This is a genomic window from Pseudoclavibacter sp. AY1F1 (assembly GCF_002931075.1).
GTDB lineage: Bacteria > Actinomycetota > Actinomycetes > Actinomycetales > Microbacteriaceae > Pseudoclavibacter.
This window is the reverse complement of the sequence record NZ_PSTQ01000003.1, coordinates 227300-283561: the sequence shown is the minus strand read 5'-3', so window position 1 is coordinate 283561 and position 56262 is coordinate 227300. Positions and strand designations below refer to the sequence as shown.

57 protein-coding genes (1 of these 57 running past the window's edge) are annotated in these 56262 nt (G+C 67.3%); 24 read left to right on the top strand and 33 right to left on the bottom strand.

Features of this window, described 5'->3' with window-relative positions; genetic code table 11:
- The 5 genes in view from C5B85_RS07555 to C5B85_RS07535 are tightly spaced (at most 32 nt apart) and all read left to right on the top strand, a layout consistent with a single transcriptional unit that may run on beyond the window.
- Positions 1-243 carry the 3' end of a mannitol dehydrogenase family protein gene (locus C5B85_RS07555; RefSeq protein ID WP_104285391.1) on the top strand. The gene continues 1044 nt to the left of window position 1, outside the view, so the window shows 243 of its 1287 coding nt (coding positions 1045-1287); its start codon lies off the left edge, out of view; its stop codon occupies positions 241-243.
- A gap of 3 nt (positions 244-246) precedes the next feature.
- Positions 247-2049 carry a beta-glucuronidase gene (gene uidA, locus C5B85_RS07550; RefSeq protein WP_104285390.1) on the top strand — a complete coding sequence of 601 codons (1803 nt, stop codon included), beginning with the start codon at positions 247-249 and terminating at the stop codon, positions 2047-2049.
- On the top strand, positions 2046-3284 hold the full coding sequence (gene manD / locus C5B85_RS07545) for a D-mannonate dehydratase ManD (protein ID WP_104285389.1): 1239 nt from the start codon (positions 2046-2048) through the stop codon (positions 3282-3284). Before uidA ends, manD begins: the two co-directional genes overlap by 4 nt.
- Positions 3285-3316: 32 nt before the next feature.
- On the top strand, positions 3317-3829 hold the full coding sequence (locus tag C5B85_RS07540; RefSeq protein ID WP_104285557.1) for a gluconokinase: 513 nt from the start codon (positions 3317-3319) through the stop codon (positions 3827-3829).
- Positions 3826-6063, top strand: a complete 2238-nt coding sequence (locus C5B85_RS07535) for a beta-glucosidase (RefSeq protein ID WP_104285388.1) — start codon at positions 3826-3828, stop codon at positions 6061-6063. The genes C5B85_RS07540 and C5B85_RS07535 overlap by 4 nt, the downstream gene beginning before the upstream one ends.
- Positions 6064-6116: 53 nt before the next feature.
- Here C5B85_RS07535 and C5B85_RS07530 read toward each other — a convergent pair whose 3' ends face one another.
- On the bottom strand, positions 6117-6719 hold the full coding sequence (locus C5B85_RS07530; RefSeq protein ID WP_104285387.1) for a TetR/AcrR family transcriptional regulator: 603 nt from the start codon (positions 6717-6719) through the stop codon (positions 6117-6119).
- A 151-nt stretch (positions 6720-6870) separates the two neighbouring features.
- Here C5B85_RS07530 and C5B85_RS07525 point away from each other — a divergent pair, with 151 nt between their 5' ends.
- Positions 6871-7584, top strand: a complete 714-nt coding sequence (locus C5B85_RS07525; RefSeq protein WP_104285386.1) for an SDR family oxidoreductase — start codon at positions 6871-6873, stop codon at positions 7582-7584.
- Here the strand turns inward: C5B85_RS07525 and C5B85_RS19360 are convergent.
- The 4 genes from C5B85_RS19360 to C5B85_RS07505 are packed head-to-tail and all read right to left on the bottom strand — an operon-like array spanning position 7581 to position 10691.
- Entirely contained in the window at positions 7581-7850 is a 270-nt protein-coding gene (locus C5B85_RS19360; protein WP_219819369.1) for a hypothetical protein, read from the bottom strand. The two genes, C5B85_RS07525 and C5B85_RS19360, sit on opposite strands and share 4 nt — an antisense overlap.
- Before the next feature lie 18 nt (positions 7851-7868).
- Positions 7869-8741 (bottom strand): alpha/beta fold hydrolase, encoded by an 873-nt coding sequence (locus tag C5B85_RS07515; protein WP_104285385.1) that lies wholly within the window; start codon positions 8739-8741, stop codon positions 7869-7871.
- Positions 8742-8794: 53 nt separating this feature from the next.
- The gene (locus tag C5B85_RS07510) at positions 8795-9790 is read right to left on the bottom strand and encodes an NADP-dependent oxidoreductase (RefSeq protein ID WP_104285384.1); all 996 of its coding nucleotides are present in this window, start codon (positions 9788-9790) and stop codon (positions 8795-8797) included.
- A gap of 49 nt (positions 9791-9839) precedes the next feature.
- Positions 9840-10691 (bottom strand): alpha/beta fold hydrolase, encoded by an 852-nt coding sequence (locus C5B85_RS07505; protein ID WP_104285383.1) that lies wholly within the window; start codon positions 10689-10691, stop codon positions 9840-9842.
- Positions 10692-10774: 83 nt separating this feature from the next.
- On the opposite strand from C5B85_RS07505, the gene C5B85_RS19700 reads away from it, so the two are divergent.
- Positions 10775-11014 carry a helix-turn-helix domain-containing protein gene (locus C5B85_RS19700; RefSeq protein ID WP_308471329.1) on the top strand — a complete coding sequence of 80 codons (240 nt, stop codon included), beginning with the start codon at positions 10775-10777 and terminating at the stop codon, positions 11012-11014.
- Here the strand turns inward: C5B85_RS19700 and C5B85_RS07495 are convergent.
- Together C5B85_RS07495 and C5B85_RS07490 are read right to left on the bottom strand one after the other, a co-directional pair.
- Positions 10990-11697 carry an SDR family oxidoreductase gene (locus tag C5B85_RS07495; protein WP_104285382.1) on the bottom strand — a complete coding sequence of 236 codons (708 nt, stop codon included), beginning with the start codon at positions 11695-11697 and terminating at the stop codon, positions 10990-10992. The two genes, C5B85_RS19700 and C5B85_RS07495, sit on opposite strands and share 25 nt — an antisense overlap.
- 55 nt (positions 11698-11752) lie before the next feature.
- Positions 11753-12619 (bottom strand): SDR family NAD(P)-dependent oxidoreductase, encoded by an 867-nt coding sequence (locus C5B85_RS07490; protein ID WP_104285381.1) that lies wholly within the window; start codon positions 12617-12619, stop codon positions 11753-11755.
- A gap of 49 nt (positions 12620-12668) precedes the next feature.
- Here C5B85_RS07490 and C5B85_RS07485 point away from each other — a divergent pair, with 49 nt between their 5' ends.
- Complete coding sequence (locus tag C5B85_RS07485) at positions 12669-13244, top strand: TetR/AcrR family transcriptional regulator (RefSeq protein ID WP_104285380.1); 576 nt, start codon at positions 12669-12671, stop codon at positions 13242-13244.
- A gap of 33 nt (positions 13245-13277) precedes the next feature.
- On the opposite strand, the gene C5B85_RS07480 is transcribed toward C5B85_RS07485, so the two are convergent.
- Positions 13278-14507, bottom strand: coding sequence for an MFS transporter (locus tag C5B85_RS07480; RefSeq protein ID WP_258070649.1), 1230 nt, complete (start codon positions 14505-14507; stop codon positions 13278-13280).
- Positions 14508-14777: 270 nt separating this feature from the next.
- On the opposite strand from C5B85_RS07480, the gene C5B85_RS07475 reads away from it, so the two are divergent.
- Entirely contained in the window at positions 14778-15236 is a 459-nt protein-coding gene (locus tag C5B85_RS07475) for a helix-turn-helix domain-containing protein (protein WP_104285379.1), read from the top strand.
- Positions 15237-15254: 18 nt separating this feature from the next.
- Here the strand turns inward: C5B85_RS07475 and C5B85_RS07470 are convergent, their stop codons facing one another.
- From C5B85_RS07470 to C5B85_RS07435, 8 genes are all read right to left on the bottom strand, one after another.
- Positions 15255-16736 (bottom strand): aldehyde dehydrogenase, encoded by a 1482-nt coding sequence (locus C5B85_RS07470; protein WP_104285378.1) that lies wholly within the window; start codon positions 16734-16736, stop codon positions 15255-15257.
- Positions 16729-17487 (bottom strand): alpha/beta fold hydrolase, encoded by a 759-nt coding sequence (locus C5B85_RS07465; protein WP_104285377.1) that lies wholly within the window; start codon positions 17485-17487, stop codon positions 16729-16731. The genes C5B85_RS07470 and C5B85_RS07465 overlap by 8 nt, the downstream gene beginning before the upstream one ends.
- Positions 17488-17500: 13 nt before the next feature.
- Positions 17501-18052: an amino acid synthesis family protein gene (locus C5B85_RS07460; RefSeq protein ID WP_104285376.1), complete on the bottom strand. Its 552-nt coding sequence runs from the start codon at positions 18050-18052 to the stop codon at positions 17501-17503.
- Positions 18049-18705, bottom strand: coding sequence for an amino acid synthesis family protein (locus tag C5B85_RS07455; protein ID WP_219819368.1), 657 nt, complete (start codon positions 18703-18705; stop codon positions 18049-18051). Before C5B85_RS07455 ends, C5B85_RS07460 begins: the two co-directional genes overlap by 4 nt.
- Positions 18702-19859, bottom strand: coding sequence for a zinc-binding dehydrogenase (locus C5B85_RS07450; RefSeq protein ID WP_181064329.1), 1158 nt, complete (start codon positions 19857-19859; stop codon positions 18702-18704). The genes C5B85_RS07455 and C5B85_RS07450 overlap by 4 nt, the downstream gene beginning before the upstream one ends.
- Entirely contained in the window at positions 19856-20881 is a 1026-nt protein-coding gene (locus C5B85_RS07445) for an ABC transporter substrate-binding protein (protein ID WP_104285374.1), read from the bottom strand. The genes C5B85_RS07450 and C5B85_RS07445 overlap by 4 nt, the downstream gene beginning before the upstream one ends.
- A gap of 99 nt (positions 20882-20980) precedes the next feature.
- A complete protein-coding gene (locus C5B85_RS07440) occupies positions 20981-21826 on the bottom strand; it encodes an ABC transporter permease (protein ID WP_219819367.1) in 846 nt (281 codons plus the stop codon).
- Positions 21823-22563 (bottom strand): ABC transporter ATP-binding protein, encoded by a 741-nt coding sequence (locus C5B85_RS07435; protein ID WP_181064328.1) that lies wholly within the window; start codon positions 22561-22563, stop codon positions 21823-21825. Before C5B85_RS07435 ends, C5B85_RS07440 begins: the two co-directional genes overlap by 4 nt.
- A 357-nt stretch (positions 22564-22920) precedes the next feature.
- On the opposite strand from C5B85_RS07435, the gene C5B85_RS07430 reads away from it, so the two are divergent.
- The 3 genes from C5B85_RS07430 (at position 22921) to C5B85_RS07420 (ending at position 25538) form a co-directional block, all read left to right on the top strand.
- Positions 22921-23583: a GntR family transcriptional regulator gene (locus tag C5B85_RS07430; protein WP_258070648.1), complete on the top strand. Its 663-nt coding sequence runs from the start codon at positions 22921-22923 to the stop codon at positions 23581-23583.
- A 164-nt stretch (positions 23584-23747) separates the two neighbouring features.
- A complete protein-coding gene (locus C5B85_RS07425; protein ID WP_104285371.1) occupies positions 23748-24683 on the top strand; it encodes an SDR family oxidoreductase in 936 nt (311 codons plus the stop codon).
- 9 nt (positions 24684-24692) lie between these two features.
- The gene (locus C5B85_RS07420) at positions 24693-25538 is read left to right on the top strand and encodes a helix-turn-helix transcriptional regulator (RefSeq protein ID WP_104285370.1); all 846 of its coding nucleotides are present in this window, start codon (positions 24693-24695) and stop codon (positions 25536-25538) included.
- A gap of 528 nt (positions 25539-26066) precedes the next feature.
- Here C5B85_RS07420 and C5B85_RS07415 read toward each other — a convergent pair.
- The 5 genes from C5B85_RS07415 to C5B85_RS07395 all read right to left on the bottom strand — a co-directional run bounded on the left by C5B85_RS07415 (position 26067) and on the right by C5B85_RS07395 (position 30823).
- Positions 26067-26582 (bottom strand): heat shock protein transcriptional repressor HspR, encoded by a 516-nt coding sequence (locus tag C5B85_RS07415; protein ID WP_104285369.1) that lies wholly within the window; start codon positions 26580-26582, stop codon positions 26067-26069.
- An 8-nt stretch (positions 26583-26590) separates the two neighbouring features.
- Positions 26591-27604: a DnaJ C-terminal domain-containing protein gene (locus C5B85_RS07410; protein ID WP_104285368.1), complete on the bottom strand. Its 1014-nt coding sequence runs from the start codon at positions 27602-27604 to the stop codon at positions 26591-26593.
- 103 nt (positions 27605-27707) lie between these two features.
- On the bottom strand, positions 27708-28418 hold the full coding sequence (locus C5B85_RS07405) for a nucleotide exchange factor GrpE (protein ID WP_104285367.1): 711 nt from the start codon (positions 28416-28418) through the stop codon (positions 27708-27710).
- A gap of 2 nt (positions 28419-28420) precedes the next feature.
- On the bottom strand, positions 28421-30286 hold the full coding sequence (gene dnaK, locus C5B85_RS07400; protein ID WP_104285366.1) for a molecular chaperone DnaK: 1866 nt from the start codon (positions 30284-30286) through the stop codon (positions 28421-28423).
- 183 nt (positions 30287-30469) lie between these two features.
- Complete coding sequence (locus C5B85_RS07395) at positions 30470-30823, bottom strand: nuclear transport factor 2 family protein (protein ID WP_181064327.1); 354 nt, start codon at positions 30821-30823, stop codon at positions 30470-30472.
- Between the two features lie 79 nt (positions 30824-30902).
- Here C5B85_RS07395 and C5B85_RS07390 point away from each other — a divergent pair, with 79 nt between their 5' ends.
- Positions 30903-31724, top strand: a complete 822-nt coding sequence (locus tag C5B85_RS07390) for a MerR family transcriptional regulator (protein ID WP_181064326.1) — start codon at positions 30903-30905, stop codon at positions 31722-31724.
- Here C5B85_RS07390 and C5B85_RS07385 read toward each other — a convergent pair.
- Both C5B85_RS07385 and C5B85_RS07380 read right to left on the bottom strand, forming a co-directional pair.
- Positions 31655-32425, bottom strand: coding sequence for a MerR family transcriptional regulator (locus tag C5B85_RS07385; protein WP_104285364.1), 771 nt, complete (start codon positions 32423-32425; stop codon positions 31655-31657). The two genes, C5B85_RS07390 and C5B85_RS07385, sit on opposite strands and share 70 nt — an antisense overlap.
- Before the next feature lie 83 nt (positions 32426-32508).
- Positions 32509-33756, bottom strand: a complete 1248-nt coding sequence (locus tag C5B85_RS07380) for a DUF418 domain-containing protein (RefSeq protein WP_258070646.1) — start codon at positions 33754-33756, stop codon at positions 32509-32511.
- A 298-nt stretch (positions 33757-34054) separates the two neighbouring features.
- On the opposite strand from C5B85_RS07380, the gene C5B85_RS07375 reads away from it, so the two are divergent.
- From C5B85_RS07375 to C5B85_RS07345, 7 genes are all read left to right on the top strand, one after another.
- A complete protein-coding gene (locus C5B85_RS07375) occupies positions 34055-35680 on the top strand; it encodes an ABC transporter substrate-binding protein (RefSeq protein WP_181064325.1) in 1626 nt (541 codons plus the stop codon).
- Positions 35681-35837: 157 nt separating this feature from the next.
- Positions 35838-37292, top strand: a complete 1455-nt coding sequence (locus C5B85_RS07370; protein WP_104285362.1) for an MFS transporter — start codon at positions 35838-35840, stop codon at positions 37290-37292.
- Positions 37293-37368: 76 nt separating this feature from the next.
- Positions 37369-38430 carry an aldo/keto reductase gene (locus tag C5B85_RS07365; protein WP_104285361.1) on the top strand — a complete coding sequence of 354 codons (1062 nt, stop codon included), beginning with the start codon at positions 37369-37371 and terminating at the stop codon, positions 38428-38430.
- A 176-nt stretch (positions 38431-38606) separates the two neighbouring features.
- Positions 38607-39986 carry a hemolysin family protein gene (locus C5B85_RS07360; RefSeq protein ID WP_104285360.1) on the top strand — a complete coding sequence of 460 codons (1380 nt, stop codon included), beginning with the start codon at positions 38607-38609 and terminating at the stop codon, positions 39984-39986.
- A complete protein-coding gene (locus tag C5B85_RS07355) occupies positions 39979-41022 on the top strand; it encodes a hemolysin family protein (RefSeq protein ID WP_104285359.1) in 1044 nt (347 codons plus the stop codon). The genes C5B85_RS07360 and C5B85_RS07355 overlap by 8 nt, the downstream gene beginning before the upstream one ends.
- Before the next feature lie 122 nt (positions 41023-41144).
- A complete protein-coding gene (locus tag C5B85_RS07350) occupies positions 41145-42131 on the top strand; it encodes a CPBP family intramembrane glutamic endopeptidase (protein ID WP_258070644.1) in 987 nt (328 codons plus the stop codon).
- A 143-nt stretch (positions 42132-42274) separates the two neighbouring features.
- The gene (locus tag C5B85_RS07345) at positions 42275-42784 is read left to right on the top strand and encodes a hypothetical protein (RefSeq protein WP_258070643.1); all 510 of its coding nucleotides are present in this window, start codon (positions 42275-42277) and stop codon (positions 42782-42784) included.
- A 45-nt stretch (positions 42785-42829) separates the two neighbouring features.
- On the opposite strand, the gene C5B85_RS07340 is transcribed toward C5B85_RS07345, so the two are convergent.
- From C5B85_RS07340 to C5B85_RS07325, 4 genes are read right to left on the bottom strand one after another with little or no spacing between them, the layout of a single operon-like run.
- Complete coding sequence (locus C5B85_RS07340) at positions 42830-43762, bottom strand: hydroxymethylglutaryl-CoA lyase (RefSeq protein WP_104285358.1); 933 nt, start codon at positions 43760-43762, stop codon at positions 42830-42832.
- Positions 43759-45048, bottom strand: coding sequence for a CaiB/BaiF CoA-transferase family protein (locus tag C5B85_RS07335; RefSeq protein ID WP_104285357.1), 1290 nt, complete (start codon positions 45046-45048; stop codon positions 43759-43761). The genes C5B85_RS07340 and C5B85_RS07335 overlap by 4 nt, the downstream gene beginning before the upstream one ends.
- Before the next feature lie 6 nt (positions 45049-45054).
- Positions 45055-46746, bottom strand: coding sequence for a methyltransferase (locus tag C5B85_RS07330; protein ID WP_104285356.1), 1692 nt, complete (start codon positions 46744-46746; stop codon positions 45055-45057).
- A 42-nt stretch (positions 46747-46788) separates the two neighbouring features.
- Positions 46789-47880, bottom strand: a complete 1092-nt coding sequence (locus C5B85_RS07325) for an LLM class flavin-dependent oxidoreductase (protein WP_258070642.1) — start codon at positions 47878-47880, stop codon at positions 46789-46791.
- A gap of 206 nt (positions 47881-48086) precedes the next feature.
- On the opposite strand from C5B85_RS07325, the gene C5B85_RS07320 reads away from it, so the two are divergent.
- Genes C5B85_RS07320 through C5B85_RS07310 form a run of 3 tightly spaced genes read left to right on the top strand, consistent with a single transcriptional unit; the run spans position 48087 to position 51280 of the window.
- Entirely contained in the window at positions 48087-49169 is a 1083-nt protein-coding gene (locus tag C5B85_RS07320) for a serine protease (RefSeq protein WP_104285354.1), read from the top strand.
- The gene (locus C5B85_RS07315) at positions 49169-50074 is read left to right on the top strand and encodes a hypothetical protein (RefSeq protein WP_104285353.1); all 906 of its coding nucleotides are present in this window, start codon (positions 49169-49171) and stop codon (positions 50072-50074) included. Before C5B85_RS07320 ends, C5B85_RS07315 begins: the two co-directional genes overlap by 1 nt.
- 51 nt (positions 50075-50125) lie before the next feature.
- Positions 50126-51280, top strand: a complete 1155-nt coding sequence (locus tag C5B85_RS07310) for a DUF4333 domain-containing protein (protein ID WP_104285352.1) — start codon at positions 50126-50128, stop codon at positions 51278-51280.
- Between the two features lie 10 nt (positions 51281-51290).
- Here the strand turns inward: C5B85_RS07310 and C5B85_RS07305 are convergent, their stop codons facing one another.
- The 5 genes from C5B85_RS07305 to dcd all read right to left on the bottom strand — a co-directional run bounded on the left by C5B85_RS07305 (position 51291) and on the right by dcd (position 55333).
- The gene (locus tag C5B85_RS07305) at positions 51291-51638 is read right to left on the bottom strand and encodes a GntR family transcriptional regulator (protein ID WP_104285548.1); all 348 of its coding nucleotides are present in this window, start codon (positions 51636-51638) and stop codon (positions 51291-51293) included.
- A gap of 29 nt (positions 51639-51667) precedes the next feature.
- On the bottom strand, positions 51668-52696 hold the full coding sequence (locus C5B85_RS07300; RefSeq protein WP_104285351.1) for a hypothetical protein: 1029 nt from the start codon (positions 52694-52696) through the stop codon (positions 51668-51670).
- A 212-nt stretch (positions 52697-52908) separates the two neighbouring features.
- The gene (locus C5B85_RS07295; protein WP_104285350.1) at positions 52909-53439 is read right to left on the bottom strand and encodes an NUDIX domain-containing protein; all 531 of its coding nucleotides are present in this window, start codon (positions 53437-53439) and stop codon (positions 52909-52911) included.
- Positions 53440-53444: 5 nt separating this feature from the next.
- Complete coding sequence (locus C5B85_RS07290) at positions 53445-54563, bottom strand: VIT1/CCC1 transporter family protein (RefSeq protein WP_104285349.1); 1119 nt, start codon at positions 54561-54563, stop codon at positions 53445-53447.
- A 164-nt stretch (positions 54564-54727) separates the two neighbouring features.
- Positions 54728-55333 (bottom strand): dCTP deaminase, encoded by a 606-nt coding sequence (gene dcd / locus C5B85_RS07285; RefSeq protein WP_104285348.1) that lies wholly within the window; start codon positions 55331-55333, stop codon positions 54728-54730.
- Between the two features lie 47 nt (positions 55334-55380).
- Between dcd and C5B85_RS19155 the strand changes: the two genes are divergently transcribed.
- A complete protein-coding gene (locus C5B85_RS19155; RefSeq protein ID WP_181064324.1) occupies positions 55381-55554 on the top strand; it encodes a hypothetical protein in 174 nt (57 codons plus the stop codon).
- A gap of 53 nt (positions 55555-55607) precedes the next feature.
- Here C5B85_RS19155 and C5B85_RS07280 read toward each other — a convergent pair whose 3' ends face one another.
- Positions 55608-56228, bottom strand: a complete 621-nt coding sequence (locus tag C5B85_RS07280) for a hypothetical protein (protein ID WP_104285347.1) — start codon at positions 56226-56228, stop codon at positions 55608-55610.
- Positions 56229-56262 lie beyond the last annotated feature (34 nt).

Here is a 56262-nt window from a genome sequence, read left to right as displayed (position 1 = left end):
GTTGTCCCCGTGCTGAACGCAGAGCTTGCTGCGGGACGCGACGGGGTCTCCGCGGCGCGCCCCATCGCTGCTCACCTACTCGCAACCGAACAGCTCGACGACACGGTGACCGGCATCCACAAGCTGGAACCCAACGCCTCGGAGACCGTCTTGACGAGCGTTTCATCTGCCCTCGACGAGCTCCGAACCGCGCTCGACCGCGGTTCGCTGACACCGTTGACCACACACCACGAGAAGGGTTGAAGCATGCTGAAACCTCAGGCATCACGCTCCAGGGAAACACAATCGCTCAACGGCCTATGGTCGTTTGCGCTCGACAGCGAAGCGGGTGAGGCACCGTGGTCTCGTCGCCTGGCGACATCCCGTCAGGTTCCTGTCCCGTCGAGCTACAACGATGTGTTTGTCGACGCCGAGATTCGAGACCACGTCGGCATCGTCTGGTATCAGCGAAACCTCATCGTCCCGGCCTCCTGGACTAACCGCCGCATTGTGCTCCGTTTCGACGCCGTCACGCACGCGGGCACCGTCTACGTCGGTGACCAGCGTGTGGCACACCATGAGGGTGGCTACACGCCGTTCGAAGTGGATGTTTCCGAGCTGCTCACCCCGGGTGAAGAGGTGCTCGTGACCGTCGCGGTCGACAACCGGCTCTCCACCGCCACGATTCCGCCGGGGGAGGTCAGCGAAGGCCCCGACGGCAAGCAGCACCAGCTCTACCGCCACGATTTCTTCAACTACAGCGGACTCCATCGCTCCGTGCATCTCTACGCCACCCCACGCAGCCACGTCTCCGACATCACGGTCACCACCTCGTTGAACGACGACGGCTCAGCAGCCGTTGCGTACGATGTCGCCGTCGCCGGGGAGGGGAACGTCAGGGTCACCCTTCGCGACGAGGAGCGCCGTGAAGTCGCCGGTGGGATCGCCTCGACCGGGACGCTGCATGTCGAGCGCCCCACTCTGTGGCAACCGGGGGCTGCATACCTCTACGAACTCGTCGTGCGCCTCGAGGCACCTGACGGAGAACACGACGAGTACACGCTGCCCGTCGGTATCCGAACGATCGAGGTGAAAGGCCAGGAGTTCCTCATCAACGGAAAGCCCTTCTACTTCACGGGCTTTGGCAAGCACGAGGATGCGCCCTTCAGGGGGAAGGGACACGACGACGTCCTCCTCGTCCACGACTTCGCGCTCCTCGACTGGATCGGCGCGAACTCCTTCAGAACCGCGCACTACCCGTACGCGGAAGAGGTCCTCGACTACGCGGACAGGCACGGCATCGTCGTCATCGACGAGACCGCAGCAGTCGGGCTGAACATCAACATGGTCGCTGGCCTCACCGGCGGCGAACTGACGCCGACGTTCTCACCGAAGACGATGAACGACACAACGAGAGAAGCCCACGCGCAGGGGATCAGGGAGCTTGTCGCTCGCGACAAGAATCACCCATCGGTAGTTCTCTGGTGCATCGCCAACGAGCCGGCCTCGTCAGAGGCAGGAGCAAGGGACTACTTCGAGCCTCTTGTCGAGCTCACCCGTGAGCTGGACGCGACCAGGCCCGTGACCTTCGCCAACCAGGGGGCCGCACGCTTCGACAACGACCAGATCGTCGATCTCTTCGACGTCATCTGCCTCAACCGATACTTCGGTTGGTACGAGCAGACCGGTGACCTGGCAAGTGCGGAACGAGCCCTCGAGGCGGAACTCACGGGATGGGCCGCAACCCACGATATGCCCATCATCATGGCCGAATACGGCGTGGACACCTACGCGGGGCTCCACCAGGCAGTCGCTTCTCCGTGGAGCGAGGAGTACCAGATCGACTTCCTCGCGATGTACCACCGCGTCTTTGATCGCATCCCGGCCGTCGTCGGAGAGCAGATCTGGAACTTCGCCGACTTCCAAACCAAGAGCGCCATTTTCCGGGTCGACGGAAACAAGAAGGGGGTCTTCACGCGGGACCGGCGGCCGAAGTCCGTCGCACGTGAGCTCCGAAACCGCTGGACCGCCATTCGTGCAGCAGCACGCCGAGAAGGAGAGACCCCATGAGAATCGACCGCGCAGAGGTCATCGTCACGAGCCCGGACCGCAACTTCGTCACCCTGAAGCTGACGACGGATGACGGTCTGACCGGCCTCGGAGACGCCACGCTCAACGGTCGCGAACTCGCCGTCGTGTCCTACCTTCGTGATCATGTCGTACCGCTGCTCATCGGGCGCGACGCTTCAGCAATCGAAGACGCCTGGCAGTTCCTCTACCGCTCGGCGTACTGGCGCCGGGGCCCGGTGACGATGGCGGCGATTGCGGCAGTCGACATGGCGCTCTGGGACATCAAGGGCAAGGCGGCAGGCATGCCCGTCTACCAGTTGCTCGGAGGCGCGTCGCGTACCGGGTTGCTGGCGTACGGGCACGCCTCCGGCCGAACGAACGAAGAGCTGTTCGACAGCATCCGCGCCCACCAAGCCCAGGGGTACAAGGCGATCCGCGTGCAAACCGCGGTTCCCGGCCTGAAATCGATCTACGGCATCGCGTCGAATGCGACGCTCGAGGGCAACACCGGTGTTCGCTACGACCACGAGCCCGCGCAACGGGGCGGCCTGCCGAACGAGGAAGACTGGGACACTCGCTCATATCTGCGCCACTTGCCGAGTGTGTTCGAGGCTGTCCGAAACGAATTCGGTCCCGAGCTGCCGCTCCTCCACGACGGCCATCACCGGATGACGCCGATTCAGGCCGCCAAGCTCGGCAAGTCGCTTGAGCCGTACGACCTCTTCTGGCTCGAAGACTGCACCCCGGCGGAGAACCAGGAGGCGCTGCGTCTGGTGCGGCAACACACGACCACGCCTCTCGCCATCGGGGAGATCTTCAACACCGTCTGGGACTTCAAGGACCTGATCCGCGACCAGCTTATCGACTACGTCCGCGGTGCGGTCACGCACATGGGTGGGATCTCCGCGCTCAAGAAGACACTCGAGTACGCGGCGCAATACCAGATCAAGTCGGGTATGCACGGTCCCACCGACATCTCCCCCGTCGGCATGGCCGCCGCCATGCATCTCGGGCTGTCGATCCACAACTTCGGCATCCAGGAGTACATGAAGCACGGCGCCAAGACGGACGCCGTGTTCCAGCAGTCCTTCACCTGGAACGATGGAATGCTGCACCCCGGCGACAAGCCGGGCCTCGGTGTCGATCTGGAGCTCGATGAGGCAGGCAAGTATCCCTACATCGCCGCCTACCTTCCGTACAATCGTCTCGCTGACGGGACGGTGCACGATTGGTAGAGCATGCCTCCAAAGCCAGGGCAGTCGTGGTTATGGGCGTCTCTGGTTGCGGTAAAACCACGATCGGTTCAGCACTTGCGGCAGCGCTCGGTTCCACCTTCGTCGACGCCGATGCGTTGCACCCGGCCGGCAACCTCGCCAAGATGGCCGAAGGGACACCCCTTACTGATGAGGACCGCTGGCCGTGGCTCGACGCCGTCGGATCTGCGCTCTCGGCCGGCGAAGTTGTTGTCGCCTGTTCTGCGCTGAGGTGGAGCTACCGCGAACGGCTATGTGCCGCGGCTCCGGACGTCTCTTTCGTGCACTTGCACGGGCCGGTTGAACTTCTGCGAGAGCGCATGTCGGCCCGCAGGGACCATTTCATGCCCACTTTGCTCCTCGATTCCCAGCTCGCCACCCTTGAGCCCCTCCTCCGCTCCGAACGTGGAACGGTGGTCAGCCTGGAACCCCCAATAGATGAGATCGTCAGCACAACCCTCGCATTCTTGCGTGGGAACGATGGCAGCACCCCGTTGCCCCAAACACCGATCGGAGCATCACGATGACCCACGCCGAGCACCTGGACGACCTGACCCTCGAAGAGAAGGCGTCCCTGACGAGTGGTGGCAGCTTCTGGTCGACGAAAGCGGTCGAGCGTGCCGAGATCCCAGCGGTCGTCCTGACGGATGGGCCGCACGGGGTGCGCCTGCAGCGGCAGGGTGGCGACCACCTCGGGCTCGCCGACAGCGTCCCAGCCACCTGCTTCCCGCCCGCCGTCGCGCTCGGGGCGAGCTGGGACGCGGACCTGGCTCGTCGCGTCGGAGTGGCGCTCGGAGAGGAGGCCAAGGCGGAGGGCGTCGGCGTGCTGCTCGGGCCGGGCATCAACATCAAGCGCTCCCCGCTGTGCGGCCGCAACTTCGAGTACTTCTCCGAGGACCCGCTCGTGAGCGGCGTCATGGGCTCGGCGCTCGTCGGTGGCCTGCAGAGCCAGGGCGTCGGGTCGTCGCTCAAGCACTTCGCCGCGAACAACCAGGAGACCGACCGGCTGCGGATCAGCGCGGACGTCGACGAGCGCCCGCTCCGCGAGATCTACCTGCGGGCGTTCCAGCGCGTCGTCACCGAGCAGCAGCCGTGGACGATCATGTGCTCGTACAACAAGATCAACGGGGTCTACGCCTCCGAGAACCACTGGCTGCTCACCACGGTGCTCCGCGAGGAGTGGGGGTACGAGGGCCTCGTGGTCTCCGACTGGGGAGCCGTCGATGACCGAGTCAAGGGCGTCGCCGCCGGGCTCGACCTCGAGATGCCGGCGAGCGGCGGACGCACGGATGCCGAACTCGTGGCAGCCGTGCGCGCCGGTGACCTCGACGAGCAGCACGTGACCACGGCAGCCCGCCGCGCCCTGGAGCTCGTCGACAAGATCGTGGCGGGCGCCGACGCATCCGCGAGCTACGACGTCGACGAGCACCACGCACTCGCGCGGGAAGCTGCCGGACGCAGCATCGTGCTGCTGAAGAACGACGGCGACCTGCTGCCACTCGACCCCAGCGCCGACAAAACCATCGCGGTCATCGGCGAGTTCGCGCGCACGCCCCGCTACCAGGGGGCAGGCAGCTCGCTCATCAACCCGACCCGCCTCGACGACGCCCTCACTGAGCTGACCAAGATCGCCGGAGACCGGGTGCGATTCGCGCCAGGCTTCACGCTCGACGGCTCCGGCGACGCTGCATCGATGCGTGCGGATGCAGCCAGCACCGCCGCAGACGCATCCGTCGTCGTACTCTTCCTCGGCCTCCCCGCCCAGGAGGAGTCCGAGGGCTTCGACCGTGAACACATCGACCTGCCGGCCGAGCAGCTCGAGCTGCTCGCCGCGGTGCGGGCGGCGAACGAGAACGTCGTCGTCGTACTCTCGAACGGCGGCATCGTGCGCACCTCGACCTGGCAGCACCTCGCGCCGTCGATCGTCGAGGGCTGGCTGCTCGGCCAGGCCGGCGGTGGCGCGACCGCCGACGTGCTCTTCGGTGTCGTCAACCCGTCCGGGCGCCTCGCGGAGACCATCCCGGTGCGCCTCGAGGACTCGCCGGCTCACCTCGGGTTCCCCGGCGCTTTCGGCCACGTCCGCTACGGCGAGGACATCTTCGTCGGCTACCGCGGCTACGACGCACGGACCACGGAGGTCTCGTTCCCGTTCGGCCACGGCCTGTCGTACACGAGCTTCTCCTACGACAACCTTGTCGTCGAGGCCCGGGATGGCGGTCTGCGCATCCACGTGGATGTCACCAACACGGGCAGCAGGGACGGGCGCGAGGTCGTGCAGGTCTACACAGGACTCCCGGGCTCCGCCGTGCCGCGCGCGATCCGCTCGCTGGCCGCGTTCTCGGTTGTGGAAGTTGCGGCCGGTTCGACGGCAACCGTCACCATCGAGGTCCCGCGTTCCGAGCTCGCCTACTTCCACCCCGTCGCCGGGCAGTGGACAGTCGAAGGCGGCGAGCACCGCGTCGAGGTCGGCGCCTCGAGCCGAGACATCCGCGTCTCCACGCAGGTGGCGGTCGCAGGTGACGATCTCGCGCTGACGCTCGACGAGACCTCGACCATCGCGGAATGGCTGGACGACGAACGTGGTGGGCCACGGCTCCGCTCCGCCCTGCTCGAAGGCGATAGCGGCCTGTCCGGGATGCTGGCCGACGCGGAGATGCTGAAGATGCTCGGCTCGATGCCGCTCGGCCGGGTGGCCGCGTTCCCGGGAAGCCCCCTCGACGAGGCGGCGCTTGGCGAGCTCGTGCGGAGCGCCAAGCGTTAGACGCTGACGGCCCCGAGCCCGGTCCGGTTCGATGCCGCCGGACCGGCGCGGGGTCAGGCGGGCAGGATCGCGGCGACCTGCGTTCGGACCTGCTCGACGATCTCGTCGACCGAGAGCTCGGCGTTGATCGATGCGGCCATGGTGGTGAACATGATGGCGGAGATGACCTGGGCGAGGGTTGTGGCGGTCTCACTCGACGTCGCCGTCTCGCGCTCGATGACGTCGATGACGAGTTCCTGCGTCTGCGCCGTCAGCGTCAGCGCCTCGGCGTGCCGCGGCTCCTGCGGGTCGCCGAAGACCATTTCGCGCAAGTAGGTGCGGCCGTTCTCGACCTGCTTGCGATTGCAGGCCACGACGGGGCGAAGCACGGCGAGCACGCCGTCGAGCGCGCCAGTCGCCTCAGCTGAGGCTGCGCGGCCCTCTTCGAGCGCGGTCTCGTACATCGAGTTCTGCACGAGCAGCAGCAGCTCGCCTTTGGTCTTGGCGTAGAGAAACAGCGTTCCGGTTCCGATGTCGGCCCGATCCGCGATCTCCTGCGTCGTGACGAAATCGACCCCGCGCTGCGCGAAGAGCTCGCCAGCTGCGGCGGTGATGCGCTCGAGCTTGTCGAGCTTGTTCCGTTCGCGGCGACCCAGCGGGCGGGCTTCGGTGGCCATCGGATCTCCTCCGGGAATAGATCTTGAGCAGACTCAGTTATGAGTTTAGTCGCTATCGACTGGGGATCAGCACTCAAGCCGATTCTTCCACGCCACCCCAGGGCCCCGCCGTCCCAACAGACCGGGAGCCCGCGCAACGAAAGACCACACCATGCCTTCACTCAACGGAGCAGTTGTCCTCGTCACCGGCGCGAACGGGGGCATCGGCACGAACTTCGTCCGCGAGGCCCTCGCCCGCGGCGCAGCCAAGGTCTACGCCACGGCCCGCACGCCACGCACCTGGGACGACGAACGGGTCGTCCCCCTCGCCCTCGACGTCACCGACTCCGCGTCCATCGCAGCGGTTGTCGAGGCGGCGCCCGACGTGACCGTGCTCATCAACAACGCCGGGGCCTCAGTCTCGTCCCCGGGCATCCTCTCGCACAGCGACGAGGAGATCCGCGCCAACATTGAGGTCAATTTCCTCGGCCCGCTCTTCCTCGCGCGCGCCTACGCGCCGCTCCTCGCCAAGCAGGACGGAGCTGCCATCATCGACGTGCACTCGGCACTCAGCTGGTACGCGGTCGCTGGCATTTACAGCGCGACGAAGGCGGCCCTTTGGTCGGCGACGAACTCACTGCGCGTGGAGCTCCAGCCAGCGGGCGTGCATGTCGTAGGGGTTCACGTGGCCTACGTCGACACCGCCATGGCAGCAGGCGCCGACGGCCCGAAGCTCGACCCTGCCGTGCTGGTGTCGAAGGTCTACGACGCGACAGAAGCTGGCGAGTACGAGGTGCTTGCCGACGAAACTTCCGTGCAGCTGAGGGCCGGGCTCAGCGCCCCGCTCGAGGCCGTCTACCCGCAGCTCGGCCGCCCGACCAGCTAGCAGCTCGCAGCACGCACGACCGGGGAGGGGCGCCGCCACCAAGCGGCGCCCCTCCCTCCCTGCGACGCGCCTGCAGACTTCGCGCTCGCGCATCCCTGCTCCGTCAGATGGATGCGCAACCCCCAGGTCTGCGCCGGACGGACGGAGTGCGGCCCCTTCCAGTAGTCCATCCCGGCCTGTCGCGGCTGGTCGTTCCGCACCCAGAGGAGGATCGAGGTGCTGAAGTGCTTCTGCACTGCGGTCTCGGAGTTCAATGACTTCGGCACGATGTCTGCGCTCTTCTCTCAGCTGGCCGATGAGCGCGTGAGGAACTCGACGGCCACCGGCGCGAACTGGTGGTGGTACTGGAAGATGCCACCATGGCCCGAGTCGGAGTAGATGACGAGCTCGGAGCCGGAGATGCGCCTGTGGAGGTCGTTGGAGAGCACCGATGGCACCATGCGGTCGTTGTCGCCGTTGGCGATGAGGGTCGGCTGCGTGAGTTTCGAGAGGTCGGAGGGCGCGGAGCGGCCGTAGCGCTGGATCGCCCGCAGCTGCGTCTGGAACGCCTTCAAGCTGATCGACGTGTCGCGGTCGACCGTGCGCTCCGACAACCGGGCGACGAACGCCTTCGCGGCCCGCTTGCCGCGGTCGTCGCGGTTGAAGAAGAGGAACTCCTTGATGTCCGACCGGGTGAAGATGGATCGCACGAGGTCGAGGTAGGTGACACCGACGACCTTGTCCATGTCCTTCCCGCCCCGCGGACCGGTGCCCGTGAGCACGAGCCGGCGCACGAGGTCGGGGTGCTTGACGACGAGGTCCTGCGCGATCATCCCGCCCATGGAGAACGAGAAGACGTCGACCTTGTCGTAGCCGAGCGCGGTGATGAACTCGTACGCGTGGTCGGCCGCTTCCTCGATGGTTCTCGGGACGACGCCCGTTGAGGCACCGACGCCGCGTTGGTCGAAGGTGATGACGTGGCGCTTCTCGGCAATGGGGTCGACGATGCGGGGGTCCCAGTTGTCGAGCGTGGCCGCGAGGTGCAGGAAGAAGATGACGGGGATGTCCTCCTTCGGGCCCAGCTCGCGGTAGGCGTAGCTGATGCCGCCCACGGTGATGCTCTTCGCCGGGGCGAGCGCGTAGGAGGTGACGTCGGGCTCATTGGATGCACTGCTCATGATGTTCTCTCTTGGAACCTGGAGGGAGTGGGTTGGGGTGTGACCGCCGATGGTCAGCGGTTGCTGATGACGGCCTTGCCGCGGATACCGCCACGGCCCAGCGTCTCGAGCGCCTCCACGGTCTGGTCGAACGGGTACACGCGTCCGACTACCGGCCGAATCGTTCCGTCTTCGACGAGCGCGGTGATTTCGCGCAGCTGCTCACCGCTCGCTCGCATGAAGAGGAAGCGGTAGTCGACGCCGAGCCGCTTCGCCTGCTTGCGGACCTTCCCGCTGAGCCCGGTGATCGCGAGACGCAGCAGGGGATTCAGGCCGGCACTCCGCGCGAAGTCAGGGGTGGGCGGCCCTGAGATGCCGACGGCGGTTCCACCGGGCTTCAGAATGCGCAGGGATTTCTCAAGGTTCTCGCCGCCCAGGCTGTCGAGCACGAAGTCGTAGCCGCTGAGCAGCCGCTCGAAGTCGTCGGCTCGGTAGTCGATCGCGTGGTCGGCGCCGAGCCCACGGACGAACTCGGCGTTGGCCGCGCTCGCCGTGGTGGCTACCTCGGCACCGAGGTGCTTGGCGAGCTGGATCGCGATGGACCCGACGCCGCCCGCACCGGCGTGGATGAGGACTTTCTGCCCGCGGTGCACCTGACCGATCTCGACGAGTGCCTGCCACGCGGTGAGGGCGACGAGCGGAAGCGAGCCCGCCTCATCCATGGAGATGGACGAAGGCTTGGGCGCCACATCCGCCTCATCGATGGCGATGCGCTCGGCGAACGTGCCGATGCGGTGGTCGCGGGGACGTGCGTACACCTCGTCTCCCGGGCGGAACCCGCGAACCGCGGCGCCAACCCGGAGCACCGTACCGGCGACGTCGTGCCCGAGGGTGAGCGGCAGCTTGTACGGCAGGATCTGCTTGAACTCGCCGATGCGGATCTTCTCGTCGAGCTGATTGAGGCCGGCTGCCTGCACTTGAACGAGCACGTCGTGGTCGCCCACGATCGGCTCGGCAACCTCTGCCTCGTGCAGAGGTGTCTTGTACTTCGAGAAGACGAGTGCCTTCATGGTTCATGCTCCTAGTGGTCTGGGTGGGGGTCGCGGACGGGTGGTGGGGTCAGCGTCGCAAGAGGGTTCCGGCGGCGGCGATGACTTCGTCGTGGTGTTGGAAGACAACGCCGTGACCGGCTTCGGGGAAGACGGTGAGGGATGCATTCGGGAAGACTTCGGTGAGCACCGCCGCGTTGGCGGGCGGCACCAGAAGGTCGTCGGCTCCGTGCAGCAGGAGGACTGGTCCAGGGAGACTGGAGCGATCGGGCAACGGGAGCTGCCCGAACGCATGGACCGCGGCGAGCTGAGCTCGGAGCACCGCTGGGCCCACGCTGCCGTCCCGGTCGCTTGTGCGCTCCTTGAGTCGCGCGGAGTAGGCCCGCGCTGCGGCGCGACCAGCTGAGCTCCGGGTGAAGAAGAGGCTGGATTTCGGGTCTCGGAAGGCCAGGGCCGCTCGAAGCGAGCCACCCACCATGACCCGTGTCATGTCTACGAGTCCCGGGCCGCCTGCCGGACCGGTGCTGATGAGGATCAGGCGGTCGACGAAGTCCGGTGCCAGGGCGAGGAGCCGCTGCGCGACCATGCCGCCCATGGAGAGGCCGAACAGGTCCACCCGGTTGAGTCCGAGGGCCCGGATGGCCGCGATCGCATCGAGCGCCATCTCGTCGGTCGAAGCGCGCACACGGCCTTCGGATCGGCCGACACCTCGGTACCCGAGCAAGATGACGCGTCGGTCTTCGGCAAGACCATCGACGACGCGAGGGTCCCAGTCATCGAGGTTGGCGCCCAAGTGATTCAGCGCCACAATCGGCATCCCGTGGGCCGGGCCGATCTCTCGGTACACGATGCCGTGTCCGTCGACCATGACCGTCCTGGTGCTCGCCCCCTGTGCGAGGCCTTTGCCTGCGGGGATTGCCATGTTCGTATCCTTCAGTCGCTTTTCCTAACCTACCGAGTAAGCTCAATCATGAGTTCACTCATTTATTTTGTCAAGGAGATGCCGTGGATACGCAGGATCGGCCGGTGGGACGCAGGGGGCGGGCGAAGCAGGACAAGCACGAGCGCATCATGCGAGCAGCGAAGGCGCTCTTCACCCACCACGGCATCAGCGGCGTGACGACGCAGCAGGTCGCGGACGAGGCGGACGTGGCGATCGGCACGCTCTTCCTCTACGCGGCAACGAAGGCGGAGCTGCTCATCATGGTGCAGAACATGAGTCAGGGGCGCGCGAGCTGCGTGTAGAGCGCCTCGATCGGTGCCGCGAGGCCGGCCTTGACCTGGGTACTCAGCTCGTCGGCGACGACCTCGAAGGCATCCGCCTCGACCCCGTCGAAGACGGCGGTGACCAGGTCTTCCGGGCGCATCTTGGCGCCCTGGCTGTGCGCGGCCATCGCCGTGTCGACGTAGCCGACGTGCACACCCGTGACGAGCACGCCGCTCGGCGCGAGCTCGAGCCTGAGGGCGTTCGTGGCCGACCAGAGCGCGGCTTTCGACGCGCTGTACACACCTCCGAAGGCGGCCCAGCTCGCGACGGAGTGCATGTCGATCAGCGTCGCGCCCGTCGCTCGGCGGAGCGTCGGTGCGAAGGCCCGGGCCACGGCGAGGGGCGCGAAGAAGTTGATCTCCATGTTCCGGCGGATGTCGTCCTCGCTGATGTCGAGGAGGCTGGCCGTTGGGGGAAGCCCTCCCGCGTTGTTGATGAGCATCGTGACGTCGCCGGCAGTCTCGACAGCAGCCTCGATTGAGGCAGTGTCGGTGACGTCGAGGGTGAGGGGGACGATTCGCTCATCGCCCCACTCGCGCGGGGTGCGGGCAGACGCATAGACCTTCGCGGCTCCGCGGTTGAGGGCTTCGGCGACGAAGGCGGAGCCGATGCCGCCGTTCGCTCCGGTGATGAGGACAACGGCGTCGGTGAGTGCAGGCATGAGGTGACTTTCTGTGGTGATGCAACGGAGGTTGGAGGTGAAGTGGGAGTGGGACTCAGCTGGTCTTCGGGTAGAGCGGGCGCAGCGCGGAGGCGAGCACCCGGTCGAGCGCCCGGTCGGGGAGGATGCGCGCGAGGCGAGTCAGGATCGCGGCGTCGCGCCCGATCGTGTAGCGGGTCTTGGGCCTGAGAGTCGTGGCCGCCGTCGCGATGATCCTCCCAGCCACTGCTGCGTCGACGCCGTCCTTGAGGAACCCCTCGGACTGCGCGAGGATCGCGCGCATGAGGCCGCCGTAGCGCCGCGCCTGGTCGGGCGTCATGTTGGCGATGAGGGTCTTGGCGGTTGCGCCGCCCCGTCCGACCATCTCGGTGCGAACCGCGCCTGGCTCGACGATGACAACCTTCACACCGTGGGGCGCGAGCTCGCGTCGCAGGGAGTCGCTGACTGCTTCGAGTGCGTACTTCGAACCGGAGTACGCGCCGTAGGTGGGCTGCGCGAGCCGACCGCCGACCGAGCTCATCATGACCACGCGGCCGCGACTGCGGAGAAGCGCCGGCAGGAGCGCTTGTGTGACTTCGATGTGTCCGAAGAAGTTCACATCGAACTGGCGTCGCCATTCCGTCATGGGGAGCGCTTCAACCGGTGCGTTGACCGCGATACCCGCGTTGTTGACGAGGGCACGCAGGGGGCGCCCGTCGGCCTCGACGACGGACGCGAGATCGGTGATCTGCTCGGGGCGCGTGATGTCGAGGAGCACGGGCTGCACGTTCGCGCTCTTCAGAGCACGGCCGTCACTGTCCTTGCGCACGCCGGCCAGGACGAAGTGCCCCTGGGCGGCAAGCGCGCGAGTTGTCGCCGCGCCCATACCGGTGGATGCGCCGGTGACGACGAAGAGGGATGATTTTTCAGGTGACGTTGTCATCTCAGTAGGCTAGCACTCCGGTTGACACTGTCAACTGTAAGATGGATGCATGGTCAGTCGTCAGGAATCCTCCGCCGCCACGCGCCGCTCCCTCCTCGGAGCCGCTCGAGCCCTCCTCAATGAGGGAGGCCCACAGCGGGTCACCCTCCGCGAGGTCGGGGCTAGAGCCGACGTCTCACGCGGGGCCGCCTACCGCCACTTCGCAGACAAGGAGAGCCTGCTCGCCGCCGTCGGCGCCGAGAGCTGGGATCGCATCTCCGAGCAGCTGAGGCGATTTCGCGACGACGAGCATGCGAACCCACGGGCGCGCATCCAGTCGGCCCTGGAAGCACTCCTCACCGTGGGCCGAGACGAGCCCGAGGTGTTCAGGCGAATGTTCACGGTTCCCGCGGCCGATCCGGAACTCTCCATCGAGTCCGCCAGCCGCGCCCAGGCCGAATTCCTCGGAATCGTGGGAGACGCAGTCGGACCCGAACGCGCACACCTGTACGGTGCCCTCCTCCTCACGGGAGCCCACGGCATCGCGAGCATGGACGCCAGCGGCCACCTCTCGCCCCAGATGTGGGAAACGACGCCGGAACAGCTCGTGAGCACCCTCGTGGAGCTAGTTACCCCCGCCGCCTAGACGGAGAGAGCAGGGACACAACGCTCTGGCTCGCTACAGGCTTCCTCTCCTACCGGCCACTGCGACCAGCACGCCGACTGCGACGCACATCCCACCGAGCACGACCGCAGCGACCAGCACCGCATCGGCCAGCGACCCACCGGTGGCAATAGCGCCGACTCCGATCGCGGTTCCTGCCTGGAGGGCGTACGCGATGACATACAGCAGCGACAGACTCGCGCCCCGATGCTGCGCGGGAGCGAGCCGATTGATGAGCCCCAGCCCACCCGTGAACGCCAGCGCGTAGGCGACGCCGCCGACGAGACACCACCCGAAGAACAGCGGGAGAGATCCGAACACGCTGGCCGCGGCCATCAGTACAAGGCTGAGGAGCGTGACGAGCGCTCCGGCCAAGACCGAAGCGTGTGCCGAGATCCGAGAGAGCAGCAGCCCGGTGACCCCGATCGTCGCCGAAGAACAGGCCAGGATGACACCGATCAGCGCACTGTTCTCCGTGTCAGCGAATTCCCGGATCATGTGCGCGCCGAGGGAGAGGAAGATCGCCCCGACGCAGTACGCGAGCGCAACCGACAGGGTCGAGGCCGTGAACCCGAGCCGGATGCCCGCCGGCACCCTTGGCCGCTGGGGGCGCCAGCGGCGGCGTTCCGTCGGCCGGTCGTCCGGCGAGAGCGCGAGCAGCCAGATATTCATCGCCGCCAGCCCCAGCAGCACGACATAGCTCCAGACGAGCGGCATGGCGATGAACTCGGCGAAGAGTCCACTGAGCGCCAGCGCGGCGGTCAGGCCTATGGCGGTGGACACGGTTGCCGCGGAACTCGCGAAGCGCGGGCTCGCACTCGTGTTGTTCTCGACGAGCGAGGCGGTCGCGGCGCCCATGGCGAGGCCCGCGCCCACACCCTGCAGCACCCTCCCCGCGAAGAGGAACCCCACGTTCGGAGCGACAGCGAAGACGAGGGCGGACACCCCGACGAGCGCGACGCCCCCGATCATCACGAGGCGCCTGCCGAAGAGGTCGGAGAGGTTGCCGAAGAGCGGGAGCGTGATCACGAGTGCAACCTGGTAGGTCGCGAAGACGCTCGTCACGACGACCGGCGAGAGGTCCCACTGCTCCGCGTAGAGCGGGTAGAGGACGCTCGGCGCCCCGGACGACCAGAGCGCGAGGGCGAGCACGAACGCTGCCGCCCAGAAGGCTCGGCGCGCGCCCGCCTTCGACGGCGCGAGACCAGAGGGCGCCGCAGCGGGGTGCGAGGCCAGGTCAGGCAACGGGGACAGCCCGTGCGTGGAGGAATGCGGAAGCGCCACCCTGCGAGACGCTGAGCCTGGCCCGGCGGGCGAGTGTGATGTGGCACATGCAGGGCCTCCTCGAATGCGGCGTCGAAATTTGCCGCCTGGCATGACCCTAGGAAGCTGACTCTGTTTTAGCAACTCAGAGGGTCGATCTCGGTCACACACGGCGGCTCTGCCCGACTCCAGTGCACATCCGGGGCCGGGCCCACCTGGCTCCGAAAAAGGGAGTCAGGTTAGAGTCGCAGCATGCCCCGCCAGTCGCCAGCACTCACAGAGGCTCTGAACGGCTCGTGCGCCATCGCCCGCTGCCTCGGCGTCCTCGATGACCCGTGGAGCTTCCTCCTCGTCCGGGAGGCGCTGCTCGGTCGAAGAACCTTCGCGGAGTACCGTGACAGCCTCGGCATCGCCAGCGACGTGCTCAGCGCCAGGCTCGCGAAGCTCGTGGACGCCGAGGTGATGACCAAGACCTCGTACCAACAACCGGGGCAACGCACGCGCGAGGCCTACGACCTCACGCCGGCCGGCCGCGAACTGAGCGCAGTGCTCATCGCGATGAAGCAATGGGCCGAGACTCACCTCCCCAGAGAAACGCCGCCGAAGGTGGATGCGCGCGGCCGCGAAGGCCAGACGCCCATCACCTCGCACCTCGTGGATGCACACGGCAACACCGTGCGGTCCGACGAGGTCTCGTTCGTGCGACGCTGAGCTTCCACCGAGCTCGGTTCAGCCGCGCATCACGAACGGGTCCCCCACCGGCTCCTCGTTCGTGTTGACCCACACGCTCTTCAGGCGCGTGTACTCATGCATCGACTCGATCCCGTGCTCGATTCCCACGCCAGAGTTCTTGAACCCCTGCCGCGGCGACATCGGTGACATCGCACGGTAGGTGTTGATCCAGATCGTGCCAGCGTCCAACCGCCGCGACATCCGATGCGCGCAGGCAAGATTCTGCGTCCAGACGCCAGCAGCCAAGCCGAACTCCGTGTCGTTGGCCAGGCGCACCACCTCGTCCTCGTCGTCGAACGGCATGATCGCCGCGACGGGCCCGAAAATCTCCTCACGCACGACGCGCATCTGGTTCGTCACGTCGGTGAGCACGGTCGGTTCGAAGAAGTACCCGGGCAGCGCAACGTCCGGGCTGCCGCCGCCAGAATGAACCCGTGCGCCCTCATCCACGCCGATCCCGACGTACGATCGCACCTTCTCGAGCTGGGCCTCGAAAGCCAACGGGCCGAGCTCGGTCGCGGCATCCATCGGGTCGCCGATGACGATCGACTTCGCCCTCGCAGAGACACGCTCGAGCAGCTCGTCATACACCGAACGGTGCGCGAAGACACGACTGCCGGCGATGCACGTCTGCCCTGCCGCCGCGAAGATCCCCGCGATGACCCCCATCGCCGCGTTGCCGACGTCAGCGTCACCGAACACGATATTCGGGCTCTTTCCGCCGAGTTCGAGCGTGCAGCCGATGAACCGGGCGGCCGCGCTCGAAGCAATGGCCGAGCCGGTGCGCGTCGAGCCGGTGAAGGAGATCTTCGCGATGCCCGGATGCTCGACCAACGCAGCACCGGCCTCGTTCCCGAGTCCGGTCACGACGTTGACGACCCCGTCCGGGAAACCGGCTTGGGCGGCGAGCTCAGCGAAGCGCAGCACCGTTCGCGAGGTGTACTCACTGGGCTTGATGACCACGGTGTTGCCCGCAGCGAGGGCCGGCGCGATCTTCGACGTCGTCAACGTCAGCGGCGAGTTCCACGGGGTGATCGCGGCCACCACGCCGAGAGGTTCATGCTGCGTGTAGTTCAGGATGCGCAGGTCGTTCGTGGGGATCTGCGAGCCCTGGATCTTGTCCGCGAGTCCCCCGTAGTAGTAGAGGTACTCGGGGAGCGACGCGAGCTGGCCGCGCATCTCTCTCAGGAGCTTGCCGTTGTCGAGGCTCTCGAGCGTCGCGAGCTCCTCGGCGTGCTCACCGACGAGGTCACCGAGTCTGCGCAGGAGACGCCCGCGCTGCGTGGCAGTGAGCCCGCGCCAGGTAGGGGCGTCGAACGCTCGCGCTGCGGACGCGACGGCGACCTCGACGTCAGCTCCGTCGCCGCGCGCCGCCTCGTACAACGTCTCCAGCGTGGCCGGGTTGGTGCTGGCGAAGTACGCACCGCCCGCCGGGTCGCGCCAGGTTCCGTCGATGAAGTGCCCGAATCGTTCAGTCACTGGATGCTCCTTCTGCGTCGTTGATGAGGTGGTCGATCTCTTGGGCGAGCTGCCGAGGGGCCTGCACGGGAAGCATGTGGCGCACACCTGGAAGGACTCGAGACTCGGCGCCCGGGATGCGCGCGGCAAGTCGCTCGGTCATCTCCGGGGTCGACCCCGGGTCGAGCTCGCCGGTGATCGCCAGCGTGCGTTGCCGGATGCCCGAGAGGAACGGCGCGATCGCAGGGTCGCCCATGGCGAAGACCTCGTAGGCGCGGACGAACGACTCGACGTCGTTCGATTCGAGCGTGCGCTTGGTCTCGGCGACAAGCTGCGCGCTCACGGTCGTGCCCGCATACCAGCGCTTGATCGAGCGTTCGACGGTCGCCGTGAAGTCGTTCTGCGCCGTCGCCAGGCGCCCGAGTACGGCCGCGGACTCCGCATCCGTTCGCTCGCAGACCGAGCTCACGCAGCCGAGCGTGCGCACCCGGTGCGGTGCGGCGACGGCGAGCTGCTGGGCGATGAGTGCCCCCAACGAGAAGCCGACGAGGTGGCATTCACCGTCAGGCAACCGCGCCTCGACATCCCCGGCGAGCTCGCCGAGTGACGTCCGGGACCTCAGCGGTGGCCTCGACCCGTGGCCTGGAAGGTCGAGGGCGACCACCCGATACCCCATCTCTTCGAGCATGGTCGAGGTCTCACCCCACATGAGTCGGTCGAGGCCGACTCCGTGCAGCAGCACGATCGGGGCCGCGAGAGCGCGATCCAGCATCCGCCGACAACCGCTACTGCTCGGACGCGAGCGGCGCGAGGCGCTGCTGAGGGCGCCCCTGCGTTGCTCCCGCGAGCGCGATCAGGATCTCGTCGGCGTGCGGCGCATCCGCGACCCGCACCTCGAACGACTGGTGGTGTGACCTGATGGTGGCGTCCGTGAAGTGCTTGAGGGGGATGTCGAAGGCGACGCCCGCCGGGCCACGCTTCTCCACGGCGGGCAGCAAGGTGCTGGCGTTCGCCGCCCGACGGAAATGGTCGCCGAACTTCAGCGTGTGGATGAGCGCGGACCCGTGCTCGATCTCCCCGCGCAGCCCCACGATGGCAGCTTTCCCGTAGGCCTGGAGCGGCGCCCCGAGGGCCTCCATGACACGAGGCGCCAGCAGGGCACCGACTTCGGACGCAGTCGAATCGATCCCAGAGCTGAGGTCCTCCACGAAGCCCTGCCCAGCCCATGGGTTCTCGATGATGGCGGCCACGACCGCGATGCGGGCGACGGGTTCGACCGGGCGTCCACCCTCGGTCAGCGTCTCGTCGACGATGGTGATGATCTTGCGAACGTTCATGAGGCGATGCCTTTCAGGATCTCGGAGGACACGGGCAGGTCAGTGCGCCTGTCTCCGATTCTTGGGTGGGGGCGGGAACCCGACGATGCAGCTGCGATGACCGCGATCTCGTCGGCGTGGGGGGCGTCCGCCAGGTGCACGTCGAGCGTCTGGTAGTGGCTCCGAGTTGCCGCGTGTGTCTTGTGCCACAGCGGTACCCGGATGTCCCCGCTCGCGTCGGCTCGTGCATCCGCGAAGCAGATGATCGAGGTTCCTTCGAGGAACTCGCGAACCAGATTGCCGAAATACGGGGTGTGGATGAGCGCGCCCGCGTGTTCGATCTCACCCGCGACGCCGACAACCGCGGCCTTGCCGAAAGCTTCGATTCCGTCGGCACCGCCGAGCACCGACAGGAGCCGGTCTGTCAGCAGCTTCGCCACGACGGGAGCGAGTCGCTCCGTGTGCGCGTTCAGATCGTGGAGCGGAGCCTCGTCGGTCCACGGATTGCGGATGACGGCGACGGCGCTCGCCCGACGGATGGGGGCGGGCGCGTCGACGCCGCCGTCGGAGACGAGGTCTTCGTGTGCGGTGAGGATGCGTCGAACACCGAGCGAGACAGCGAGTTCCGTCAGCGCGACGGTCGGCGACTCGGCACCCGTCAGCAGGGCGCTCAAGCGGCCACCTCCACCGCAAACGCCGACCCTCGATCGCGCTGAGGCAGGATCACGGCCTTCGTGTCACGCATCGTCCTCATGTTCTCCATCGCCTCATTCATCTGCGACAGTCCGTAGCGATTCGACACGATCGCCGAGAAATCGAAGTGCTCCGCCTGCTGCGCGAGGAAGAGCAGCGCCTCGCGGTAGTGCGTGATGTCGCCCGAGAACGCACCTCGAACATCGAGGTTCTTCATGGTGATGCGGCCAGGCGGCACGGGCGTGTCCCAGCCAGCGACCTGCCCCATGAGCACGTACCGTGCGCCCTTGCCCGCGAGCTGCAAGCCTTCAGCGAAGGCCGTTCTCCCGCCGGACATCTCCAGCATCTTCGTGGGACGACGGCCATCCGTTGCGACCAGTACCGCCGCCTCCCTCGCTTCCGGAGTCGTGTGCTCCTCGACGGAGACCGTGGCGGTCGCCCCGTAGGAGGTGGCCAGCGCGAGTCGGTCTGCCGGCCCGCCCACGACGACGAGCTCCCGATACGAGCCGAGCGAGAGCATCGCAGTGGCGAACAGTCCGATGGGGCCGCTGCCCTGCACAAGCACCGTGTCGCTCGGCTTGGTGCGCCCGAGCGTCTCGACCGCGTTGGCGGCAGAGCGCACGGCGCAGGCGGCGACACTCGCGAGCTCGTCGCTCACCGCATCCGGCACTCGGACCCGCCCGGCGCGGGGCAGGACGACGGAGTGCTCCGCGAATCCTCCAGCGCCGTACGGCACCTGCTCGCAGTTCAGGTAGCCGTACATCTGCGGTCGCGAGCACAGCGCCGAGTCTCGCGCAGACGCGCAGCCCTCGCACGCACCGCAGGGGGCGTGCGACCAGATCACGCGATCACCCGTCGCCAGCGGTTCACCGAACGAGTCGAGCTCAGCACCCTCACCGAAGGCGAGGATGCGCCCGACCATCTCGTGCCCCGGGACCGACGGCAGCGCGGCGGGAATGGTCAGGTGTCCGAGCCAGCCGTGCACGTCGGTGCCGCAGACCGAGCACGCGAGCACCTCCACGAGCAGCGACCCAGGAGCGAGCCGCTCCGGCAGGGGCACCTGTTCGATCGTCAGTGGCTCACCGTGCGCTCGGACGACAGCCGCCCTGGTGCTGGTGGGGAGACCGCCCGTCACGACGTCGCCTCGACGTACTCGTTCGTGAAGGTCTCGGTCGGACGCAGATCGGACAGCCCTTGCGAAGACTCGAGCAGACGGACGTTCGCCTCGTAGCCGCCCTCCGGCATCTTGCCGTCGGTCGTGAAGATGCCGAGGCTCTGCTCGAGCACCTCGGTGTAGGCGGCCGGGTCCTCTCCGATGAGGTTCGCCGGCATGACCTCGGTGATCTCGGCCGCCGTGTGCTCCTGCATCCACTCGAGTGCACGCACTGTGGCCTGAGCGATGCCAGCTGCCGCGTCAGGGTTCGCCTCGAGCCACTCGTTCTTCGTGTAGAGCGTCTCTGCCGCGTAGCCACCGTCGCCGAAGAGCGCCGTGGCGCCGTCGACCGTGCGTGTGTCGATGAGGATCCCCGTGCCGCTGTTGCGGGCTTCGAACTGCGAGAACGCCGGCTCGAACATCCACCCAGCCACGACCTGGCCGCCTTCCATAGCAGCAACCGCGCTCGCGCCGGTTCCAGTCGTGACGAGGCTCACGTCCTGGATGTCCAGACCGTCGCCCTGCAAGGCCTCAGCGAAGTACGCCTCCTCCGCGGATCCGGGAGCCGCGATGCCGACCGGCTGACCGGCAAGGTCGCCGATCGTCGTCACCTCGGCCGCACTGCTCGGGGGAACCGCGAGCACGGCGCCTGGGCTCCGGGACAGGACGATGAACGAGGTGTAGTCCTGGCCTTTCGACTGCATCCGCAGCGTGTGGTCGTAGAAGCTCGCCGCGACCTGCGCGGAACCCGAGGCGACCGCCTCGAGGGCTTTCGTTCCCGACTGCAGGTCGGTCAGTTCGACCTCAACACCGGCTTCCTCGAAGTACCCGAGTTCGTCGGCAAGGACAAGGGGGATGTTGTGCAGGTTCGTGAGCCCCGCAACGGCGATCGTCGTCGGACCGTCGCTCGAACCCGCGCCCTGGGCGTCCGCACAACCGGCGAGGCCGAGACCGAGTCCGATGATGGATGCGCCTGCGAGCAGGCGGGTGATTCGTTGCTGCATGATGTCGCTCCTGGAGATTCGAGGGAAAGGAGTTGCGCTGAAAGGAGTTGCGCTGAAAGAAGGGGATGTGGTGAGGACTTGGCCAGGGGGAAAGCCGAGTCAGTGGGTGCCGGCTGCACGCCAGCGCAGGAGGTGCTTCTCGGCGCGAGTGATGAAGAACTCGATGACGAGCACGAAGACCATGAGCGTGATCATTCCCGCGAAGACGCTGGTGGTGTCGAAGGTGCCCTGCGCCTGCGCGATCACGTAGCCGATACCGCGGAAGGCGCCGAGGTACTCACCGATCACGGCCCCGATGATCGCGAAGCCGACGCTCGTGTGCAGGCTCGAGAAGATCCAGCTGAGCGCGCTCGGGATGTAGACGGTCTTCAAGAGCTGCGCCTCGGATGCGCCGAGCATCCTCGAGTTGTTCGTCAGCACTCGCGGGACGCTGCGGATGCCCTCGAGCGTGTTGAAGAACACGACGAAGAACACGAGCGTGAAGCCGAGCGCGACCTTCGACCAGATGCCGATGCCGAACCACAGGAGGAAGATCGGCGCGAGGACCAGCCTCGGCATGGCGTTGAACATCTTGATGAACGGGTCGAACAGGTCCGCGAGGAACTGCACGCGACCGAACAGGACGCCCAACAGGAGGCCGCCACCGACGCCGATGACAAACGCCAGAAGCGTGGCCTGTGTCGTAGCGAGGAGGTGAGGATAGATGAAGCCGGAAGTGAACCACTCGACGATGCGAGCGAAGACTGCCGTCGGCTCGCTGAAGAAGAACGGATCGAGTGCCCCGGTCGTCGCCCCGAGCTGCCACAGCGCGATGAATGCGACACCGAGCGCAACCTGGTAGCCGAGCATCCGCAGCTTCCGGTTGCGATTCGCGCTCGCGAGCTTCCGCCCCTGCGTGGCCTCGCTTGCCTGCACGGTGGCCCTCGCCGCGACTGCCGCGCTCACGCTGCCACCTCCGACTCGACGTTGAGCTGGTAGGTCTTCATGACTTCTTCCTTGAGGCAGTCCCACACCTCGCTGTAGATGCGTTGGAACACGGGGTCGCGCTTGATTTCGAGGAGGTCCCTCGGACGTGCGATGGGAACCTCGAACCGCCCGACGATGGTGCTCGCGGGTCCGGCGCTGAGGACGATGATCTCGTCGGACAGCGAGACCGCCTCGTCGAGGTCGTGCGTGACGAAGAGTGTCGCTGCTCCGCTCGCGCCCCAGATGTTGAGGAGCTCGCCCTCCATCACGAGTCGTGTCTGCACGTCGAGCGCGGAAAACGGCTCGTCCATCAGAATGAGGCTGGGGTTCGTGATCCACATCTGTGCCATGGCAACGCGACGGCGCTGTCCGCCGCTCAACTGCGCCGGGTATCGCCCCTCGAAGCCCTTCAACCCCACCCGCTGGAGCCAGTCCGCTGCCACCTTCCGGGATTCGGCTGCACGCTCGCCCCGGTAGTCGAGCGCGAGCGCCACGTTGTCGATCGCCGTCCTCCACGGCAGGAGCGCGTCCTGCTGGAAGAGATAGCCGGCGTCCCTGTTGAGCCCCTTGAGGGCGTGCCCCTGCGCTGTGACCGTGCCCTCCGTTGGCGTCAGCAGGCCAGCCGACATGTTCAGGATGGTCGACTTGCCGCACCCGGTCGGGCCCACCACCGAGGTGAATCGGCCGGGTTGAGCTGTGAGGGAGATATCCCTCACCGCTGTGTACGCGCCTGAGCCCTGATCAGGGAACGTGATCGCGCATTCAGCCAGTTCCACAATCGGCTCTGGTCGTCGCTCGCTTGCTTCTCGTATGGTCACCGCTGTCCAATCGTCGAGGCCTTCTCGAACACGCCACTACGGACATCAGCCGCTGTTGCATGCATGGTGTGGTCGACGCTAATCACCCATCCCAGGTGGTGTCAACACCCTTCTCCCCTGGAAACACAGTCTTCACACGCGGAAAGCTCCGAGAAACAGGAATCTCAGACAACGATCTGTGGCATACATCGGTGTATGGTGATGTACAAGTAAGCCGACGCCTCACGCGGAGAAAGCCGAGCTGCAATGACACAGATGAAAAACGAGACCAGCCCAGTCATCGAGCAGATCCGATCTGGCATCGTCACCGGCAGGTTCGAACCAGGCGAACTCCTCGCGGAGATCCGTCTCGCAGAGGAATTCCAGGTCAGCCGAACCCCTATTCGCGAGGCGCTCAAGCAATTGCAGATCGAGGGCCTCGTCGAGATCAGGCCTCGCGTCGGGTCATTCGTCCGCAAGCCCACGCGACGGGAAGTCGTAGAACTCTTCCAGATGAAAGAGGCCCTGGAAGGCCTCGCCGCGGGCCTCCTCGCCCAACGCGGCGAGGTGCCGGAGCTGCGCCGTCTCGAACAGAACATCGCCGACGAGCGCGAAGCCGTCCGCCGTGGTGACGCCGGGGCGTATGCCGCTCTTGTCCACGACTTCCACCAGACGCTCGTCGACGGAGCCGACAACCAGAAGCTCACCGAACACTACGAGCTGCTCATGAACCAGCTTGCCTACCACCGCCTCGTTCAGCAGACCCTCGAGGTGCCAGGTCGTCTCGCGAGCTCGCTCAACGAGCACGCCGTCATCCTGGAGGCGATTCGCACGCGCGACCCGCTCACCGCGGAGCTCTCCGCGCGTCGTCACGTAGCGGCGGCACGCCAAACCGTCGCCATCGCCGCGTTCACCGACCTGGAGCAGCACTCCAGTTAGACCTTCGACGGCCTGAACCGCGACGAGACAGGGACTGGGAATCCCTGGATGAGTGAGTCCTGAATCGAAGAACATGTGAGCAGCACACTGGTTCCACCGGCCAGGCTGCGCATTCACTTCAGCGGCACCATCTGGCGCTCGCCCGCACAACTCAGGAGACTCCCGTGCCCAAGAACATCGACATCCAGGTCCCGTCCCTCACCGGCAAGCTCGCGCTCGTGACGGGCGCGAGCGACGGCATCGGCTTCCACATCGCCAGTCGCCTCGCCCGCGCTGGCGCCGAGGTGATCATGCCCGTGCGCAACCGCGAGAAGGGCGAGAAGGCCGCCGAGCGCATCCGCAACTCGAACCCGAGCGCAAAGCTCGAGCTGCGCGACCTGGACCTGTCGTCGCTGGCCTCGGTCGCCGCCCTCACGGGGGAGCTGGCCACCGAGGGACGCCCCATCAACATCCTCATCAACAACGCCGGCGTCATGACGCCGCCAGAGCGCCGCGCGACAAGCGACGGCTTCGAGCTGCAGTTCGGCACCAACCACCTCGGCCACTTCGCGCTCACGACCGGCCTCCTCCCGCTCCTCAAGGAGGGCAAGGCACACGTCACCACGCAGATCAGCGTCGCGGCGAACCAGGGCGCCGTGAACTGGGACGACCTCAACTGGGAGCGCAGCTACAGCAACATGGGCTCGTACAGCTCGTCGAAGATCGCCACGGGCCTGCTCGGCATGCACCTGCACCGCCTCAGCGAGACGAACGGCTGGGGCATCCAGAGCAACCTCTCGCACCCCGGCGTCTCCCCCACGAACCTGCTCTCCGCGCAGCCGGGCATGGGCCGCACGAGCGACACGACCGAGGTGAAGGTCATCCGCGTGCTCTCCCGCATCGGCATCGCCGGTACCCCGCAAAGCGCGGCCCTCCCCGCGATCCTCGCGGCCACCAGCCCGGACGCGAAGGGCGGGCGCCTGTACGGGCCGAAGGGGCCCGGTCACATCGGCGGCCGACCCGGCGAGCAGAAGCTCTACTCGCGGGTCACGAGTGAAGCGGATGCGCGCCGCCTGTGGGAGCTGTCCGAGCAGCTCGTCGCCGAGCACGTCGCCCGCTAACCTCGCCTCATGGACAGAGCCCAACTTGCCGACTTCCTTCGCAGCCGCCGCGAGGCGCTGCAGCCGGAAGACGTCGGCCTGACAAAGGGGCCGCGCCGCCGGACGGCGGGCCTGCGGCGTGAGGAGGTCGCGGCGCTCAGCGACATGTCGGTCGACTACTACAGCCGACTCGAGCAGAGCCGTGGCCCGCAGCCGTCCGAGCAGATGCTCGCCGCCATCGCGCGCGGCCTGCGCCTCACCGTCGCGGAGCGCGACCACCTCTTCCACCTCGCCGGCCACCAGCCGCCGAAGCGCACGATCAGCGGCGAGCACGTCGCGCCCGGACTCATGCGCATCCTCGACAGGCTCGCCGATACCCCGGCGCAGGTCATGACCGCCATGGGCGAGACGCTTGTGCAGACGCCCGCGGCACGGGCGCTGTTCGGCGACGAGACCAGGTTCACCGGCAACGCCCGCAGCGTCGTCTACCGCTGGTTCACCGACCCGGGCGCCCGCGACGTCTACCCAGATGACGACCACAAGAAGCTGGGCCGGGCGTTCGCGGCGGATGCGCGCAGCTTCGCGGCCCAACAGGGTCCGGGCTCCCGCGCGCAGCGGGTCGTGGACGCGCTCCTCCTCGAGAGCCCGGAGTTCGCCGAGATCTGGGCCGACCACGAGATCAACGCGACGCACGAACTCGAGAAGCGGGTGCAGCATCCCGAGACCGGGGTGATCACCGTGCAGTGCCAGTTCCTCGTCGACCCCATGCAGGGCCAGACGCTCTTGGTGCTCACGGCGACACCAGGCACCGAGAACTACGACAAGCTGCAGCTGCTCTCCGTGCTCGGCACGCAACGCCTGACCGCGGGCGCCTGAAGCCGCGAGCACCCGCCCGCGCCAGCCCCGGGAGCGCGGCACGACAGCAACCGCGACCGCCCGCCCCAGCGAGCGCAACCGCGACCGCCCCGCATCCACCACCGCGACCGTCCCCAGAAGTTGTGGTTTTGTGCTGTTGCGCCACTTCACAGCGGCATCTCGCCACAACTCTGCGCTGCCTCGGATGCACGCGAAGCACACCCGCCAGGGATGCCAATGACGCCGCCGACGCCGCCCGGCGCCCTGCACCTGAGGCCACAGCCCCATCCCCCCAGGGGACACCCCATCCCGCAGGGGACACCCCATCCCGCAGGAGACAGAGTTGTGGCCCGGTGTTGTTTCCGCGAACGGGAACGACATCGGGCCACAACTTTCTGGAGTTCGGCGGCGGTAGCGGCAGCAACCGCAGAGTCAGCAGCAGCAGCAGCAGCGGCAGCAGCCGCCGCCGCCGCAGAGTCAGCAGCAGCGGCAGCAGCGGTAGCGGCGGCAGCAGCAGCGGTAGAGCCGCAGCCGCAGCCTCGACGCGCGTTAGTCGCTCGCGGGCTTCTTCGCGGTGGGCCGGCGCCTGCGAACCGTGCGCGGGCGGTCCGCCTCGACGTCAGACTCCGCCTCGTGGACTCGGGCCGGCCGCCACACGACGACCTCCGTGCGACGGGCCATGCGGCGCCCGTGCGCGAGTGGCACGACGTCGCCGCGCTCGCCAGCCGCGAAGACGCGACCGCCAAGCCTCGTGAGTCGCTCGTCGGCAAGCTCCGCCTCGAGCGCGCGTACGCGGCGGCGCAGCCCGAGCACCTCGCGCTGCAACTCGAGCACGCGGGCTATGCCCTCCAAGCTCACGCCCTCGTTCGAGAGCACCGCGATCTCGCGGAGCTGCGCCACGTCGCGGAGCGAGTAGCGCCGCACGCGGCCGGCCGTGCGCTGGGGCGTGACCAGGCCCATCCGGTCGTACTGTCGCAGGGTCTGCGGGTGCATGTTCGCGAGCTCGGCCGCCATGGCAATCGCGAAGATCGGGGCGTCCTCGTCGAGGTCGGAGGGGAAAGCCATGGGCGTCCCTACCTGCCCTGGCGGGCGAGGCGGAGGAGGTCCTCGCGCGGGCTCTCGTCACCGGATGCGGCGACGAAGTCGGCGAGCGCCTTCTCCTGCGCGCTCGAGAGGTGGTTGGGGACAGCGACCTCGAGGTGGACGAGCAGGTCGCCCTTGCCCTTCTTCGACTCGATGCCGCGGCCCTTGACACGCAGCGTCTTGCCGTTCGGCGTGCCGGGCGCGACCTTGACGCGCACGGTGCCGCCGTCGACGGTCGGCACCTCGATCGTGGCACCGAGCACTGCCTCCGCGAAGGAGACGGGCACGGTCACCTCGAGGTTGAGGCCGGAGCGCGTGAACACAGGGTCCGGGCGCACGGTCACGGTGAGGATGAGGTCTCCAGGCTCGCCGCCGTTGGGGCTCTGCCCGCCCTTGCCGCGAAGCCGGATCTTCTGCCCGTCTTCAACACCGGCCGGGACACGCACCTTGACGACGCGTCCATCCTGCCCCTGCAGTTCCACAGTGTCGCCCTTGATGGCGGTCATGAACCCGAGAGTCGTGGATGCGCTCTGGTCGCGACCCTTCTGCGGTCCCGTCTGGAACCCGGCAGGCCCGCCGGCCCCTCCACCGAAGCTGCCGGCACCGAACCCGCCGCCACCTCCGCCGAACATGGAGCCGAGGAGGTCCTCGAAGTCGGCGTTGGATGCCCCGCGGCGCCCACCGCCGCCACCGTTGAACATTCCGCCGAACACGTCCTCGAAGCCAGCGCCGCCTGGGCCACCTGGCCCCTGCTGGAAGCGGGCGCCTGAGCCCATAGCGCGCATCTGGTCGTACTCTGCGCGGTGCTCGGGGTCGGAGATGACCGAGTACGCCTCGGAGATCTCCTTGAACTTTGCCTCAGCAGCGTCGTCTCCCGGGTGCGAGTCAGGGTGATACTGGCGCGCGAGCTTCCGGTACTGCTTCTTGAGGTCTTTTTCGTCTACGTCCTTCGATACGCCGAGCACCGCGTAGAAGTCCTTGTCGAACCAATCTTGACTGGCCATATGGTCCTTCTGTTCCTAGGGATGAGCATGAACACAAGAGGGGGCCCGCAGCAGCGGCGCCCCCTCCCGTGTTCGATCGGTGCGGGTGCTCCGATCGCGGTGCTTATGAAGCGGGTACGAAGACCGCCGCCTTCGCGACGCGGACAACGCGGTCACCGACCGTGTAGCCGCGCTCGACGACGTCAGCAACTGTGTCGGTCGTGACGCTCGGGTTGGGCAGCTGGGCGATCGCCTCGTACCGCTGCGGATCGAAGGCCTCGCCGGCCTCACCGTATGCGGTGAGGCCGAGGCGCTCGACTGCCGTGCGGAGCTTGTTGGCGATGACGGCCATGGGCGTGTCCTCGACGAGGTCGCCGTGCTTCTGGGCACGGTCGAAGTCGTCGAGCACCGGGAGGAGGGAGCGGAGCACTTCAGCCTTGGTGGCGTCGTATGCTTCGGTCTTCTCGCGGTCGGTGCGACGGCGGTAGTTGGCGTACTCCGCCTGGACGCGCTGCAGGTCCTGCAGGCGCTCCTGCGCGAGATCGCTCTCGCCAGGGGTGCCCTCGGTCGGTGCGTCCGCTGCGCCTTCGCCGCTGAGGAGCTTCTCGAGATCCTCGACGCTCAGGCCGTCCGCCGCGGCTTCAGCAGCCTCGCCGGCGGCCGGGTCGGCGTCGTCCGTGTTGGACTCAGCCGACTCGGCGCCAGCAGCCTTGCCGAGGTCGCGAACTTCGCCAGTCTCCGGGTCGATCCGACGCTTGTCGTTGATGATCGGCTCGTTTGCTTCTCCCGAGTTCTCGGGACCGCGTGCTTCTGACTCGTTTCGCTCTTCAGCCATGACTACTTGTTGTCCTTGTCGTCCTCGTCGTCCACGACCTCAGCGTCGACGATGTCATCGTCGGCTGCCTGGTCTCCGGCGGGTGCGTCAGCCGTGGGGGCTTCCGCTGCCTGCTCAGCCTGGGCTGCGGCGTAGATGGCCTCGCCGAGCTTCGTCTGGCTGGTGTTGAGCTTGTCGAGCGCCGTCTTCACAGCCGCGTCGTCGTCACCAGCGAGGGCCGTCTTGAGAGCATCAACGTCGCCCTGGACCTCGTTCTTGACGTCGGCGGGCAGCTTGTCGTCGTTCTCGGTGAGCACCTTCTCGACCTGGTAGACCGTGGTCTCGGCGATGTTGCGCTGCTCGGCGCCTTCTCGACGCTTCTTGTCCTCTTCCGCGTGCTCTTCAGCTTCGCGGACCATGCGCTCGATGTCTTCCTTGCCAAGGCTGGAACCACCGGTGATCGTCATCGACTGCTCCTTGCCCGTGCCCTTGTCCTTTGCGGAGACGTGCACGATGCCGTTGGCGTCGATGTCGAACGTGACCTCGATCTGCGGCATGCCGCGCGGGGCGGGTGCGATGCCGGTGAGCTCGAAGGTTCCGAGGTTCTTGTTGTCGCGGGTGAACTCGCGCTCACCCTGGAAGACCTGGATCTGCACGGAAGGCTGGTTGTCGTCAGCCGTCGTGAAGGTCTCGCTTCGCTTGGTCGGGATGGCCGTGTTGCGCTCGATGAGCTTGGTCATGATGCCGCCCTTGGTCTCGATGCCGAGGGAGAGGGGCGTGACGTCGATGAGGAGGACGTCCTTGCGCTCACCCTTCAGCACACCGGCCTGAAGAGCGGCGCCGACGGCGACGACCTCGTCAGGGTTGACGCCCTTGTTGGCGTCCTTGCCGCTGAGCTTCTTGACGAGCTCGGCGACTGCCGGCATACGGGTGGAGCCACCGACGAGCACGACGTGGTCGATCTCGTTGACCTTGATGCCTGCTTCGCGGATGACATCTTCGAACGGCTTGCGGGTGCGCTCGAGGAGGTCCTTGGTGAGGTCCTCGAACTTCGCGCGAGTGATGCTCGTGTCGAGGTTCGCGGGTCCGTTCTCCGTGAGGGAGAGGTAGGGCAGCTGGATGCTGGCGCTCGTGGAGCTGGAGAGCTCCTTCTTTGCCTGCTCAGCGGCTTCCTTCAGACGCTGGAGCGCGATCTTGTCGTTTGCGACATCGACGCCGGTCTGCGACTTGAACTCCGTGATGAGGTACTTGACGAGACGGTCGTCCCAGTCGTCGCCACCGAGGCGGTTGTCGCCAGCGGTGGAGCGAACCTGAATGGTGGAGAAGTCGTCGTCCTTGCCCACCTCGAGGAGGGAGACGTCGAACGTTCCGCCACCGAGGTCGAAGACGAGGATGAGCTCGTCTTCCTTGCCCTTGTCGAGGCCGTACGCGAGTGCGGCTGCGGTGGGCTCGTTGATGATGCGGAGCACGTTGAGGCCGGCGATCTCACCGGCTTCCTTCGTGGCCTGACGCTCGGCGTCGTTGAAGTAGGCGGGGACGGTGATGACCGCGTCGGTCACCTTGTCGCCCAGGTACTGCTCGGCGTCGCGCTTGAGCTTGCCGAGGATGCGCGCGGAGATCTCCTGCGCGGTGTACTTCTTCTCGTCGATGCCCTGGGTCCAGGTGGTGCCCATGTGGCGCTTGACGGAGCCGATGGTGCGGTCGACGTTCGTGACGGCCTGGCGCTTCGCGGTCTCGCCGACGAGGACGTCGCCGTCCTTCGTGAAGGCGACGATCGACGGGGTGGTGCGGAAGCCTTCGGCGTTTGCGATGACCTTCGGCTCGCCACCTTCGAGGACTGCGACGCAGGAGTTCGTGGTTCCGAGGTCGATTCCAACAGCACGTGACATGTGTGGTTCTCCTTTTGTAGAGCTGCTTGTGTGAGTCTGAGTCGGCTCGGGTTGCTGCTCGAGGGTCGTGATGCGTCGAGGTGGATGCAGACCTGAGCCGGATGCACTCAAGTTTACTCAGCGAGTCGATGTCGTCAAGCTCAGCGACTGTGAGTTGAGTGTGAGCGGCTCAAGTCTGAGCCCTCAAGCGACTCGAATGATCAGGCGCTGGATGAGGCCGTCGGCTCCGAGATCGAAGGTGCTCGTCAGATCGACTCGTCCGCCGGGGAAATCCCCCTCCAGCCGTTCCGTCACGGATACGCGCGGCCCATTCGACGAGGCATCGAGGAGTGTCGCGGTGAACGTGAACGCCGTCGAAACCTCTCGACGCCAGCGTGCGATCTCCGTTCTTCCGCGGAGCCCCTCCCCGTTGTCGTCGACGAACGCGGCTTCTGTGAACAGTCGTGCGAGGGCCTCCGGGTCAGTGTTCGATTTCGCCGCCAGATAGGCGGACACAGCGTCGGGGAGCTCGGACGACTCGGGTTCTGTGGCGTTCATGGGGTTCCTTCCGTTGGGGCGTGCAGGTCTTCGAACGCTCCCGCTTCCCCTTAGGGGAAGGTCAAGCCAGGATGAGCGTGTGCCCGCATCCATGACCATCGGCGATTTCAGCAGGGCCACCAGGCTCAGCGCGAAGGCCCTCCGCTTCTACCACCGGGTGGGGCTGCTCGAGCCCGCCACGGTCGATCCGGCAACGAGCTACCGACGCTACGACCCGACGCAGATCGAGGAAGCGCGGATGATCCACCAGCTCCGCGCGCTCGACATGCCCATCGACGACATCAGAAGAACTCTCGAGGCACAGGAACTCACCTCGCGTCGGGCCGCCCTCTCCGACCATCTCACCCGACTCGAGCAGCGCCTCGCCGAGACTCGGACTGCAGTTGCCTCCCTGCGTGCGCTCCTGGAATCGCCGACGACGAACCCCATCGAGATCCACGAAACTCCTGCCCAGGACGTGGTGATCATCCGCGACACCATCCCGCTTCGAGACCTGGGCGACTGGTTCACGGCGACGCGGCTGCACCTCGATGAAGCGGTCGCCGCGGCCGGGGTCGAGCGAGCCGGAGCCCTCGGCGGCCTGTGGTCGACGGAGCTCTTCCTCGACGAGGTCGGTGAAGGTGCGCTCTTCTACCCGGTCGGCGGCGGTCGAGCTGGTTCATGGTCCAGCCCGGCCGGGTCCAACCTGGCCGCCTTCGAGACACTCCCCGCGGCGCGGCTCGCGGTGATCGTGCACGAGGGCGGGGACGAGACGATCGGCAATGCCTACGCCGCGCTCGGCGCCTACGTCGCCGAGTTGGGCGGTGGAGCACCAGGGCCAGTCCGCGAATCCTATGGCGGAGCCGCCCCCGCAGGACCGGGATCGACCGAGATCGGCTGGCCGATGTCCGACATCACCTGAAGCATGGCGCGCGCGAGGACGTCGAGCTGCGCCTCGTTGTAGAGCGCGCGCATGGACTCGATGAGGACACTCTGCGCAAGCGGCTGCGACTGCAGCGTGCGCGGCTCGGTGAGCAGCCAAGGGTAGCGGTCGAGGTTCTCGCGGAGTGCAGGCAGCATCTGCTCCACGAGGGCCAGCCGCTCCGGCTCCCCGGCATCGGCGGGCAGCGCCTCGAAGGCCGCGTCGAGTGCCTGATACCCCCGCTGGCCGTCCTCGAACATCTCCTTCACGTCGGCCATCGCCGCGTCGTCGTAGACCTGCGCGAAGATCGAGGCGAGCGAGCGATCTGTGGGCGTCATGCCCTCGGCGATGCCCTCGAACCCCGTGGGCGTATCCAGCGGCGCCCCGTGGGCGAGCAGAGATCTCACCTCATCTCGGACGCGCTCCAGCCGTTGGATGCTCGCTTCGAGTTCCGAATGCAGGTCTCGCAGCAGTGCGTGCGGGTCACCGTCGGCAACCGCATCCGGGATCTTCGAGAGCGGCACCCCGAGGTCGCTCAGTCGGCGCACCTGCAGCACCCGGACCAGGTGCTGCACGCCGTACCGTTTGTAGCCGTTCGCCTGCCGTTCGGGCTCGGCGAGGAGGCCGAGCGCGTGATAGTGGCGAACAGCATTCACCGTGGTGCCCGCCAACTGCGCGAGCTGACTTGTGCTCCAGACCATGGGTTTCCTCCCTGCGCCGAGTATCACAGCGGCCACCGACAATCCGTGGCGAGCGCCCAGCCGAACAGGCCTCGCCACGGACGTCACGTGCGCTTGCGCAGCGTGCGGTAGCTGAGCTTGCGCAGCACGACCTCCGCCGGACCGCGGATGTTCCGACGGTCCAGCAGGTAGGCGACGGCGAGCGTGAGCATCCACGCGCCGATCGCGACCGCCATTGCCGACCAGCTGGACAGGTGCGCGCCAAGTCCGAGCCCCCAGGCGGCGAGCAGCGGGACGAACAGCAGTGATTGGGCGAGGTAGCCACTCAGCGACCTGCGTCCCAGCGCGAGCAGCGCCCGGCCGGGGAGGCGCAGGCCTGACCCTCGGGTCTGCACGCGGTGGGCGATGAGGCCGAAGGCCGCCGCGTACCCGACGCCGCCGAAGATGCCGGTGAAGAAGTGCACGGAACCGAACCCGGCCGGGTTGGGAACCTCGAGCATCCCGAAGTGCGCGAACACCTGCACAACACCGGCCGACCAGGCGATCGCGATACCGCCGAAGGCCGCCGTCCGCAGCAGCGGGAGGTGCTTTCCGGGCTCCTCGAGGACTCGATGCCTGGCAGCCAGCAGGCCGAACAGGAATGCCGTCGGAAGGGCCAGCGATGCGACGCCGCTCAGCAGGCCGGGGAACCAGGCCGCGACGCGCATCGTCAGGGCCGCGACGTAGTCGGTCTCGGCGAGGATCGGCTGCTGCGAGTTGGGGACGGCGGGCATGGCGGGTAGGACCTGCAACGCAAGGAACGAGCCGACCGCGAAGACCAACCCGACACCGAGGAAGATGCAGATCCAGATCTTCAGCGTCCGGTCGCTGCGGTTGAAGAAGAGGGGCACCATGATCAACCCGATGAGACCGTAGGTCCCCAGGATGTCCCCCTGCCAGAGAAGGGCCGCGTGCACGAGTCCGAACGCCAGCAGGCACCAGTGGCGTGTGCGCAGCAGGCGACGCGCATCCTTCACCGACAGCCCCTTCGCGACCTGCCGTGAGAAGAGCTGCCAGATGCCGTAGGCGAAGAGGAAGCCGAACATCGTGTGCGTGCGCGTGTCGACGACGACGATCGTGAACGCCTGCGCGATCCGATCCGCGAGGCTCCCGTCAGCGGGATGCATGAGGGTAACGCCGATCTCCGAGGTGAACAGGAACCAGGGGGTGTGGGCGAGCGCGATGAGCAGCAGCATCATCCCGCGCGCGAGGTCAGGGGCGATCGCTCGCTCGGAGACAGGGGTCGGGGTGGCGGCCCCGTCGGGCGCCGACACCGGGCGCGGCTCGGGGCCCTTGTCGATGCTGGTGGTCACGGTGGATGCTCCTTCGTCGGGTTGCATGCATCCATCGGACACCGTGTGGTCACCACAGGGTCAAGCGGGAATCCCCGTAACCCCGCGTCAGGTTCTTGCGCAGGGCGTCACCGAGCGACAGCCCGGAGGCCTCTGTTACACGATTCCTGGACGCCGCCTTGGCTTCCTGCCACGCTCGCGCCAGCCCGCTCTTGCGAGCGTGCCGCCTCAGCCCCCAGCCCCAGCCCTCAGCCCTCAGCCCTCAATGCATCCACCCCCAGTGCATCCACCCCACGCAGCCACTCACGACAGGACCGTCATGATCAGACGCCGCTCCACCTTCTCCGCCGCCGTCATCGGCGCGACTCTCACCTCCCTCCTCCTCAGCGGATGCGCGACCGGGCAGAGCACCGCGAGCGCGGGTTCAGACACCCCCGCGCAGGGCGGCGACCTCGTGCACGCCGTCACCGCCATCGCCGATGGCTGGCAGCAGCAGCAGTCGAACAACTGGCACAAGAGCCAAGTGTGGACGCAGCTCGTCGAGACGCTCGTCTACGTCGACAGCACCGGCGAGGTGCACCCGTGGCTTGCCGAATCGTGGGAGGAGAGCGAAGACGGCCTCCAGTACACGCTGAAGCTGCGCGACGACGTGAGCTTCTCAGACGGCACCCAGCTCAACGCCGACATCGTCGCGAAGAACCTCGAAGTGCTCGGCCTCGGCGACGAGAGCAAGGGCATCCCCCGCTCGCCCATCGTGCCAGGCGAGTTCGCGAGCGCCGAGGCCGTCGACGACTCGACCGTGCTCGTGACCCTCAGCTCCCCCAACCGCGGGTTCATCCCGAGCCTCGGCTTCTTCGCCGCAGGCATCCTGGGCGAGAGCACGATCGACCTGCCGCTCGAGGAGCAGGCGAAGCTCGAGAACGTCGTCGGCACGGGCCCCTTCGTCTTCGAGTCGCAGGTGCCGGAGCGCGAGATCGTCGTCACGAAGCGCGACGACTACAACTGGGCGAGTGAGGCGTTCGACCACGAGGGCCCCGCCTACCTCGACTCCATCACCTTCAACGTGCTCGAAGAGGACTCCGCCCGCCAGGGCGCCCTCGAGGCCGGCCAGGTCGACTCGGTGCACTTCGTGCAGCCGAGCGAGGAGCAGCGCCTCACCGACGAGGGCTTCAACGTCATCTACGGCGAGTACCTCGGCACGCCCATCAACTTCGTGCTGCGCCCCAACGCGGAGATCACGGACGACGTGAAGGTGCGCCAGGCTATCCAGCACGGCGTGAACCGCGAGGAGATCGTCGACACCGTCTACAACTCCAACTGGAAGCCGGCCACCTCGTCGGTGCAGGCCGCGACGCCGGGCTGGGTCGACCTGAGCGAGAACCTCGCCTTCGACCAGGAGCTCTCGAACACGCTGCTCGACGAGTCCGGCTGGACGGAGACGGATGGCGACGGCTACCGCGTCAAGGACGGCACGCGCCTCACGATCCCCGCCTACACCTCGCCGTTCGTGAACGGCTCGGCCCAGATCCTCGAGCTCGCCGCGCAGCAGCTCAAGGCCGTCGGCATCGAGCTCGAAATTCGCCAGTCGGATGCGAGCACCTACAGCGATATCTTCGCCGCCGGTGGCACGCCGATCTTCCCGGTCGCGAACTCGTTCCTCGACGCGACCACGCTCCGCCAGTACTGGGGCCAGGACTACACGAACCAGTTCCAGTTGACGAACGGCGAGCTCGAGGAGCAGCTGCTCGGCGTCTCCGAGACCGCGAACGGCAGCGACGAGCGCGCCGCCAACCTCGCCGAGCTGCAGGAGACAGTGCTCGAGGAGGCCTACACGGTGCCGATCGTCGACAACTACCAGGTGTTCGTGACGGCGCCGGACGTGCACGGCATCGAGACCAACGCCGTCGGCCGCCCGTACTTCTACGACGCCTGGCTCGACCGGTAGGCGCCGCCCACCTCGTCAAACTTCGGTGACAACTCGGCCCTTTCTGCTCGTTTCGAGCGCGCTGCGCCACAGTTGTCACCGAAGTTCGTCGGCTGCCTTCACCACTGCCCTCACCACTGTTCCCCTCCGCGCCGCCTCACGCGCATAGAATCCGCGCATGGCACTCCCAGGCCGCGCCGACGACGGTGCACCCTCCCCCAGCGACCCGACTCCGAGCGGGCGGGTCGAGACCGTCGACGGCGGTGTGGCGGTCACGCCGAAGGAGCTGAAGAAGCGGGCGACCGCCTGGGCGCTCTGGGATGTCGGCAACTCCGCCTTCCAGGCTGTCGTCGTCACGTTCGTCTTCGCGACCTACCTGGCAAGCGACCTCTTCATCGACCCGCAGGTCGCAGCTCTCGGCGACGCGAACCCCCTCGACCCGCAATACCTGGCCGCGCAAGCCGCATCCACCAACGTCATCGCGAACCTGAGCACCGTCGCCGGCCTGCTCGTCGCGCTCATCGCGCCCGTGCTCGGGCAGCGCTCGGACGGCTCTGGCAGGCGCAAGCTGTGGCTCGGCATCTTCACGGGCATCACGGTGCTCATCATGCTGGCCATGTTCTTCATCCAGCCGGGCGAGGAGTATCTGTTCTGGGGCGCGTTGCTGCTCGCGGTCGGCACGATCTTCGCCGAGCTGAGCGGCGTCAACTACAACGCCATGCTCTCGCAGGTGTCGACACCCAAGAACGTTGGCCGCATATCGGGCATCGGCTGGGGCCTTGGCTACCTCGGCAGCATCGTGCTGCTTGTGCTCCTGCTGGTGCTGTTCATCCAATCCTTCGGCACCGAGGGCCGGAACGGCGTACTCGGGGTGCCGAGCGGGATGGATGGGGGCGCGCTCGACATCCGCTTCGCCATCGTGCTCGCGGCAGTCTGGTACGTCGTGTTCGCGTTGCCCGTCATGTTCAAGGTTCCGGAGATCCCGAAGGACACGAACCGACCGAAGGTGGGCTTCTTCGCTTCCTACGGCGTCCTCTTCCGGGTGATCGGGAAGCTCGCGAAGACCGACCCGAAGCTCCTGCTCTTCCTCGCCGCGAGCGCCGTCTTCCGTGACGGCTTGCAGGCGATCTTCGCGTTCGGGGCGATCCTCGCCGCGCAGGTGTACGGCTTCGCGCCCAGCGAGGTCATCTACTTCGCGGTCGCCGCGAATCTCGTCGCGGGCCTCGGCACCCTCGCGGCCGGCTGGTTCGACGACCGCTTCGGGCCGAAGCTCGTCATCATGGCGTCGCTCGTCTCGCTCACCGTGTTCTCCGTGGTGCTCATCTTCCTGCCCTCAGAGCAGACCGTCTTCTGGATCTTCGGCCTCGCCCTCTGCCTCTTCGTGGGACCTGCGCAGGCCGCGAGCCGCTCCTATCTGTCGCGAGCGACGCCTCCCGGCCGCGAGGGCGAGCTGTTCGGCCTCTACGCGACCACGAACCGGGTTGCGAGCTTCATCACCCCCGCCCTCTTCAGCCTCTTCGTGTTCCTCTCCGGCAACCCGAAGATGGGCATCATCGGCATCGGCATCGTGCTCGCCGTCGGCTTCCTGATGATGCTCCCCGTGCCGGCCAAGGTGAAGCAGGCGAGCGCGTAGCGCGAACTGGGGCGACTGTTACCCCCGGGACTGTGGCCGCTGGCGGAATGTCGGTGGTGCGCACAACACTTGATGCATGACGCACGAGACGAACGGCCCCGCAGCGCAGCTCCCCACGACCCTCCTCGGCGACGGCCTCGTCACGACTGTGCAGGGCTACGGCGCGATGAGCCTCAGCGACGCCTACGGCCCCATCGACGACGAGCAGGCGTTGCGCACGCTGCAGCATGCGGTGGATGCGGGCATCACGTTCATCGACACGGCCAACATCTACGGCGACGGCCGCAGCGAAAGCACCATCTCGAAGATCTTCCCGGCACAGCGGGAGCGCATCCAGCTCGCCACGAAGTTCGGCATCACGAAGGGCGACGGCGTCGGCAAACGAGGCGTGCGCGGCGACCGCGAGCACGTCCGTGAGCAGGTCGAGCTCTCCCTCAAACGCCTCGGCACCGACTACATCGACCTCTACTACCAGCACCGTGTCGACCCGAACGTGCCCATCGAGGACACTGTCGGGTTCGTTTCCGAGCTCGTCTCCGAGGGCAAGGTGCGGCACATCGGGCTGAGCGAGCCGACGGGGGCCGAGATCATCCGCGCTGCAGCCGTGCATCCCATCGCGGCTGTCCAGAGCGAGTACAGCATCTTCAGCCGCGACCTCGAAGACCACGTCATCCCCGCCATCCGCGAGGTGGGGGCCGGATTCGTGCCCTACTCCCCCGTCAGCCGCGGCCTGCTGACCGACTCGTGGGCGGAGCTCGACGCCGTCGCCCCCAACGTGCGCGCCAACTTCCCCCGCTTCTTCCCCGAGAACCTGCTCGTGAACCGCGCACTCGCCGGTGAGGTCGCGGCCGTCGCGCAGGAGCTCGGCGAACGGCACGGCAACCACGTCTCCGTCGCCGAGGTCGCCATCGCCTGGGTCTACGCGAAGTCGGCCGAGTTCGGCGTCCGCGTCTCCCCGATCCCCGGAACCCGAAGCCCCAAGCGCGTCGAGCAGAACCTGCGCGCCGTTGGCCTCGGGCTGAGCGGCGACCAGCTGCAGCGGCTGGACGGGCTCGCCGAACGCGTTGTCGGCCACCGCTCCGCAGACCCGGCCTGGACTTCGCAGGGGCGGGAAGAGGCGGCACTCGCCAGCTCCTGAGGCCCTGCGCCCGGCGGTACCGAGAGGTCACGCCGGGCGGATCCCCAGCTTTCCGACTTGCGGGCAAACAAAGCCCAACTAGAATCTCCCCTCATGGAAGACCCTCCTAGTCATAGTCCCAAGCCTCTCGACGTTCCGGCCGCACTCGCGTCCGCCACAGTCTGGAGGCACCACGCATGAACGAATGGGTGATGCTCGGCATCGGCCTCGTTCTCACTGTCGGAACCGGGTTGTTCGTCGCGAGTGAATTCGCGCTCGTCAACCTCGACCGAAACGAACTCGAAAAACGGCAAAGCCGCGGAGAGAAGCGACTCGGGCCCACCATCAAGGCCCTGAAGATCACGTCGACGCACCTCTCCAGCGCGCAGCTCGGAATCACGCTCACGACTCTGCTCACGGGATACACGTTCGAGCCGGCCGTCAGCTCTCTCCTTGAGGAGCCCCTCACGGGCCTCGGGATCCCCGCGGGCGTCGTCCCCGTCGTGGGAGCCATCGTCGGCATCGTCCTCGCGACGCTGTTCTCGATGATCATCGGCGAGCTCGTACCCAAGAACTTCGCGCTCGCCCTTCCCCGGGCGACGGCGAAAGTCGTCATCCCGTTCCAGGCGCTCTTCACGACGGTGTTCAAGCCCGTGATCCTGCTCCTGAACAACACGGCGAACGCAATCATCCGCTCCATGGGTATCGAACCTAAGGAGGAGCTCTCCGGCGCCAGAAGCGCCGACGAGCTCTCGTACCTGATCCGACACTCGGCGCTCTCCGGCCTCCTCGAGGAAGACGACGCGACCCTGCTCCGACGGACCCTCAAGTTCGCCGAGCACGACGCATCCGACGTCATGACACCCCGCGTGCGCATGGCAAGCGTCGAGGTCGACGACACGGCGCAGGCGATCATCGCCCTCGCCATCGAGACGGGGTACTCCCGGTTCCCGGTCGTCGACGGCACGCCCGACAACATCACCGGGTTCGTGCACGCCAAGCAGGCCTTCGCGGTTGCCGTCGACCAGCAGACGCAGGTCACGGCCCGCGACCTGCAGACCGAAGCACTCCGCGTGCCGGAGTCGATGGGCGCATCCGCCCTTCTCACCCTGCTGCGCGCCGAACGGCACCAGGTGGCCGTCGTCGTGGATGAACACGGCGGCACGGCGGGCATCGTCACGCTCGAGGACCTCGTCGAGGAGATCGTCGGGGAGCTCGAGGACGAACACGATCGCCACCAGACCGGGTTCATCCGGCGCGGCCGCTCGGTCACGTTCGACGCGTCCTGGCGCCCCGACGAGGTGCTCGACCGCCTCGCCATCGAGGTGCCGGAGGACGGCGACTACGACACCGTCGGCGGCTTCATCACGGACACCCTCGAGCGGCTGCCCGAGCTCGGCGACGAGGTCGCCATCGAGGCTGGCACGCTGCGCGTCGAGCGCATCGACGGCACCCGCATCGTGCGGGTCCGCTACCTGCCAAACGAGCCAGACGGAGATCAGAGCCTCATGAGCAATCGGGAGCTCGCTCACGACAGAGCGCACGAACGAGTCAAGGAGGTGATGACCAATGAGTGAGTACCTGCCCGGAATCCTGTGGCTGTTTGTCCTCCTCATCGGCAACGCCTTCTTCGTCGGCGCCGAGTTCGCAGTCATCTCCGCGAAGCGATCCCAGATCGAGCCCCTCGCCGAGCGGGGCAGCCGCGCCGCGAAGACGACCCTGTGGGCGATGGAGCACGCGACGCTCATGCTGGCGACCAGCCAGCTGGGCATCACCGTCTGCTCGCTGCTCATCCTGAACGTCTCAGAGCCGGCCATCCACCACCTCCTCGAGATTCCGCTTGGGCTCACCGCGCTGTCGGCCGAAGTCATCAGCGTGATCGCGTTTGCCGTGGCGCTTGTACTGGTCACGTTCCTGCACGTGGTGTTCGGCGAGATGATCCCGAAGAACCTCGCGTTCTCGGTACCTGACCGAGCATCCCTCCTCCTCGCCCCGCCCCTCGTTGTCGTCTCCAAGATCTTCAACCCGATCATCTGGAGCCTCAACACGATCGCGAACGGCGTGCTGCGCCTATTCAAGGTCGAACCGAAAGACGAGGCGACAAGCACGTACACGCTCGAGGAGGTGGCCGGAATCGTCGAGCAGTCGACCCGCGAGGGAACGCTGAGCGACACGTCCGGCACGCTCGCGGGCGCGTTCGAGTTCACGGAGAAGAAGGTCAGCGACGTGGATGTGCCGATCGCCGAGATGGTGCTCCTGCCGGCCGGCGCGCGGCCCATCGACGTGCAGAAGGCCGTCGCCGAGCACGGCTTCTCCCGCTACGTCGTCACCGACGAGCGCGGCGAACCGACGAGCTACATCCACATGAAGGACGTCATGGACCTCATGGGCGCTGACGCGTTCACCGCCCCGATCCCGCAGAAGCGCCTGCGGAACCTCGTCTCCGTGTCACGGGATGCGGAGCTCGAGGACGCCATGGCGGTGCTCCGCGACCGCGGCGCGCACGTCGCGAAGGCCCTCGATTCCGAGGGCAACGTGACGGGGCTCCTGTTCCTCGAGGACGTCCTCGAAGTGCTGGTCGGAGAGGTCAACGCGACCGCCGCAGCCGCGTAACCGCACGTTCGAAACCCACTCGGGATGCCCCGTTCGGAAACGGGCGGGGCATCCTTGTTTCTCTGGCGTATCCGCACCCCCGACTCACGTTGACAGCGCGCGTGCTGGGACGAGAGGCTGACGTGGTGCAGCAGATCTCGCAGACCGCATCCCCCGCCCGCTCTGTGACCACCCGAGAGAAGTTGTCCGTCGGCGTCTTCCTCATCCTTGCCTTCGGGCTGGCGTGGCTCGTGACGATGCCCCTGTGGCTCGGCGAGGGCCTTGCGCACCCCTGGTTCACGGTCATCTCCATCGCGATGATGCTGACGCCCGCCATTGCGGCGCTGGTCGCGGTGTTCGTCGTCGAGCGACCGACGAGGCCGTGGCGCGCGCTCGGCGTCGTCCCGCTCAAGCCGGCGCGCAGACTCATCTCCTACCTCGCCCTCGCCCTTGTCGTCCCCGTCGCGCTTGTCCTCGTCGCGCTCCCCATCGGCGCGCTCTTCGGCGTGTACTCGATGGACCTCGTGAGCTTCTCCGGATACCAGGCGATCCTCGACCAGCAGCTGGCCGCAGCGAGCGCGTCGACCGGCACGGAGATTCCCCAGATCGACGTGCCGATCGCGCTCCTCGTGCTGGCGCAGCTCGCGAGCATCCCGCTTGGCGCCGTCATGAACGTCATCCCCGCCCTCGGCGAGGAGCTCGGCTGGCGCGGCTGGCTTCTCCCGAAGCTTCTGCGGCTCGGCACCGTCCCCGCACTGCTGATCTCCGGTGTGATCTGGGGGCTCTGGCACGCCCCGCTGATCCTGCTCGGCTACAACTACCTGGATGCGCCCGGCTGGCTCGGGCTGGCCATGATGACGGGGATGTGCATCCTGGTCGGGGCGGTGTTCGCGTGGCTTCGCATCCGTTCTGCATCGGTGTGGCCGGCGGCGCTCGCGCACGGCGCATTCAACGCGGCAGCCGCCTCGTACCTGCTGTTCGCGGCGGCGGGCGAGCGCGTCGACACGACGCAGGCGACGATCCTCGGCTGGACCGGCTGGATCGTGCCGCTCATCTTCGTCGGCGTGCTGATCGCGACGAAGCAGTTCGCGCCGCCGCAGCCCGCCGCGCAGACGCTCTCGCGCCGCTGACCCCGGCAAGAATGAGCGAGACGCATGCTCGCCGGCTCGCGAGCCTGTTGCTGGCTCACACTTGCGGCCGGAATCCTGCAGCGCAGACAGCTGCGCCCCCTGGCCAGGACTCATCGGTCAGGGTGAGGGCACAGACTTGGCGGATGCCGTCCCCCACACCATCAGAACACTCACCAGAACGCTCGCAGGCCAATCCCTCCGCCTCCGGAGCGCCGCGCACGCCCCGCACCACGCTGCCTCGGACCATCGCACGCGTGGTCCTCGGCGCCTTCCTGCTGTTCGCGGGCACCGCGCACGTGACGTTCGCCCGCGCGGAGTTCCAGGCGCAGGTGCCGACGTGGCTGCCGCTCGACGCCGACTTCGTGGTGCTCGCCTCCGGGGTCGTGGAGGTGCTGCTCGGGCTGGCCCTCATCGTTGCCTGGCGCTGGCGGGTTGCAGTGGGCTTCACCGTCGCAGCCTTCTTCGTCGCAGTGTTCCCCGGCAACATCTCGCAGTACGTGACGGGAACAGATGCGTTCGGGCTGGACACCGACGCGGCGCGGCTCATCCGCCTGCCGTTCCAGGTGCTGCTCATCGGGCTCGCGCTCTGGTCGACAGCTGCCTGGCGCGACCGCCGCTCGCTGCTCACGCCGTTCCAGCGCCGAGGCGCCTAGCGCCCAGCCCCCAGTGCCTAGCGCCCAGCGCCCAGCGCCCAGCGCCTAGGCGGGGAGCACCCACTCGAAGGCCTGCGCCTTCGACCTCGCTCCCTGTCGGGCCTTCGAGCGGTTCGGCTCGCCGAGTTCGGAGAGCAGGCCCTCGGATGTGCGCACGATGCGCGCGAACCGGTCTGGGGTGAGCCAGTCGGGCCGCATCGCGAAGAGCAGGTCCTCCGTGGCCGTGTTCCCGCTCGCACCCGGCGCAAACGGGCATCCGCCGAGCCCACCGAGGGCGCCGTCGACGACGCTCGCGCCAGCGAGCACCGCGGCCAGCCCGTTCGAGACGCCGGCGCCCCAGGTGTCGTGGCCGTGAAAGACAATCTCGCGCTTCGGTGTCTCCGCAACCACCCTCGAAATGAGCGAGGACACCTGAGCCGGGTGCGCCTGCCCGAGGGTGTCGCAGATCACGATGTCCGCCGCACCCTTTGCCCTTGGGTCGTTCGCGATCTCGATGACCCGGCCTGGGGCGACTTGCCCGTCAAACGGGCACGTGAACGACGTCGCGATACACAGCTGGATGCGCCCGCCGGCCTGCTGCGAGAGGGCGACCGCGTCAGGCATGGCCGCGAGGCTCGCCTCAGCGGTGCGTCCGATGTTGGCCTGGTTGTGGGCGTCGGACGCCGAGAAGCAGTACTGGAAGTTCTTGGCGCCCGCCGCGGCAGCCTTCTCGACGTGCCTCGGGGTGGCGACCCACACCCAGCTCCGTTCCAGTTCGGCCGGGCTGAGCGCCTCGATCACCTCGATCGTGTTTGCCATGGGAGGCACGAGATCACCCCGCGCCATGGAGCCGATCTCGAGCTCGGGGACACCCGCTGAGAAGAGTTCACGCGCGAGCTCGATCTTGCGCTCGGTCGAGAGCATCCGCCCGGTGAGCTGCAGCCCATCGCGCAGGGTCACGTCGCGCAGTCGCGCGGCGGCACGTGGAGCCAGGTTCATCGTGTTCCAACTCCTTCATCGTCGTTGTCATCGCCGGAGGCGTTCGAGGCACTCGAGGCGCTCGACGCACTCGCGTGGGAAGCCTGACCGAGGTACGCGGCGAGCACGGCGGCCGTGTCCTGGCCGAGCTCCGGCGCAAGCGAGCGGATCGGGAGAGAGGAGGCGCCAAGTACGGGCACGATGCCGGGGAAGCCGACGCCTTCGATGGTCTGTTCTCCGTCGGTGACGTCGAACTTCTGGATCATGTCGCGGGCCGCGTACTGAGGGCTCTCGCTGATGTCGGCGGCCGTGTAGATGGGGCCGGATGGGACTCCGGCCTCGTCGAGGACGTCGAGCACCTCGTCGGCGGAGAGTGTCGCCGTCCACGCGCCGATCGCCGCGTCGAGTTCGTCGCGCCGCTCCCAGCGGAGGTTGTTCGTCGCGAGACCCGCATCGTCCGCGAGGTCCGACCGGCCGATGATGACCATGAGCCGATGGAAGATGGCATCCGCGTTGCCGGCGATCACCACGCTCTTCCCGTTGGCGCACACGTACGCGTTGGTGGGGGCTATGCCCTCCATGCGGCCGCCGACGCGCTCGCGCACGACGCCGTGAGCCTGGTAGTCGGGGATGAGCGACTCCATCATCGAGAACATGGCCTCGTTGAGGGCGACGTCGATGACTCGTTCCTCGAGCGGCGACGGCTCGACGCCAGCACCTCGGCGCTGCTCGCGCTGGAACATCGCCATCATGACGCCGTAGGCGGCGTACACGCCGGCGATGGAGTCGCCGATCGAGACGCCGACACGCACGGGAGCGCGGTCAGGATCACCGACCAGGTTCCTGAATCCGCCCATCGCTTCGGCCACGGCGGCAAACCCCGGTCTGCTCGAGAGCGGACCCGTCTGGCCGAACGCGGAGATGCGTCCGATCACGATCTCCGGGTTGATCGAGTTGAGCACGTCCGGCCCGATGCCCCAGCGCTCGATCGTGCCTGGTCTGAAGTTCTCGAGGATCACGTCGCAGTCCGCCGCGAGCGCTCGCACCGCGTCCCTCCCCTCCTCCGTGCGGAGGTCGAGGGTGATCGACTTCTTGTTGCGGTTGATCGTGTGGAAGAGCATCGACGTCGTCGAGCCAGGATGCAGGCGCCAGGAACGCAGCTCGTCTCCTGTTCCCGGTCGCTCGACTTTGATGACCTCAGCGCCGAAGTCGGCGAGCATCCGCCCGGCAGTTGGCGCCGCGATGAAGTTGCCGAGCTCAAGCACTCGGACCCCATCGAGCGGGGCGATTCGACCTGCCGGACTCATGGTGCCCTACCGCCAGCGCGGCTCGAGGAAGCCGAGCGCGACGAGCTCTCGCACGTCAGGGACGAGGCTCTTGCGCAGCGCCTCTTCTTCGACGTCGACGAGCGAGGCGATGGCGGTGACGATCTGAGAGCCGACGAGCTCGCCGTCGCACACCGACACGAAGCCCGTGAGCTCGGTCGACATCGACATCGTGCGACGGAACCCGGCGCCCTGGCGGAGCATGATGATGCTCGGGTCTTCGTCGCCCGGGCGCGAGTGGCGCTCCTCGGTGACGTCGCCGGCGACGACAAGCGGTTCGTCGAAGAGCTCGGCGTCGTCGACACCGCGCAGCCAGGTGATGGCCTCGAAGCCATCGCGGATGTGCTCGGCGAGCGGGTGCCCGAGCGCGTGCGTGAGGTGCTCGAAGCGGCGAAGCGGACCGCCGACCGCGCCCTCGTGGGTGCGGCGGAGGAAGAACATGCCCATGCCGATGCGCTCGACGTCGCGGCTCGCGAAGTCCTGCAGATAGCGGCGGAACGCGTGCTGCCAGCTCGAGAGCTCAGCGTTCTCGGCCGCATCCTTCAACCACATGTCGGCGTACTCGACGGGCGTCGCGTCCTCGCGTTGCACGACCCACAGGTCGACGTCGCTCGCCGGCCACGTCTCGAGGCGCGCGTGCCAGTTGGCGTCGCCCTCGCGCACCTCCCAGTTGCCGAGCATGCACGCGACGCCGCCCGGGGCGAGCACTGTGCCGAGCTCGCGCACAAGGCCTTCGACGATGCTGTCGCCTGGCTTGCCGCCGTCGCGGTACGTGTACTGGTCGCTGCCTTCCTCACCCTCGCGGCGGGGTGTGATGACAAACGGCGGGTTGGAGACGAACAGGTCGAACTGCTCGCCGGCCACCGGCTCGAGCATGTTGCCGAGGCGCAGGCTCACGCGGTCATCGAGGCCGCCGGGCGCGATGCCGAGGGCCGCGGCATTGAGCAGCAGGTTGAACTTCGCGAACGCGAGGGCGCGCTCCGAGATGTCGGTTGCGACGACGTGGCGCGTGTGCGCGAGCAGGTGCATGGTTTGCACGCCCATGCCGACGCCGAGGTCGAGGGCACGCGCGACGGGCTCGCGGGGCGTGAGTTGCGCGAGCAGGGTCGTCGCTGGCCCGATGCCGACGACGTGGTCGCGGCGCAGCGGCTGGTCTCGCCCGAGCTGGACGCCGCCCAGGTCGGAGGCGACCCACATCTCGACGCTGCCGTTCACCCCTTCGCTTGCGTACGGGCGCACGTCGACAAGCGCCGTCACAAGCTCGTCAGCGAGCTGCTCGGTCCTGCTGTCGCCAGTGGCCTCCGCCGCCGTACGTGGGCGGCGCTCGACGAGCCGGGCCGCGAGCAGTTCCTCGAGGGCGGGCACGTCGCCGGCCTCGACCGGCTCGGCCAGCACGAACAGGCGGATGAGCGCGGCAAGGGCATCGTCAGGCTCACGCGACAGAGCGAACGATGCCGGCTCGAGCAGGTCTCGGTGCAGCGCATCCGCGGCCTCAGCACCCAGGCGCGATTCGACGCCGTCGACCGTGAAGCCGACCTCGGCGAAGGTCACAGCGAGCGCGCGGAGGAGCGCCTCGTCGGTGCTGTCTGGGGCGTCGCTCGGGTCGTCGAACGTGAAGCCGTCCGGAGCGGAGGCATTTTCTGCTGGGGTGGAGCTGGCATGGCGCGCGTGGGAAGTCACTCGTCAATTATGCGGATGCGCACCGACACTCGGGTGCGGCTCTCAGATAGCTGAGTCGTGCGGCTCCCGGCTCGCCGTGTCACGCGGCTGCCAGGCTGCGGGGTCGCGCAGCTCTGCGAGCGCCTCGATCGTTCGAACGCGCACCTCGACGTCGTGCGTCGTCGCGGCGAGGAGCACCTCGTCGGCGCCCGTCCGCGCGACGAGCCGGTCGATGCCATCCGCCACCATCTCAGGGGTTCCAACGAGCTGCGTGCCGGTTGTCGCGTCGTACAGCGAGCGGTCCTGCATGCGCGCGGCGTACGCGGCGGCCCCGTCTGGGGTGAAGACACGCGTGGGCCTCCCGAAGCGGATCTGGTGCATCGCGGCGCGGCTCGGGAGCGCGAGGCGCGTGGCTTCCTCGACGGTGTCAGCGGAGATCGCGGAAACCGACACCATGAAGTGCGGCTCTGCCAGCACCGGAGACGGCACGAAGTGCTCGCGGTAGTGGTCGGCGGCGGCCTTCGGGTCGGCGTGCATCGCGAAGTGGTGCGCAAACGTGTAGGGCAGGCCGAAGGCCGCCGCGAGCTCGGCCCCGTAGAGGCTCGAGCCGAGCAGCCAGATCTGCGGGTGCGTCGCCGCGTGGGGTGTCGCCCGCAGGCGAGCAAGCACCTCCCGGTCGTGCTCGGCACGCACGTCGCCGAGGAAGCCCATGAGCTCGAGCACGTCGTTCGGGAACTCGTCGACGCGGTCTCGTGACAGGTCGCGGCGCAGCGCGGCGGAAGTGAAGGGGTCGGTGCCCGGGGCGCGCCCGAGCCCGAGGTCGATGCGCCCGGGATACAGGGCTTCGAGCGCCGCGAACTGCTCGGCCACGACAAATGGCGCGTGGTTCGGGAGCATCACGCCCCCAGAGCCGAGGCGGATGCGCTTCGTCCCGGCCCCGAGCGCTGCGAGCAGCACGGGCGGTGTTGTCGACGCGACCAGCTCAGTGTTGTGATGCTCGGCGACCCAGTACCGGTGGAACCCGAGCTCGTCTGCGCGCTGCACCAATAGTCGCGAGGCGGCGACAGCATCGGCACTCGATTGCCCCTCGGCGACCGGGATGAGGTCGAGCACGGAGAGCTTGGGCGTTCCTGACATGGCAGAGGCAACGCGCACCCGAGCATCCCTATTCCTCTGCCCCTTGCCGTCCCTGGGCTGTCCCTTGACGCCCCGGGGCCTCCCGGGACTCCCGGGGCCTCCTCGTCGACGACCAGGGGAGAACTCCCCTTCACCTGGGTTTTCGGCCAGTTCGCGGCTGGACTGTCGGTGGCCCTGCGTAGCATGACAACACACGGCATACCCAGCGTGCCGAAGGAGAACCCATGACTCGACACCGCCGCCGACCGCGGGCTCTGCTCGCGAGCATCGGAGCGCTTGCCGCAGTTGTTCTGCTTGCCGGATGCTCGGTGAGCGCGACGGCCGTCCCGTCGGCCAACGGGTACGACGCCGTCGACGCGCCCATCGAGGGCGGCACGGTCAGCCTGCGCGACTCGTTCGAGTCCTCCCCGCAGGAATCTCACGACTTCTGGTCAGACCCCGACATGTTCAAGAACGCCGAGGGCTTCGACTACACCTCGCCAGACAACGGGATCACCGTCGGCGTCGGCGACCCCGCGACGGGCGCGTTTGTCGCCCCGACCACCGCAGTCCCTGCGGCCGAGTCGGCCAACGGGTACGGAGACGTCTCTGAGGCGGTGCCGTTCGACCGGGCTGGTCTCGGCGCATCCACGTTCGGCCGCCTCTACATGTCGTTCGCGAGTGGACTCGCCGTCTGCTCGGCCACTGTCGTGAACTCGGGCGAGCGGAACATCGTCGTCACGGCAGCGCACTGCCTCGTCGATTTTGAGAGCAATAAGGCCGTCGCGACCAACGTCGTCTTCATCCCGGGTGACCGAGGAGACGGGGCCGAACAGCCCTACGGGCGCTGGGCGGCGACCGACTACAGCATCCCTCAGCACTTCCTCGACAACGCCAACTACGGCGACCAGGGCGTGTACGGCGACGGCTGGAACAACGACTTCGCGTTCCTCGTCATGGAAGAGAAAGACGGGCAGCGCATCCAAGATGTGACGGGCGGTCAAGGCATCGCATTCGGGGTCCCTGCGAAGGCGATCACGCAGGTCGGCTACCCGAGCGCCAGCCCGTACGACGGCTCGGAGGAGTACATGTGCGCCTCCAGTCAGTGGAAGGAAGGCTCCGCGGGCGGGTACACGCACATGTGCAGCATGACTCCAGGCGGATCGGGCGGGGCATGGCTGGTCTACTACGACAAGGGGGTCGGCGCCGGCTACGTCGCCGCCACCTCGTCGACGGTCCTCTCTTCGGCGAACCCGCCGTTCCGATGGGAGGGTTCGGTGCTCGGGCAGACCGCGCTCTCGCTGTACAACGAGCTCGGGGGGTCCTGATGCGCACTCGGCGACTGATCGCGGGAGCGACAGCCCTGCTCGTCGGCCTTGTGCTCACGGGATGCGCGGCGACCACTCCGACGGCCGTCGCCAACCACGAGGCGAAGCTCGAGTACCACGCAGACACAGGCGCGGAGCTGCTCGGCGACTCCCTCGTCGAGGGCCTCGCCGGGGTGGAGAACTTCTCGGCGACCGCCTACACGCATGGCAAGGCCTCGACCGGGGCAACCCTGAGCACGCAGCACGAGACAACCGTGGTCGGCGCTTCCTACGTCACGAAGGAGTCGACTGCCGAGCCAGGCATGTCGATCGACGAAGTGCACATGGCGGGCAGCGGCTACACGTACTACCTCTTTGGCAGCGCCTACACGACGGTCGTCTCGACACCGTGGGCCCGACTCCCGATGGGCGACCTCGACCGGTCTGGCGACCCGCAGCGCACGTGCATCCTCGGCACGGTCGTCTTCATGTGCAACCTCGTCGAGGCGTGGAAGCTGTCGAAGGAGACGAAGGGCGAGGAGCTGCCCGAGAAGCTCGAGGTCTCGGCCGACGGCAGCAAGCACTTCACGTCGGCCGTCACCTTCGATTCGCTCGAGGAAGCGGGCCTGTACACGCTCGGCGACGACCTGCGATCGCAGCTCACCGAGGACGAGCTCGGCACGCTCCTCCCCCTGCACGTGTGGGTTGGCACCGACGGCATCATCCAGAAGATCGAGGTCAACGGCACGATGGATGCGGCCTCGCTCGATGTCGAGGTGCAGTTCGGCTTCGAGATCACCGGCACGCCGACGGCAGACGACCTGCCGGACGACCCTGCGTCGCTCGCGCCGCAGTACGTGACGAACGTCACCTCAGACCAGGCGAGCGCGTTCTGGGATGCCATCGGGAACGCGAGGACCGGCTAGGCGCCGGCCCGAGCTCATGAACGCAGCAGCAAGCAAGCTGGAGGCAGCACGATGACCTTCCCACCGCAGGGTGGCCCGCAGAGGCCGTACGACCCACGCAACCCGAACGACCCTCGGAACCAGCAGGACCCGCGCACCCAGCAGGACCCCCGCACCCAGCAGGGCCCCAGCAACCAACAGGGCCCTCGCGCCCAGGAGCCTCGGGCCCAGGAGCCTCGGCAGGGTCGGCCGAACGGGCAGGACGCCGCAACCGGGCACGGGGCGCCCAACGCCCAAAACCCACAGCAGGGTCAGAACCCACAGCAGGGGCAGCACGGGCAGCAGGGTCAGAACCAACAGCAGGGTCAGAACCAGCAGCAGGGGCAGTACGGGCAGCAGCCGCAACAGAATCAGCACGACTCGTACGGTCCAGGACAGCACGGCCAATTCGGCGCCCCCAGCGCGGTGCGGCCGGGCCAGCTTGGCCACGCCGCCGAGGACAGCCGGCAGGGCCGGCCAGGTCAGCAGTATCCGCCGGCCGGTCAGCAGTATCCACAAACCGGCCAGCAGTATTCACAGCCCGGGTTCTCGAGCGCTTCGGCCACGCCTCCCGGCGGTGCGGGCACGGGCGCTCCCACCGGCGCGGGCTCCGGGACCGGCTACGGCGTGCCCTCGGCGACCAACACCGGCTACGGCGTGCCTTCGGCGACGAGCACCGGCTATGCAACTCCGAGCACGGGCTACGGCGTACCTGGAGCCGGATACGGCCCAACAACCGGGGCTCCATCAACCGGGGTTCCGCCGACGCAGGGCTTCGGGTACCAGCAGCAGCCGACCGGCTACCCCACGCCCGGCGCTCCCGGCTCCGAGTTCGGCGCGGCGCCCGGCATGGCCGGCGCCGGCGGCGGGAAACCAAAGCGCAATTCGCGTCTGCTCCTGATCCTCGCGATCCCCGCCGCGGCACTCATCGCGGGTCTCGGCGGATACTTCATCGGCGAGAGCAATGGGAGTGTGCTCGCGGCGGAGCCGCTCCAGGCGGAGGTCACTCGCGTGCTGCAAGACGACTTCGGGCTCGTCGAGGTGAGCGACGTCGTCTGCCCCGAGCAGGTCAAGGTTGACCAGGGGTCCGAGTTCCAGTGCACGTTCACCTACGCGGAACAGGACCAGTCGGTGACCGTCACGGTCTCCTCCGCAGACGGCCAGGTAGTGGTCGGCGCTCCCGAGTAGCCCGGCCTGGTCAGGCGTCCCAGTATGCGCGAAGCGCACTGGCGACGTCCTCGCGCGGAATTCCATGCCGCTTCGCACTCGCCACAGCCGCCCGAACTTGCGCAGCGACGTCTCCCGGAAGCAGGGCACCCGATTCGGCGACTCGCGTTCCCGCCCTCCCGCGTGAGACCACGAGCCCTTCCTGCTCGAGCAGCTTGTACGCCTTCGCGGCCGTCCCGAGCGCCACCTCGAGGTCGATGACCGTTTGGCGCACCGTGGGCAACTTGTCTCCTGCGCCCAGTCGGCCCGAAACGATGAGCCCTTTGAAGTAGGTGTAGATCTGCTCGGCCGAACGAATCTCATCCGCGGACGGGTTCACCGCCGAGTCCTTTGGGTCCGAGGTCCCGGTCACCTGCTGGCCCCTGCAACCGACTCAATGGAGCTGCGTGCTGCACGCCGCCGACCCGCGACCAGCTCTGGCAGCCACCCGATGCTGCCTCCGAGCAGAACAAGCGTCACAGCGATCGGCCGCAGGAGGGCGGAAACGACGAGCAGCACTTGGCTCAGGGCCTCGAACTCGCCCCCGATCGGCAGAACGAAGCCTTCCTCCATGAGGATTCCTCCGTGGGGAATCCCTGCGTAGCCCATGTCTCGGAGAACGATCGCGGTCGTCACGAGCACGGTTCCTATGAAGAGAAGCAACACCGAACGACCGAGTACAACGCGCAGCCGGGCCTCTGCGTCGACCGTCGATGGGTTGCGATACGGACGCAACGCATTCTCGCGGAGGAAGCACCAACACGCGAGGGCTGCCAACCCGGCTGTTGCCAGGGTCGGCCCGCTGTACGACCAGCCAAAGTAGTCGGTCCCCTCGCTCATCCATCCGACCGAGTTCCCGTGCAGCGCGTTGCCGGACAGGATGAGCAGCCGGAAGTGTCCATCTGCCGCCTGCGACGAATTTGCCCCCGCGAAAAGTGCGACCAGGATCAGCAGGGACAGGCCTGCGCAGGCCCAAACGAGCAGTGCGCGGCCGGTGAAGCTGGCCCAGCCACGCGCAGCGAAGGGTGGCACTCGGACCTCGACGTCTCGGCGCGCACCCCGGAGCAGCAGCGCGCCAACGATCAGGACAAGCACGAGGGCCGCCGCCGGCCCCACGTATTTCCACCAGATGAATCTGGTCGTCCAATCCGAGCTCACAAGCAGCAGCTCGGCTTGATCACGAACAATCTCCTGTGCGGCAAAGACCACGGCGGACCCAACGCTGAGCACGACGAGCACAGAGCGCTCCCGCGGCGAAGTCGACCCGATCGCCGCTCGACTGGCGTTCCGTGTTGCCAGGATCAGGACACCAGCAGCGATGACCACCGCCACGATCCACCCGTGCGCATAGAGCAGGCCCAGAATCTCAAACGGGTAGTTTCCAGACCAATCCGACACGGGACCCCCTCGTTTGTTCCTCTGAGATATAACGAATTACGTTTCGTTAACTTAGAACAAAGCTCGACGACTCGCAACGCCTGTCCAACATGAGTGCAAAATTGGCTCTGAGTGCCCCGCCCGGGTCATCACGGCTTGTTATCGCACTGAAGTTGGACAGAAGTCGCGCAGATCACCAGTGCAGCAACCCTCGAACCGGCCGGCCGACTTGCTTACCTGAGGCCGCCGGGCCCGACGATCGGCAGCGCGACCCCGTCAACCAGCAGCTCGCACTCGGGCTTGTCCGCGACGGCGACCGCGACGCGTGAGGCGAGGTGCTCTGGCACGTCGGGCAGCGCATCCACAGGGAACCAGGCCACATCTACCGACTCATCGTCACCGACGGCCGCCTCGCCCGAGACCCACGAGCAGCGGAACACGAGGTCGCAGTACTGGGCACGATCACCCGTCGCGTGCACGATCTTCGGCGAGACGCTGAGGCGCACAAGCCGGTCGACGCGCACCTCGACCATCGCCTCCTCGAGACTTTCGCGCACAGCGGCAGTCGCGGGATGCTCGCCAGGGTCGACGATTCCCGTCACGGGGCTCCACACGCCGTTGTCGGAGCGCCGCACCAGCAGCACCTCATCGCCGGGGCCGCTCACGCGCGGGCGGATGATGACGGCCGTCGAACCCGCCAACCACAGCGGATGCTCGGGCCCGATCTTGGCTCGAAGGTCGGCGACGAATTCAGGAATCGGCATAGGCCCTATCCAATCGCAACGCCGAAGCCGAGGCCAAGCACGTACGTGACAGCGGCCGCCCCGTAGCCGATGAGCAGCTGGCGTCCGGCCCGACGCCAGGGCGGGCCGCCGGACAGCACGCCGACGATCGCCCCGGTAGTGAGCAGCGCAATGCCGACGACAACCGCGGAGACGAGAACGGCGGCCAGGCCGCTCATGCCGAAGATGTAGGGCAGCACAGGCAGGAGCGCGCCGCCGGCGAAGAAGCAGAAGCTCGAGAGCGCCGCCGTCCACGCCGTGCCGAGCTCCTCGTGCTCGTCGTCGCCCGAGTGCAACGCGATGGGCCCCGACTCTGGGTCGGCGCCCTGCAGCGCGAAGACCCGGTGAGCGTACCGGCGGGCTTCGCCTTCGTCCATTCCTCGGGCTCGGTACACGAGCTCGAGCTCGTTGGCGTTGACGTCGAGCTTCTGGATGGTCTGAGGAGTATCCGGGCTCGGCGTGGAGGCTTGCAGCAGCTCACGCTGCGACCTCACCGAGACGTACTCGCCTGCGGCCATCGAGAGCGCACCGGCGAGCAGGCCGGAGAGACCGGTGGCGAGGATGATGACGGTCGGCGCGCCCGTCGCGCCGATCCCGAGCACAAGGGCGAGGTTCGAGACGAGCCCGTCGTTTGCGCCGAACACGGCGGCCCGGAACATGCCGGACATGCGCGAGCGGCTTCGCATCGCGAGCCCCCGGACAACCTCCTCGTGGATGCGCTCATCCGCGGCCATCTCGGGCGTCGCATCCGCTTCCCTCTCGTATGGGGAACGCGACTCTGCTCGCTGGATGAGCGCGAGCACGAAGAGAGAGCCGAAGCGGCGGGCGAACCATCCGAACAGGCGCGTGCTGGGCTGGGCACGCACGCCGCCATCGCCGGCGGCTCCGAGGAGGCGCAACCAGTGCTCTTCGTGGCGAACTTCCGCGTTGGCGAGGCCGAGGAGAATCTCCCGCTCTTCGCCTTCACGCTTCGCGGCGAGGTCCCGGTATACGGACCCTTCGGCGCGCTCATCTGCGAGGTAGCGGCGCCAGCGCTTGATGTCTCCGGGGCTCGGTTCCCGAGTGAGGTCCCCTGTTCCGGGAACCTGGGGCGGCGTCTGTGGCATGACCGTGCATCCTTCGTGCGGATGCCTCGAGCCCGGTGGAGCACGGGCATCGTTGACAACGTTTCCTCAACGCTACGGGCGGGCCACCCGGTTTCCGCAACCTCTCGCAGATGTTCGGCGCACCTCACCGCGGGCACCCGACCGGCCTGCGTGGTGCAGAGGGCTCAGTTTCCGGGCGCCCCCGCCTCGGTGACGGAGACATCTGCGCGAGTGAAGTTCATGAACGACCGGGATGCGGTCGGGCCTCGCTGACCGAGGTACCTGGAGCTGTAGATCGACGAGCCGTACGGATGCTCAGCTGGGCTGGACAGCTGGAAGAAGCAGAGCTGACCGATCTTCATGCCGGGCCACAGCTTGATCGGCAGCGTCGCGACGTTCGAGAGTTCGAGAGTGACGTGGCCGGTGAAGCCGGGGTCGATGAACCCCGCCGTCGAGTGTGTGAGGAGCCCAAGTCGACCGAGCGAGCTTTTGCCTTCGAGTCGCGCGGCGACGTCATCGCCGAGGGTGACGCGTTCGAACGTGGAAGCGAGCACGAACTCGCCTGGGTGCAGCACAAACGGCTCGTCCGGCTTCGACGTGACGAGGCGTGTCAGCTCCGGTTGCTCTTCCGCGGGATCGATGAACGGGTAGCGGTGGTTGTCGAACAGGCGAAAGTACCTGTCGAGGCGCACGTCGATGCTCGACGGCTGAATGAGTCCAGGCTCGTACGGTTCGAGGCCGATGCGGCCCGACTTGACGCCCTGCTTGATGTCCCGATCGCTGAGAAGCACGTCGTCAGCCTAGTTGCTTGGTGGATGCGCGCGGCTAGGCTGATTCCGTGAGCAGAAACGTGTGGACAGTCATCGGCGTCATCGTGGCCGTCGTCATCGCGTGGTGGCTCGTCGACGTGCTGTTCCACCTGGCTTGGATGGTCGCCCGACTCAGCATCGTCGCGGTTGTCGCCGTCATCGTCTTCTTCGTGATCCGAGCGTTCGTCACCAAACGCGACTGAACCCGACCGGCACGAAGCCGATCGGGTCCAGGATGCTGCGGGTCAGTCGAATGTCAGCCGAGCGCTGCGTTCTCGCCGACTGCTTCGAACTCTTCCGCAGCCGAAGACGAACGACGCCCACCGGGGACGGTCGGTGTGTTCGGCATGTTCGGCGGAGTGTTCGTGTTCAGCGGCGTGTAGATGTTCGTGCCGACCCTGCGACGGAACGCCAGCTCCACTCCATCCACAGTCACGTAGCGGTCGATGTAGATCGACGGTGCGCTTCCGCCGACGCGGGCAGCGCCCGTGAACCGGAGGTCGTTCACGAGGTTGGTGACCCCATCAGCGGGCGTGACGGGCCCGGTATAGGTCATCTGGTAGCTCTGATGCGTCCCCTCAGGGAACGTGTGCGTCCCGATTGGGCTGAGGTTGCTCCACGCGGACGAGGAGCTTGGCGACCATGAGCTCGGTGCCGGGAGATAGTGCAGGACGATTCTGATGTCCTCGATCACGGAAGAGCTGGTCGTGTTTGTCACCCAGAGCCCGTATGCGCCGTACTGGTGTGACTCGCCTGCGCGGCCGTCGACGACGTAGTTTCTGCTGTCGTTGCGTTCTGGCCAGCTGAACTGGATCCAGCCGTTCAGCCCAGGAGGCTGTTGGGCGGGCCCGGAGCTAGCCTGGGCCGGCGCGGCCACGGCAAGCGCGATCGTAGGTACAACCCAGGCAGCT

Bases quoted from the DNA above. Each gene is read 5' to 3' on its own strand.
- C5B85_RS07465 (WP_104285377.1), bottom strand. From the start codon at position 17,487: ATGCTGGATCGCGCTCTCGCGGCCCCGATCGTGCTGCTGCACGGAGTC.
- C5B85_RS07505 (WP_104285383.1), bottom strand. From the start codon at position 10,691: ATGGCAATCCCCGCAGGCAAAGGCCTCGCACAGGGGGCGAGCACCAGG.
- C5B85_RS07540 (WP_104285557.1), top strand. From the start codon at position 3,317: ATGGGCGTCTCTGGTTGCGGTAAAACCACGATCGGTTCAGCACTTGCG.
- C5B85_RS07355 (WP_104285359.1), top strand. From the start codon at position 39,979: ATGAGTGAGTACCTGCCCGGAATCCTGTGGCTGTTTGTCCTCCTCATC.
- C5B85_RS07320 (WP_104285354.1), top strand. From the start codon at position 48,087: ATGACTCGACACCGCCGCCGACCGCGGGCTCTGCTCGCGAGCATCGGA.
- C5B85_RS07495 (WP_104285382.1), bottom strand. From the start codon at position 11,697: ATGCCTGCACTCACCGACGCCGTTGTCCTCATCACCGGAGCGAACGGC.
- C5B85_RS07420 (WP_104285370.1), top strand. From the start codon at position 24,693: ATGGACAGAGCCCAACTTGCCGACTTCCTTCGCAGCCGCCGCGAGGCG.
- C5B85_RS07485 (WP_104285380.1), top strand. From the start codon at position 12,669: ATGGTCAGTCGTCAGGAATCCTCCGCCGCCACGCGCCGCTCCCTCCTC.
- C5B85_RS07410 (WP_104285368.1), bottom strand. From the start codon at position 27,604: ATGGCCAGTCAAGATTGGTTCGACAAGGACTTCTACGCGGTGCTCGGC.
- C5B85_RS07415 (WP_104285369.1), bottom strand. From the start codon at position 26,582: ATGGCTTTCCCCTCCGACCTCGACGAGGACGCCCCGATCTTCGCGATT.
- C5B85_RS07365 (WP_104285361.1), top strand. From the start codon at position 37,369: ATGACGCACGAGACGAACGGCCCCGCAGCGCAGCTCCCCACGACCCTC.
- C5B85_RS07290 (WP_104285349.1), bottom strand. From the start codon at position 54,563: ATGCCACAGACGCCGCCCCAGGTTCCCGGAACAGGGGACCTCACTCGG.
- C5B85_RS07535 (WP_104285388.1), top strand. From the start codon at position 3,826: ATGACCCACGCCGAGCACCTGGACGACCTGACCCTCGAAGAGAAGGCG.
- C5B85_RS07395 (WP_181064327.1), bottom strand. From the start codon at position 30,823: ATGAACGCCACAGAACCCGAGTCGTCCGAGCTCCCCGACGCTGTGTCC.
- C5B85_RS07445 (WP_104285374.1), bottom strand. From the start codon at position 20,881: ATGCAGCAACGAATCACCCGCCTGCTCGCAGGCGCATCCATCATCGGA.
- C5B85_RS07515 (WP_104285385.1), bottom strand. From the start codon at position 8,741: ATGAGCAGTGCATCCAATGAGCCCGACGTCACCTCCTACGCGCTCGCC.
- C5B85_RS07345 (WP_258070643.1), top strand. From the start codon at position 42,275: ATGCCGTCCCCCACACCATCAGAACACTCACCAGAACGCTCGCAGGCC.
- C5B85_RS07530 (WP_104285387.1), bottom strand. From the start codon at position 6,719: ATGGCCACCGAAGCCCGCCCGCTGGGTCGCCGCGAACGGAACAAGCTC.
- C5B85_RS07310 (WP_104285352.1), top strand. From the start codon at position 50,126: ATGACCTTCCCACCGCAGGGTGGCCCGCAGAGGCCGTACGACCCACGC.
- C5B85_RS07340 (WP_104285358.1), bottom strand. From the start codon at position 43,762: ATGAACCTGGCTCCACGTGCCGCCGCGCGACTGCGCGACGTGACCCTG.
- C5B85_RS07360 (WP_104285360.1), top strand. From the start codon at position 38,607: ATGAACGAATGGGTGATGCTCGGCATCGGCCTCGTTCTCACTGTCGGA.
- uidA (WP_104285390.1), top strand. From the start codon at position 247: ATGCTGAAACCTCAGGCATCACGCTCCAGGGAAACACAATCGCTCAAC.
- dnaK (WP_104285366.1), bottom strand. From the start codon at position 30,286: ATGTCACGTGCTGTTGGAATCGACCTCGGAACCACGAACTCCTGCGTC.
- C5B85_RS07475 (WP_104285379.1), top strand. From the start codon at position 14,778: ATGCCCCGCCAGTCGCCAGCACTCACAGAGGCTCTGAACGGCTCGTGC.
- C5B85_RS07385 (WP_104285364.1), bottom strand. From the start codon at position 32,425: ATGGTCTGGAGCACAAGTCAGCTCGCGCAGTTGGCGGGCACCACGGTG.
- C5B85_RS07370 (WP_104285362.1), top strand. From the start codon at position 35,838: ATGGCACTCCCAGGCCGCGCCGACGACGGTGCACCCTCCCCCAGCGAC.
- C5B85_RS07295 (WP_104285350.1), bottom strand. From the start codon at position 53,439: ATGCCGATTCCTGAATTCGTCGCCGACCTTCGAGCCAAGATCGGGCCC.
- C5B85_RS07490 (WP_104285381.1), bottom strand. From the start codon at position 12,619: ATGACAACGTCACCTGAAAAATCATCCCTCTTCGTCGTCACCGGCGCA.
- C5B85_RS07315 (WP_104285353.1), top strand. From the start codon at position 49,169: ATGCGCACTCGGCGACTGATCGCGGGAGCGACAGCCCTGCTCGTCGGC.
- C5B85_RS07510 (WP_104285384.1), bottom strand. From the start codon at position 9,790: ATGAAGGCACTCGTCTTCTCGAAGTACAAGACACCTCTGCACGAGGCA.
- C5B85_RS07525 (WP_104285386.1), top strand. From the start codon at position 6,871: ATGCCTTCACTCAACGGAGCAGTTGTCCTCGTCACCGGCGCGAACGGG.
- manD (WP_104285389.1), top strand. From the start codon at position 2,046: ATGAGAATCGACCGCGCAGAGGTCATCGTCACGAGCCCGGACCGCAAC.
- C5B85_RS07375 (WP_181064325.1), top strand. From the start codon at position 34,055: ATGATCAGACGCCGCTCCACCTTCTCCGCCGCCGTCATCGGCGCGACT.
- C5B85_RS07460 (WP_104285376.1), bottom strand. From the start codon at position 18,052: ATGAACGTTCGCAAGATCATCACCATCGTCGACGAGACGCTGACCGAG.
- C5B85_RS07430 (WP_258070648.1), top strand. From the start codon at position 22,921: ATGAAAAACGAGACCAGCCCAGTCATCGAGCAGATCCGATCTGGCATC.
- C5B85_RS07335 (WP_104285357.1), bottom strand. From the start codon at position 45,048: ATGAGTCCGGCAGGTCGAATCGCCCCGCTCGATGGGGTCCGAGTGCTT.
- C5B85_RS07405 (WP_104285367.1), bottom strand. From the start codon at position 28,418: ATGGCTGAAGAGCGAAACGAGTCAGAAGCACGCGGTCCCGAGAACTCG.